This is a genomic window from Candidatus Pelagibacter ubique HIMB140 (assembly GCF_025558165.1).
In the GTDB taxonomy this organism is placed as follows: Bacteria; Pseudomonadota; Alphaproteobacteria; order Pelagibacterales; family Pelagibacteraceae; genus Pelagibacter; species Pelagibacter ubique_T.
Genome location: NZ_LAMZ01000001.1, coordinates 1,035,341 through 1,090,000, shown reverse-complemented (window position 1 = coordinate 1,090,000; position 54,660 = coordinate 1,035,341). Strand labels below are relative to the sequence as shown.

Below are 54,660 nucleotides of genomic sequence, written 5' to 3'. Positions count from 1 at the left end.
TGCACAGAAAAAAATTCTGTGTTGAATCAAATTTTTATTTTGAACATTAGCTAATAACATTACTAATGTTCGGATATAGATATTGATATTAATTATTAATTTTTTTACGATTTTTTATAGCTAAGTGTTTTGGTGGAGGATAGCGGGATCGAACCGCTGACCTCCTGAATGCAAATCAGGCGCTCTCCCAGCTGAGCTAATCCCCCATGATCTTAAATTGGTGGGCCGAGAAAGACTCGAACTTTCGACCCCACCCTTATCAAGGGTGTGCTCTAACCAACTGAGCTACCGGCCCCTATGCAAAGAGAAACACTACTTTAAGAAGAGAAATGAGGACGGTCAACATTACCTGTATATTATTTAGAATGAAATTTTACTTTCATTCATCCTTAGAAAGGAGGTAATCCAGCCGCAGGTTCCCCTACGGCTACCTTGTTACGACTTCACCCCAGTCGCTGACTATACCGTGGTCAAGGGTTTTAAACCTTGCCTTAAGGTAGAACCAACTCCCATGGTGTGACGGGCGGTGTGTACAAGACCCGGGAACGCATTCACCGTGGCACGCTGATCCACGATTACTAGTAATTCCAGCTTCATGCACTCGAGTTGCAGAGTGCAATCCGAACTGAGGTATCTTTTAAGGATTTGCTTGACCTCGCAGTCTTGCTTCCTGTTGTAGATACCATTGTAGCACGTGTGTAGCCCAACACGTAAGGGCCATGAGGACTTGACGTCATCCCCACCTTCCTCCAGCTTATCACTGGCAGTTCTTTCAGAGTGCCCAACTTAATGATGGCAACTAAAAGTGAGGGTTGCGCTCGTTGCGGGACTTAACCCAACATCTCACGACACGAGCTGACGACAGCCATGCAGCACCTGTGTTTCGTCCGGCCGAACCGAAAACTCTAATCTCTTAGAGTCGCGACGAACATGTCAAGTGTTGGTAAGGTTCTGCGCGTATCTTCGAATTAAACCACATGCTCCACTACTTGTGCGGGTCCCCGTCAATTCATTTGAGTTTTAACCTTGCGGTCGTACTCCCCAGGCGGTGTGTTTATCGCTTTCGCTGCGACACTGAAAATAAATTTCCAACGTCTAACACACATCGTTTACGGCATGGACTACGAGGGTATCTAATCCTCTTCGCTACCCATGCTTTCGTTCCTCAGTGTCAGTAATGATCCAGAAAGCTGCCTTCGCAATTGGTATTCTTTCTAATATCTACGAATTTCACCTCTACACTAGAAATTCTGCTTTCCTCTATCATACTCTAGCTGAAAAGTTTTAATGGCAGTTCCAGAGTTAAGCTCTGGGATTTCACCACTAACTTTTTCAACCACCTACGAACTCTTTAAGCCCAGTAATTCCGAACTACGCTAGGTCCCTTCGTATTACCGCGGCTGCTGGCACGAAGTTAGCCGGACCTTCTTATTCGGGTACAGTCATTTTCTTCCCCGACGAAAGAGCTTTACAACCCAAAGGCCTTCTTCACTCACGCGGCATCGCTGCATCAGAGTTTCCTCCATTGTGCAAGATTCCCCACTGCTGCCTCCCGTAGGAGTTTGGGCCGTGTCTCAGTCCCAATGTGGCTGATCATCCTCTCAAATCAGCTATTGATCACAGTCTTGGTAGGCCATTACCCCACCAACAAACTAATCAAGTGCAGGCTCATCCAATGGTGCATAAAGCTTTCTCCGTAAAGACTTATCCGGTATTAGCACAAGTTTCCTCGTGTTATTCCAGGCCAAAGGGTAGATACCCACATGTTACTCACCCGTCTGCCACTAAGTATTGCTACTTCGTTCGACTTGCATGTGTTAGGCGTGCCGCCAGCGTACGTTCTGAGCCATGATCAAACTCTCAAGTTTAAAAACGGCGCACACTAGCTTCCATATAAATTCTAAGAATAAAATTTATATGTGATTGAAGTGTGTACGACAAATTTTTGGTAACCTTAACCGTCCACACTTCTCTTCTTAAATTTTAACTTTTAAAATAGCTAATTGAGCTAAAAAAGCTCAATAATCCTCACTAATTTATTGTATTAACAATAATTTTATTGAGAAAGTTCAGTGCTTATAGGCTAAAAATAATGGAAATCAAGCATTTAAGAATAAATATTTAAATAAAAACACGCCATTTTAAGGGCTTTTTTTTGATTTTTAACACTGTCTAAACTAATAATTGTGTTCGCTTAAATATAAAATGTTAAAAATTCTATTAAGTAAAACAAAAAAAAACTTAGAAATTTTTGGCTTAGTTTTATTGATTCTTTTTACTGCTATCATCACTACTTATTTTAATTCAACAAAAAAAGAGAATTTTGAAATCTATAATAATTTTGTTGATAACATTTACTTTAAAAAAACACTTACACACATAGTTGAAAACCTTGAACCAAAATACAAAAAAATAAAACATAAAATAAAATCTGGTGAAACCTTTGATAAAATTTTAGAGAATTATCTAGTACAAAAAAAAGAAATATTAGAAATAAAAAAAGCTTTAAAAAAAAAAGTTAATCTTAATAAATTAAATACCAGACAAATTATTGAGTTCAGCCTAGATAAAACTAATAATCAAATAAGTGAATTTACTTTTCAAATATCAAATAAACAAAAAATATTTTTAGTAAGAGACAATTCTGGTAATACCTTTAATGATGAAATTATTTCAATTAAATTAAATAAGAAAATAGTTTACAGAGAAAATTTAATTTTACAAAGTCTATACAAAGCTGCAACAGATGAAAAAATACCAGCAAATATAATAATTGAATTTGCTAGGATATATGGATTTCAAGTAGACTTTCAAAGAGATATAAGAAAACAAGATAAGTTTCAAATAATGTATGAAGTTTTCCTCAATGATAAAAATGAAATCATTGAAACAGGAGAAATACTTTTCGCTAATTTAAAATTAAGTGGTCAAGATAATGGGCTTTATTATTTTGATAAAGAAGGAAGCGAAGGTCATTATGATAAAAATGGTAAGAGTGTTAAAAAAGCTTTAATGAAAACTCCAATTAATGGAGCAAGACTTTCGTCTCCTTTTGGTATGAGAAAACATCCCATAGATGGATACAATAAAATGCATAGAGGTACCGATTTTGCTGCACCCACAGGAACACCTATAATGGCATCTGGTGACGGTGTTGTAAAAAAAGCTGGATGGTGTGGTGGAGGTGGTAACTGTGTAAAAATAAGACATAACTCAACTTATCAAACAGTGTATGCTCACATGTCAAAGTTTGCTCGTGGTATTAAAGCAGGAGTAAGAGTAAAACAAGGTCAAACAATAGGTTACGTTGGTTCCACAGGTAAATCTACTGGACCTCATTTGCATTACGAAGTAATTGTAAATGGAAAAAAAGTTAATTCTCAAAAGTTAAAGCTTCCTTCAGGTAAAATATTAAAAGGTAAGGAAAGAAAATTATTTGAAACAAAAAAAATTAAACTAGATGTTCTTAAATCTGAAAAGATAATAGGTTTAATTAATTAGCCTCTGCTGGTGTTTCAGCTTGAATATCTAAGTTAGAATTATCTTTTAAATTTTTTTCAGAAATATCAACATTTTCTGATTGCTTATTTGTTTCTTTTTCATTTTCATCAGACTTCTCTTCTAAATTTCTCTCTTTTCTAAAGCTTTCTCTTTCATTTAGTATTCTTGTAAAATGATCAGCATGCTGAAGATAATTTTCAGAAAGAATTTTATCACCATTTGACAAAGCCTCTCTTGCTAAATCATTGTACTTTTCGATTAATTTTGGTGCATTGTGATTGTTTCTGCCTGGAGACTTTCTTTTGAAATTATCACCATTAGAAAAATTTGAACTAAATTTCTGCCTGTCACCATTAGATTTAAAATTTCTGTCGTTTCTTCTAAAATTATTTCTTCTATTGTTGTTATTACTGTTATTCCTAAATGTTACCATGATTTAAATAATTATATTTTTGTGCAAATTATGCATCGATCATTATAAGCAAGATCTTTTAGAGCACTATTTATATAAAAACCCTCTTTATTTAATAATTTAATTACTTTATTTTTTTGATCAAAACCAATCTCTAAAATAAATTTACCATTTTTTTTAATCAGCTCAGATGATTTTTTAATAACTTTTCTGATTTCTGACAAACCATCTAATCCACCATCTAGTGCTATTTTTGGTTCAAACTTAGCAACTCCTTTATCCAAATATTTTATAATATGCTTTTTAATATAAGGAGGATTAGAAACTATCAAATCATATTTGCCCAAACTAAATTTGTCAACATTAGATTTATATAATTTAAGTCTATTATGTACTTTCAAACTAGTTGCATTCATATTAGCTATTTTTAAACAATTTTTACTTATATCTATTCCCGTTCCATAAAAATTTTTTCTCTCTTTTAATATAGACAAAAGTATACATCCAGATCCTATTCCAATATCTAAAATATTAAGTTTACTTTTATTTTTTGTTAAATTTAAAATATTTTCTACAATTAGCTCAGTATCAGGACGAGGTATTAAAGTATCCTCTGTTACAAAAAATTCTGAATTCCAAAATAACTTTTTATTTGTCAAATGCGATACCGGCTTACCTTTGGACCTTTCATTAATTAGTTTTTGGAACAAATTTAAATTTATTTCTTCTATTTTTTCTTGAGAATTAAGTATTAAGTATTTTTTATCCTTATTAATTGCTTTTGACATTAAAATTTCTGAATCCAAATAAGGATTTAAAAAAAATTTATCTTTTAAAATTTGAGCACCTTGAGTTATTGCTGATTGAATATTCATTTATTTTAAATTACTTAAACTTTCTTCTTGTGCTTGCAGTGTAAGTGACTCTATCATTTCATCAAAAGCTTCACCTTCAAGAAATTCTTCTAATTTGTGCAAAGTTAAATTTATTCTGTGATCAGTAACTCTACCTTGTGGAAAATTATAAGTTCTAATTCTTTCTGATCTATCTCCAGTACCAATTTTAGTTTTTCTATCTTGTGATCTTTCTTGATCGATTCTTGATCTTTCAAGTTCATATAATCTTGCTCTTAAAATTTTCATTCCTTTTGCTTTATTTTTGTGCTGTGATTTTTCATCTTGTTGAGAAACTGATAAACCAGTGGGTATATGAGTTATTCTAACAGCGCTATCTGTTGTGTTAACTGATTGTCCACCTGGACCACCTGCTCGGAATACGTCAATTCTTAAATCAGAGTCGTTTATTTTTAAATCTACCTCTTCAGCTTCGGGTAATACAGCAACGGTGGCTGCAGATGTATGTACTCTTCCTTGTGTTTCGGTATCTGGAACTCTTTGAACTCTATGTACACCACTCTCATATTTTAATGTTGAGTATATATTTGTACCTTTAATAGATGCAATTACCTCTTTTAAACCCCCAGCATCACTTCTTGAAATAGAAATAAGTTCTAATGACCACTTTTTTTTGTGACTTACTTTTTCATACATTTTGAAAAGGTCTGATGCAAATAAACTTGCCTCTAATCCACCAGTTCCAGCTCTTATTTCTATTATTGCATTTTTTTTATCCGCCTCATCTTTTGGTAATAGAAATAATTTTAATTTTTTTTCATTGATCTCATGTTGAGATTTCAAATCAATAAGTTCTAACTCAGCCATATTTTTTAATTCTTTATCTGATGAGCTGTCCTCTAATATTTTCTCTAGTTCTTGTTTTTCATTTTCAAACGATAAATATTTTTTAGCATTTAAAATTATTTCATTAACATCTGAATATTCTTTTGACTTTTCAGCAAATACTTTATTATCTAAATTTCCTGATGATAGGTCTTTTTCTAGTGTAGAATGTTTTGTAATTAATTCTTCAACTGTCTTTGTCGGTATCATTATTAATTTTCTAATTCAGAGGCCTTTTTTTCAACTTCTGCTACGACCTTATTAACTATATCATTAGTTAATATTTTTTCACTTTGTACTCCAGATAAATAAAGCATGTTGTTACCTTTTCCACCTCCAGTTATTCCAATATCAGTTAAAGCAGCCTCACCAGGTCCGTTCACAACACAGCCAATTATAGATAGGGTAATTGGAGTTTTTATATGAGATAATTTTTCCTCTAAAATTTTAACTGTATCAATAACTTGAAATGCTTGTCTTGCACAAGATGGGCAAGAGATTATTTTAACTCCTCTATTTCGTAATCCTAAAGATTTAAGGATTTCATTTCCAATCTTAACCTCTTTTACAGGATCATCTGACAAAGAAACTCTTAAGGTGTCACCTATTCCATCTAATAGCAATGAACCTAGTCCTATTGAAGACTTAACACTTCCTGATACAAAACTTCCAGCCTCAGTTATTCCAAGATGAAGAGGATAATCAGTAACATCAGAAAGCTGCCTGTAAGCTGCAATCGACAAAAATACATCAGAGGACTTGACACTTATCTTGAAATTAAAAAAATCTTGATCCTCTAATATTTTAATGTTTCTTTTTGCACTCTCTACTAATGCCTCTGGGCATGGTTCTTTATATTTTTCTAGAATATCTTTTTCTAAAGAACCTGCATTAACTCCTATGCGAATTGAACAATCATTATTTTTTGCTGCACTTAAAACCTCATAGATTTTATTTTTATCACCAATATTTCCAGGATTTATTCTTAAACACTTTGCTCCATTTTCTGCAGCCTCTATGGCTCTTTTATAATGAAAATGAATGTCTGCAATTACTGGTATTTGAACATTTTTTGTGATTTCTTTTAAGGCTTTTGAGGAGTCTTCATCTGGACAGGAAACTCTAACTAAGTCAGCACCCTCTTCATGAATTTTATTTATTTGTTCTATAGTAGCTGAAATATCTGTGGTCAAAGTATTAGTCATTGATTGAACTGATATCGGATTGTCACCACCAACTTTAATATTACCAACGTTAATTACTTTAGTTTTTTTTCGATTTATATTTCTAAATGGTCTTACATTCATAAGTTTAGTCTAATTTAAATTCTTTATGAAGAGCGGCTATTGCTTTTTTTACATTTTTTGATGAAACTAATACTGAAATTTTAATTTCAGATGTTGATATAACTAAAATGTTTATTTTTTTTGAAGCTAAAGCTTGAAACATCCTGTAAGTAATTCCAGGTGTTGTAATCATCCCAACTCCAATTATAGAAACTTTGGAAAGATTTGTATCAAAAGAGAGTTTTTTATAAGATATAGATTTATTTTGCTTAATTAATTTCTCAGTCTTTTTTAGATCATCTGATTTAATTGTAAAAGTTAAGTCAGTATCTTTACCATTTTGAGAAATATTTTGTACAACCATATCAACGTTAATTAAATTTCTTGATAGTGGTCTAAAAACTGAAGCAGCAACACCAGGTCTATCTTTAACTCCTACAATTGTGATCTTGGCATCATTTTTAGTTGAAGATATCCCGGTAATTATTTGATCGCTAAACGCTTTTTTAGAGCCTGTTATTAATGTGCCTGGTTTACTAACAAATGACGACTTAACTTTAATATCAATATTATTTAGCTTTGCATCTTGAACCGATGTTGGTTGCATCACTTTTGATCCTAATGATGCCATTTCCAACATTTCGTCATAAAATATTTTTTTAATTTTCTTAGCTTTTTTATGTTGTCTTGGATCAGTAGTATAAACACCATCGACATCTGTATAAATAATACATTCATCAGCTTTAATAAATTTTGCTAACATTATTGCAGTTGCATCAGAACCACTTCTTCCTATTGTGGTAATTCTATTTTCATTATTAATTCCTTGAAAACCAGTAACAATTGGGATCCCACCTTCTTTCACATAATTATTTAATTCTTTTGTAATTATCTTATTTATTCTTGCTCCAGAGTAAGGTCCATCAGTAATTATTGGCAATTGCCAAGAAACCCATGACCTAGACTTAAAACCATCATGAGTAAGTCTTCCAGCAATTAAAGCACATGAAACTTGTTCTCCAGTGGATACAAGTGCATCATATTCAGATCTGCTAAAATTATTACTAATTTGCTTCGATTTTTTTACAAGCTCATTGGTTACTCCACTCATTGCAGATGAAATCACCAAAACTCTATTTTTTTTCTTTTTATAAGCAGCTATAATTTTGCATACTTTTTTTATCCTATCGATACTACCAACAGAAGTTCCACCAAATTTTAGTACAACGGTTTTCATGATCAGTTGAATTAATATAATTTAATTATAAATTGATAAAGTACATCTTAATTGTTATGTCAACTAATTATATATTATGAACAGTATTAATAAAAAAGAAATAGAAAAATTTTCAAATATGGCAGCCGAATGGTGGGATCCAGAAGGAAAATTTAAACCTCTTCATAAATTTAATCCTATAAGAATAAAATATATAAAAGAAAATATAATTAAGGAATTTCAACTTAAAAATAAAAAACATCCTCTTTCTGGAATAAATGTCCTTGATATTGGATGTGGTGGTGGATTGTTATCTGAGCCCATGTGTAGATTAGGAGCTAATGTTACAGCAATCGATGCTTCAAATAAAAATATTACCATAGCAAACTTACATGCAAAAAAAAATAATCTTAAAATAAACTATATATGCTCATCACCTGAAAAACTAAAAACAACAAAAAAATTTGATGTAATTTTGAACATGGAGATTGTTGAACATGTTGAGGATGTTGATTTTTTTTTAAAATCATGTGCTAATCTTTTAAAAAAAAATGGATTAATGTTTGTTGCAACTATAAATAAAACCTTAAAATCTTATATATTTGCAATTGTTGGTGCAGAATATGTTTTGAGATGGCTTCCTATTGGCACCCACGAATGGGAAAAGTTTGTTAAGCCTGAAGAATTAAAAAGTATACTTATCAAAAACAATCTTAATCTCAAAAAAATAGATGGAATGAATTTTAACATTCTGAAGGATGAATGGAATATTTCTAAAGATTTATCAGTAAATTATATTGCTGAATTTAAGAAAAACTAATTTTCTTTTTCATCAACCCAAAGAATTAAATGTGTGTCTATACCCTCTTCTTTGAGCTCTTTAATGTCTTTCTGAGAGGCTTTACCATATATCCCTTTAGTAGGTTTCTTACTATTGTAGTGAATAGATCTAGCTTCATATGCAAAATTATCTCCAACATACTTAAAATTATCTTTTATAAACTTTTGATAATTTTTAATTGTTTTCTTAATTTCTTTATACTTCTGAGTACCAAATTTTTCTTCATTTTTAGCTTTTCTACTTATTAGCTGAGGAGCCATTAATGTTTTTTCAACTTTTTCAGAATTACAGTTGTGACAGATTAAAAGTTTTTTCTTTTTTAATTTTTCATATTCTGATGAAGATGAGAACCAGCTATCAAACTTTAATTCACAGTCGTTACATAAAAGTTTGTATTTAATCATAGTATAGAATTAGTTATCAAAAATTATATTTCAATATGTTCAGCTTCTATAATCAGCATTAATCTCAATATAATTTTTTGTAAAATCCATAGTAAAAGCAGTAAAGCTTTTAGTACCAGTAAACAAATCTATAGTGACATCTATATTTTCACCTTTCATATATTCAGCTACTAATTTTTCGTCGTAGTTCTTATGTAATTTTCCATCCTGAATTATTTGATAATTTCCAAATTTCAAACCTAATTTAATTAAATTTATTTTTGGTCCTGCTTTTCCTATTGCCATCATTATTCGTCCCCAGTTTGGATCTTCACCCGCAATAGCTGTTTTTACCAAAGCTGAATTTGCTATTGAGAAAGCAATTGTCTTTGCGTCTTGTTCACTTTTGCTTTTATTAATATTTATAGTGACAAATTTTGATGCTCCTTCTCCATCAGAAACTACTCTTTTGGCTAAATTTAACAAAACATTGTTTAATGCTTTGTCGAATTTTTTTAGTTTTATATCATTAATACTTTTAATGTTTGAATTGTTTGCTTTATTTGTTGCAAAAATACTAACCATGTCATTTGTGCTAGTATCTCCATCACATGAGATAGCATTAAATGTATTTGTAATATTTTTTTTTAATAATTTGCTTAATATAACATTCGATAAGTTGGCATCAGTAAATATGTATGCCAAGGTGGTTCCCATATTTGGAAATATCATACCTGAACCTTTGGCAACACCATAAATTTTTACCTCTTTATCTCCAATTTTACATTGTTCCATCGCAAGTTTTGGTTTTGTATCAGTGGTCATTATTCCTAAAGCTGCTTTCATCCAAAGAAATTTGTTTTGTGTATAGTTAATTTTTTTAATCAAGTTTGGGATTTGATCTATTATCTTCTCACATGGAAAGGTCTCACCTATTGTACCTGTGCATCCAAAAATAATTTCTTTTGAAGTAATTTTTTTTGGATAATCTTCATCTTCGACTTGTTTTTTTGATAATTGCTCAGAAGTTAAATCAGCAATTTTTGCGAGACTTTCGTAACCTTGTTTGCCTGTGAAAGCATTTGCATTTCTAGTGTTTACAATAAGAGAATAAATTTTTTTTGATTTTTGATTTATATTCCATTTAATATTTTCTGAAATAATTTTTGACTGTGTATAAACAGAGGCATGATTTGCACCATCTCTAAAGTAAAACATTACTAAATCATCTCTTTTAGTTTTGTATAAATCTGCGCTTAGAGCTGAAATAGATAAGCCATCTATATGATCGAGGTCCTGGAAATCCATCATTCTGGTATTTTTTGATTTCGAGGTTAAAAAATTTGTTAAATTAATACCCATAATATTTAAAATAATTGTTTAATACATATATTAAACAATATATTTAAAGAATAAATCAAATAGTCATGTTTAACCCGCTTAATCTAATTACAAAATTTATCAAATCTAGTAATCAAAAAGAACTAGATAGAATAGGAAAAATTTTAGAAAAAATAATTTCACACGAGGAACAATTCATAAAATTAAGCGATACAGACTTTCCAAAAAAAACAGTTGAATTTAAAAATCAATTAAAAAATGGAAAAAGTTTAGACGAAATTCTACCTGAAGCATTTGCACTAGTAAGGGAAGCTGCAAAAAGAACAAGACAAGAAAGACACTTTGATGTTCAGCTTATTGGGGGAGTAGTTCTTCACGAAGGTAAAATTGCTGAAATGAGAACAGGTGAAGGAAAAACACTCACTATTACTTTAGCGGCTTATTTGAATGCGCTTTCTGAAAATGGAGTTCATATAGTAACTGTTAATGATTACTTAGCAAAAAGAGATTCAATAGAAATGGGTCTCATATATAATTTTCTAGGTCTTACTTCTGGATATATAAATAATAACCAAGATGATCTGGAAAGAAAGAAAAACTACAATTGTGACATTACTTATGCAACCAACAGTGAATTAGGATTTGATTATCTAAGAGATAACATGAAGTTTTCTCAAAAAGAAATGGTTCAAAGATCTCATGCATTTTCAATTGTAGATGAAATAGATTCCTGTTTAATTGATGAAGCAAGAACTCCACTTGTAATTTCTGGAGCCGCAGAAGATAAAACTGCTCAATACCTGGCAATAGATAAACTTGTTAAAATTTTAAATAACAAAGATTTTGAAATAGATGAGAAAGAAAAAAGTATACTTTTAACAAACGAGGGTATTAATAATGTTGAAAAACTTTTTTCTAATGCAGGTATCCTAAAAAATAATAATTTTTATGACCCAGAAAATCTTCATTTAGTTCATCACGTAAATCAAGCACTTCGTGCAAATCATTTATTTGAAAAAGGAAAAGATTACATAGTAAAAGATGGAGTTCTTAAAATCATAGACGAATTGACTGGTAGAATTTTAGAAGGAAGAAGATTTGGAGATGGACTTCATCAAGCTCTTGAAGCTAAAGAAAAAATTCAGATACAGGCTGAAAATCAAACTTTAGCATCTATTACTTATCAAAATTATTTTAAACTTTATAAGAAAATATCAGGTTGCACCGGTACTGCAATCACAGAGTCTGAGGAATTTTTTGAGATATACAATCTTTCAGTCGTTGTAATACCAACAAATAAAGAAATGATCCGAAAGGACTATAATGATTTGATCTTTAGAACTGAAAAAGAAAAAAATGATGCAATTATTAATAAAATTATTGAAAAACATGAAATTGGTCAACCAATTTTGGTATTCACATCTAGTATCAACAAATCTGAAGTTTATTCTAAATTATTAAATGAAAAAAAAATTAAACACGTAGTTTTAAATGCAAAGAACCATGAAAATGAAGCTGAAATTATTGCAAATGCCGGAAAAGAAAAATCTTTGATAATTACAACTAGTATTTCTGGAAGAGGTGTTGACATCCAGCTTGGTGGAAAAAAAGGATCAATTCCTGATGATCAGTTAAAAATAGATAAAGAAAAAATTAAATCTCTAGGTGGCTTATTTGTAATTGGCACAGAAAGAATGGAGTCTAGAAGAGTGGACAATCAAGCAAGAGGAAGAGCTGGACGACAAGGAGATGAAGGTAGTTCTGTATTTTATGTAAGTTTAGAGGATGATTTAATGAGAATTTTTGGATCAGAATCTATGAATAATATGCTTGAAAAACTTGGTTTAAAAGATGGTGAAAGCATTGATCACCCGTGGATCAACAAAGCATTAGAAAGAGCTCAGCAAAAAGTTGAAGCCAGAAACTTTGATATCAGAAAAACGCTTATCAAATTTGATAATGTTTTAAATGACCAAAGACATGTTGTGTTTTCTCAAAGAAAGAACGCAATGAATAGTGAAAATATTTTTGACTATTCTGAGGAATATTTAAAAGAAATATCAGAAGACTTGATAAAATTAAAAATTCAAAATCTATCTAATCCAAAAAGTAATGAATTTAACAACAAAATTAGGAAAATTGTTGGGAAAAGTTTTAATGATAATGAACTTGAAAGTTTGATTTCTGCAAAAGATAATGAACTGAAAGAGCAAATATCCTCAAAATTCAATGAGACACGTGATGAAAGAATTAAAGTTCTAAACGAGCAACATGCAAAAGAAATTGAAAAAAGAATATTTTTGCAAACAATAGATTTGAATTGGAAATCACATATACAATATTTAGAACAGCTTCGACAGGTAATTGGGTTAAGATCCTATGGTGGTAGAGATCCTTTAGTTGAATATAAAAAAGAAGCTTTTGATTTATTTTCAAATTTATTAGAAAAACTAAAATTAGACTATGTTACAATTTTAATGAATTTAAAAGTTGTAACAGAGGAAAGATCTTCCAATCAGGAAAGAGTAAATCCAAAACCACAAACTAAAAAAATGGGAAGAAATGAACCTTGCTTTTGTGGATCAGGCAAGAAGTTTAAACATTGTCATGGAGCTTTATAATTCTTAAGCGAGAAAAAATAAAGAAGCTAACAATAATAAACCTGCACCAATACCAAATAATAATTTTTTTGATTTAAAAATATTGTCAAAATTGTTTTTCTTAATGGTCAAATTGCTTAAATCTTCTACATTGTTCATAAAACCATCATTTCTTCCAATTTTTAAAAATTTATTTTTTCTTTCATTCGTTATTTCTTCTGACGTCATTTCTTTATATTGATCTAAATTTTTAGAAATAGATTTTCTAACATTGTATAGCATCAGGTCTCTATCCCTGTGGGCACCACCTAAAGGTTCTGGGATTATTTCATCAATAACTTTTAATTTAAATAAATCTTTTGCGGAAAGCTTCATTGCTTTTGCTGCATCAAGCATTTTTTTTGGATCTCTCCATAGTATAGTTGCACAGCCTTCAGGAGATATAACTGAATAAATAGCATTTTCTAGCATGATAACTTTGTTAGACGATGCTAATGCAATCGCACCACCTGAGCCACCTTCACCAATAATTATTGCGATAGTTGGCACCTTAAGTTCCATGCAACATTCAATTGATTTTGCTATTGCCTCAGCTTGGCCTCTTTCCTCTGCCCCAACACCAGGATAAGCACCTGGCGTGTCTATAAAAGAAATAATTGGAATATTAAATCTATTTGCTAAATTCATTAAACGAATAGTTTTTCTGTATCCCTCAGGTCTCATCATCCCAAAATTTCTTTCGATTCTGCTATCTAAATCTTCACCTTTTTCTTGGCCAATAACCAAAACAGAATGACCATTAAATTTTGCAAATCCTGTAAGAACAGATTTATCTTCACCATAATAACGGTCTCCAGAAAGAGAAATAAAATCTTCAAATAAATTATCTATGAAAAATTTAGACTTTGGTCTGTCTTCGTGTCTTGCGACCATGGTAGTTTGCCATGGATCTAGGTTTGAATATATGTCATTTAATTTTTGATCTAACTCAACTTGTGTTTTTGAAATTTTTTGAGTATCCACTTCTGACAATCCCTCTTGATTATAGGGATCTTTTAATTTTTCCAATTCTGTCTCTAAATCTTTAATCTCAGTTTCAAAATTAAGATAATTTTTCATAATAAGGTTATAGCGGATGGTTAATTCATAAAAAAGGCAATAAAATGATATTTAATTTAAAGTGTAATTGTTATTAATTGACTCTTTTTTAGAAGAAGATACATATTTTACTATCGGGAGAGACTATTAAATTTAGCACCGAAGGAGCAACCACCCCGGAAACTCTCAGGTAAAAGGACCGATAGTTGCATAACACTCTGGAAAGAGAATTAATTCCGCCGAAGGAGCAAAACTCTCAGGCAAAAATACAGATGGGGTAATTTAGGTGATATGCAAGAAAAATATATAAATATAAGTACTTTAAAAGTATCTGAAAAACTTTCTCAATTTATAAGCGATGAGCTATTAAAAGAAACAGATCTATCTGTTGATAATTTTTGGTCAGGGTTCGAGAAAACAGTCAATGAATTAACACCTAAAAATAAAGAATTAATAAAATTCAGAGAAGACTTACAAAAACAAATAGACAATTGGCATATAAAAAATAAGGGAAATGAATTTAATTTGTCAGAGTACAAAAAATTTTTAACAGAAATTGGTTATTTGAAAGAAGAAGGTGACGATTTTGAAATATCAACTCAAAATGTTGATGAGGAAATAACAAGTATTGCTGGACCTCAACTTGTTGTGCCAGTAATGAATGCAAGATACGCATTAAATGCTGCTAATGCTAGATGGATGAGCTTATACGATAGTCTGTATGGAACAGATGTAATTGAACAATCAGAAGATAGCGTATCTGAAAGATACGATCCTTTAAGAGGTGAGATGGTAATAAAATATGGAAGAGATTTTTTAGATAAATATTTTCCATTAGCAGGATTGAGTTGGCAAAAAATTACAAGTTTTGCGGTTAAGTATGGAAAATTTAAAGCTTTAAAAGGTGCTGATATTTATGATTTAGTAGATGAGAATAAGTTTATTGGTCATAGGGGTGAAGCTGACAATCCGTCTGCTATAATTTTAAAAAATAACAATTTACATATAGAAATTTTAAAAGATTCAAGAGCTTTTGCGGCTCAACAAGATCATGCTGGTATTAGTGACATAATTTTAGAGTCTGCGGTGTCAACTATATGCGATAACGAAGATAGTGTAGCTGCTGTAGATGCGGAAGATAAAATTGTTTGTTACAGAAATTGGCTAGGTCTTATGAAAGGTGATCTAAAATCAAAATTTGAAAAAGAAGGAAAATTATTTGAAAGAAAACTTAATCCTAATAGAAGCTATATTTCAAAAGATGGAAAAGGTTTAAAGCTTCATGGAAGAAGTTTACTGCTAGTTAGAAATGTTGGTCACTTAATGACTAATCCGTCAATAATTTTAAAAGATGGCAGTGAAGTTCCAGAAGGAATAATGGATGCATTCATTACTACAGCTGCTGCCCTTCATGATATTAAGAAAAAAACCAATTCAAGAACTGGTTCTATTTATATTGTGAAACCAAAAATGCATGGACCAGAAGAAACTGCATTTACTGATTTGCTTTTCTCAAAAGTTGAAGAAGTTTTAGGTTTACCAAAATACACTTGCAAGATTGGAATAATGGATGAAGAAAGAAGAACTTCAGCTAATTTAAAAGAGTGCATTAGATCGTTAAAAAATAGAGTTTTCTTTATAAATACAGGTTTTCTAGACAGAACTGGTGATGAAATGCACACCTCTATGGAAGCTGGTCCGATGATTAAAAAAGGTGACATGAAAACTTCAAAATGGATTACAGCCTATGAAAACAATAATGTTGATATTGGAATAAAATGTGGATTTTCTGGAAAAGCTCAAATTGGAAAAGGTATGTGGGCAATGCCAGATAAAATGAAAGATATGATGGAGCAAAAAACTGGACATTTAAAAGCAGGTGCAAATTGTGCATGGGTTCCATCTCCAACTGCTGCAGCTTTGCATTCGCTACATTATCACGAAATAAATATTTTTGATGAACAACAAAAAATAAAAAATAGAGAACAGGCAAAGCTTGATGATCTTTTAACAATACCTACTGCTGATAGACCAAATTGGTCTGTAGATGAAATTAATAAAGAAATTTCTAACTCAGCTCAAACTCTATTAGGTTATGTTGTCAGATGGATTGATCAAGGAGTGGGATGCTCCAAAGTACCAGATATAAATAACGTAGGTTTGATGGAAGATAGAGCCACACTTAGAATTTCATCTCAACATATTGCAAATTGGATACATCATGGAATTACAACAAAAATTCAAGTTATAGAAATTCTTAAAGACATGGCTAAAATTGTAGATGATCAAAATAAAAATGACTCTAATTATGTAAGAATGAGTAATAACTTTGAAAATTCAATTGCATTTCAAACTGCTTGTGATTTGGTGTTTAAAGGAAAAGAACAACCTTCTGGTTATACTGAACCTTTACTGCATTTAAATAGACTTGGTAAAAAATCTAGTCTGAATTAGAAACTAAGTTAGACCGATTTTTAAAAGCAGAAAATAAAGTCCCATCGTCTAAACTTTCGATTTCACCACCTACAGGTAACCCTTGTGCAAGTTTTGTAATTTTTACATTAGAATTTTTTAGACTATCTTGAATGTAGTAAGCAGTAGTTTGACCTTCAACAGTTGCACTTGTGGCTAATATAACTTCTTCAATTTTATCTCGGTTAACTCTCTCGACCAACGAGTTTACAAGTAAATCTTCTTTTCTTTGGCCTACTGATGAAATAGTGCCTCCCAGAATATGAAAATACCCTTGATAAATATTTGAATTTTCAATCGACCATTGGTCAGCAATATCTTCTACAACACAAATCTTTGAATATTTATTTCTTGTATTTTCACAATTTATACATCCAGTTGAAATTGATTTAAGTGAACCACAAGAATTACATCTAGTTACATTTTTATAAACTTGAGCCAATGTATTTGCCATTGGTTTTACTAATTCATCGCGGTTATTAATGAGTTTTAAAACAATCCTTTTAGCAGATTTTGGTCCTAAACCTGGAAGCTTTGAAATTAATTTTATTAATTCCTCAATCTCGTTAATATTTTGCATCTACTATAGTGGCCATTTAAAACCAGGTATTCCAAATCCACCTGTAGCTTTTGAAATCTCTTCTGATGTTTTCGACTTTAATTGTGATTTGGCGTTATTATGCGCAGCTACAATTAAATCTTCTATTATTGATTTGTCTTCTTTCATTATTTCATCTGATAGTTTAATTGATTGCATTTCACCTTCTCCATCCAGGACGATTTTTGCTGAGTTTGAGCCAGAAACACCCTCTACTCTAATCTCTTTAATTTTTTGCTGACTCTCCTTCATTTTTGCCTCAAGTTCTTTTGCTTTGTCTAATATTTTATTAAAATCAGTCATTATTTTTATCCTCCTTAATTATCGATTTAACATCTACCAGTTCTGCATCAGGAAAATTTTCCATAAAGTTTTTATAAATTTCAGTTTGTTTAGCTTTTTCAATTAATATTTTTTTTTCATTTTCTTTCTTTTCTCTAATTGAAAGATCTCCTTTTGATTTACTAAGTGTGATAATCCATCTTTCTTTTGTCCATTCAAAAAGCTTTGTGGAAAGATCTTTTACAAAATCTTTATCAAGGCTGTCATTAAATGAAATCTCAATCCTATTTTTTTCAAATTTAACCAAATTTACATTTTTCTCTAATTCAAATTTAAGTTTTAATTCTCTTTTACTTGAGCAAGTAGCAATTAATTCATCAAAAGAATTAATTTGAGTTTTAATTTCTGCTTTAACTTCAGTTTGTATTTCAGGATTTTTTTTTTCTTCTTGAGAAATATTTTTTATTTGGTCAATAATTTTAGTCTCTGTTTTTATTTCAATTTTGCTAGTTGAATTTTCCTCTGTAGGTCTAGTGTCTATTTGTTTAACTTGTTTTACAGAACTTAAGTGCATTAATCTAATCAAAAACATCTCAATTGATAAATTTTGATTTGATACAATATCTAATTCTTCTAACGACTTGATAGAAAATTGCCAAAATAAAATTAATACATCTGGTTGGATTTGATTAGAAATATTTTTTATTTTGTTAAATTCTTCATCATTAAGAGAAAAATTTGTGCTTTCTAAAGTTAAAGAATTTATATTTTTAAAGTAATACAACAGTTCTAAAAAATCATTTAAAAATATTTTTGGTTCAACTCCCTGATCATATATTTTTCTGTAAATTTTTATTGTCTTTTCTTCTTCTCCTCTTAGTATCAATTCAAATAAATCAATTAATTGTGATTTATCAAAATAACCAAAAATCTTTTGAGCAAAATTTAAATCTAGTTCTTTATCATTATCTAAACTCAATAACGCTCTATCTAATAGAGATAATGCATCTCTTACTGAGCCCTCTGATATTTTTACAATTAATTTTAGAGCGTCATCCGTAACTTTTCCGTTTTCTTTATCTTTAATTTTTTTTATAAAATCTAACAATTCAGAAGATTTAATTCTTGAAAGATCAAAACGCTGACACCTTGAAACGACTGTTATAGGAATCTTTTTTATTTCTGTTGTGGCAAATATAAATTTTAAATATGAAGGTGGTTCTTCCAATGTTTTTAGTAAAGCATTAAAAGCTTGTTTACTTAACATATGAACTTCATCGATTATAAAAATTTTGTACTTTGCTGAAGTAGGTCCGTATCTGGAAAACTCAATTAGATCTCTAACATCATCAACTCCTGTCTTGCTGGCCGCATCCATTTCAAGTACATCAATGTGACTTGAGTTTGCAATCGACTGACAATTTTCACACAAATTATCAATACACATTTTTTCAATACCATTTGAGCAATTCAAGGCTTTTGCTACAATTCTTGCGGTTGTAGTTTTTCCAATCCCTCTAATTCCAGTAAACAAATATGCATTAGGTACTTTGTCAGCTTTTATTGAATTGATAATTGTTTCAGCAACAACTTCTTGACCAATAAGATCATCAAATATTTGAGGTCTGTATTTAAGAGCTAGTACTTTTGAATTGTTATTCATAAATTTTTTAAGGAGACTAGAACCTGAATAACTGTCTCTACGACTGCTTCCGTTAAGATCTGGTCGGGTTCAAGCAGCATCCACCTCTAGCCTCCAGATCTATTATAGCAGTTAAAATTTCTAATCTACAAGAAAAGATTATTGTTTTTTTTGTCTCAAACTATCAGCTTCAAAAACACCTAGAACGTGAAAATCCTCACAATGTAAGCCTAGCTCTTCAAGAGATTTTTGAACTTTTGGATCTTCAATATGTCCATCTAAATCACATAAGAAAAAATAAGAGTCGAAAGAATTTTTTTCAGGGTAACTTTGAAGCTTAGTAAGATTTACTCCATTGATAGCAAATCCTCCAAGCGATTGATAAAGAGCTGCAGGTTTACTTTTAAGTTTAAATAAAAATGAAGTTATATATTTTTTATTTCCAAACTCAGGTTGAGATATATTTTTTCCCATAACAAGAAATCGTGTTAAATTTCCACTCTCGTTTTCTATATTTTTTTTAATTACATCAAGATTATAAATTTCAGCACTTAGAGATGATGCTATTGCTGCATGTTTTTTGTCTTTTGTTTTAGAAATCATTTCGGCTGATCCAGCTGTATCTGCTCTTATATGTTCAGCAATATTATTTTCTTTTATGAAATTTGAACATTGCGACAAACCCTGTGCATGAGAATAGACTTCTTTTATATCAGACAGTTTAGCTCCCTGTTGACCTAATAAATTATGTTCGATTTTTTGAAAGTGCTCTCGGTAAATATTCAACCTATGCTTAAAGATTAAATATTCAATTCCTATATTTCCTGTAATTCTATTAGACTCTGGAATTATTATTCTGCAATCAGGTTCTTCTGAAGCTTTATTAAAACAATCATCAAAAGTTTTACAAGGTAAAATTTCAGCATCAGGGTCGATTGATAATGCTGCTAAATGAGAATAAGCTCCAAATGTTCCTTGAAAATATATTTTACCCATCAGGATTTATATTCCATTATTTTTTTTAAGGCCAGATAATCTTCATGTGTATCAACTCCTATAGGGGCTTTGCTAGCTAGAGCAACATTTATTTTGATATTATTGTCAAGAGCTCGAAGTTGTTCTAATTTATTTTCAATTTCATTTTTTGATTGTGGTAATTGAACAAAGTTTTTAAGAATTTCAGATGAATAACAGTAAATTCCAATATGATGATAAACATTTGACGTATCTTCAGATTTCCTTAAAAATATTTTTGCTTTAGAAAACGGGTCATCTTCTAAATTACTTTCAGTAATAACTTTAACTATATTCTCATTTGCTAAATCTAATTTATTCTCAATTTTAGCAGCCAGAGTTCCTATTTTTGCTTTGTGATCTATCATCATTTGGTTTAGGTTTACGATATCCTCTATATTTATTGCTGGCTCGTCACCCTGTAGATTCATTATAAAATTAATATTATCTAAGTTGAGTTTTTCATAAGCTTCATATATTCGGTCTGTACCAGTTTTATGTTGATCACTTGTTAAAATAGCATTTCCTCCATTATTTTTAACATCATTGACAATCTCTTGATCCTCTGCTGCAACAATTACCTCCCCAATATTTGCTTCTTTTGCCTTATTAAATACATGTGAAATAATTGAAATATCATTGATTTTTAATAATGGTTTTCCTGGAAGCCTAGTCGCGGATAATCTAGAGGGTATAATTATAAGAGTTTTCATTAATAACTAATTAAAATAGAGGCAAATTTGTACATTAAATTTTAGTCAAATTTTAATTTATCATGTTATACGTTCAAAATTAAATTTATAAAAATGGATTCTTTTGAAATTAACAAAATTGTAGCTGCAGTTTTAATGGTAGCACTTCTTGTTATTGGTATAGGAAAATTATCTGATGTAATTTTTCATGTAGAAAAACCAGAAACTCCAGGTTACAGGGTGGAAGTTGAACAAATATCTACTCCATCGTCTACTACAACAACTACTGCAGAAGAACAAGTCGACATTGCTGCATTAATGGCTATGGGAGATATAGCAAGTGGAGAAAAAATATTTAAAAAGTGTGCAGCCTGTCACTCAATAATTAAGGGTGGAAAAAATGCTATAGGTCCAGCTTTATATAATGTCGTTGGAAGAAAAGTTGGAGCAGTTGAAGATTATAAATATTCAAAAGCATTATCTGCTTATGAAAAAGAATGGACATTTGAAGAACTAAATGGATTTCTAAAAAAACCTGCAAAATATATTAAAGGTACAAAAATGGCTTATGCAGGATTAAGAAAAGAAGCAGATAGAGCTTCGGTAATTAAGTATCTAAATGAAAATTCAGATAGCCCTGTCCCACTACCTTAATTTTCCAAAACAATACAACAGTATACTTTTTTGAACGTGAACTCTATTAAGAGCCTGTATCCACACATGAGATTTTTTTCCTAAGAAAATATCTTCAGAAACTTCATTCCCTCTAGGCAGACAATGTAAAAAAATACAATCCTTATTTGCAAAACTCATTAATTTTTTATCAATTTTAAATTTTTTAAATGCTTGTATTTTTTTCTTCTTATTAACTTTATCATTTAAAGAAATGACTTTATCAGAAAAAATTACATCAGCTCCGCTAGCAGCTTTTTTTGGATCATTATAAATATAAATTTTTCTCTTATTTTTTTTTATCCAATTGCTCACTTCTTTTCCTGGCTCGAAGTTTTTTGGACAGCCAATACTTAACTTGAAAGTAAATTTAACTGAAGCAGCGATTAAACTATCTAAAACATTATTTGAATCACCAATCCAACAAATATTTAATTTAGAGATAGGTTTTTTTGTAATCTCCTCAACTGTAAAGACATCGGAAAGCACTTGTGTTGGATGAGAGGACGGACTCAAACCATTAATCACTGGGATAGATAAATATTTTTTAAAATCTTCAATTTTTTTATCACTATCTGTTCTCAACATAAATCCATCACCATACGTTGAGAGAACCTTTGCTGTATCAGATATACTTTCTCCACCCTGTCCTAAATGAAGTTCATTAGATCTAAGTGTTACAGTACCTCCTCCAAGCTGTTTTATTGCTAAATAAAAGCTCATTCTTGTTCTTAAGCTTGGTTTTTCAAACATTTGGATCAAAATTTTACCTTTTAATGGAGCACCTTTATCTGTCTCCAATGTATTAAGTTTTTTTCTAGAACTTTTTCTTTTTTTTGCATCAGTAATTATTTTTCTTAAATCTTTACTAGGAATATCTTTTAAATTTATAAAATGTTTCATAACTATTTATATTGGCTACAAACTTTATTTATGATTTTTAAAGCTTCATCAAGCTCACTTTTTTTAACATTAAGAGGTGGCAAAACTCTAACAACATTTTCTGCAGCACGAATAGTTAATAACTTATTTTCCATTAATTTTTTAATAAAATTTGTCTGATCTTGATGCAGCTGTATTCCAATTAAAAAACCTCTTCCTCTTATTTGTTTGATAATACTAGGATATTTTTCCTTAATTTTGTTCAAGTTTGATAAGAAATATTTAGATAATTTTTTTACATTATTTAAAAACTTTTTATTTGAAACTATATCCATTACTTTATTACCAACTGACATAGCTAGTGGATTGCCTCCAAATGTAGATCCATGAGTGCCAGGTACCATGCCTGCAGCTACTTTTTTATTCATAAGAACTGCTCCTATAGGAAAACCACCTCCAATTCCTTTAGCTATTGGCACTATGTCTGGTTTTACTTTAGATTTTTCAAATGCAAAAAAATCTCCTGATCTTCCTATACCGCATTGAACTTCATCTAAAATTAAAAGAATTTTTTTCTTATCGCATAATTTTCTAAGCTCTCTTAAACAGAAATCCGGAATAACTTTAATTCCACCTTCTCCCATTATAGTCTCAACCATTATAGCTGCCGTATTCTTTGTAATTTTCTTTTCTAATGTCTTGTGATCTCCAAAAGTAAAATGATCAAAGCCTTTTACCTTAGGACCAAATCCTTCAGTCATCTTCTTTGATCCACTCGCATAAATTGCAGCTAATGTTCGTCCATGAAATGAATTTTTAATACAGAGAATTCTATTTTTATTTGTTTTACCTATTGAAAAAAAATATCTTCTAGCAACTTTAATGGCTGCTTCTGTTGCTTCAGCACCACTATTTTGAAACATCACATAATCAGCGAACGTCTTTTCACATAGTTTTTTTGCTAGATTTTCTCCTTCAGGAATTTGAAAAGCATTTGATACATGCCATAGTTTTTTTGATTGGTTGTATATAGTTTCGATTAAACCTGGATGAGCATGACCTAAAGAATTAACGGCAATACCCATAACAAAATCAAGATATTTTTTTCCATTAGTTGAGTAAAGATAGCTTCCCTTGCCATACTTAAATGAAATTTTTTTTCTGTTATAATTTTTTGCTATATTGCTCATAAATTATATTTGTTTTTATAAATTTTATTTCATAGATACAAGTTATGATTGAAAAACTAATATTATTTAAGCTAGGCTTTTATTGTTGATAACTCTAATTTTTTGATTGTTCCAATTAAATTAATAACAGTATATTGTCATTTTATAAATAAGTAACACAACATATAGATATGAGTTGGACTGAAGAAAAAGTTTCAAAATTAAAGGAATTGTGGGGCAAGGGAAATACTGCCAGCCAAATAGCTGAAATTATTGGTGGGATAAGTCGTAATGCAGTCATTGGTAAAGCTCATAGATTAAATCTTTCAGCAAAAATTAAAACTAGAACTGCAACATCTAATAAAAATTTTGATAATTCTATAGAACAAGATCATACGAAGTCTAGAAGAGGTCGTAAGAGTAAGTTTAAATCTTTAATAATCGAAAAAGATTTTGAACCAGAAAATCCTAAACAATTAGAAGAGCTAGACGAAAGTTCTTGTAAATGGCCTATAGGTCATCCAGATGAAAAAAAATTTTATTTTTGTGGTAGGTCTTCATTAAAAGATTTTTCTTATTGTAAACTTCATTTACTTTATGCTTATCAGCCAAAAGGTAAAAAAGAAGAAGTAACAGAAAAAGAGGAAGTCCCAGAATTTATTGAAAAGAAAATTCAATCAGCTTAGAATTTTAACTTGTTTTGATATCTATATTATCTGAATTATATTTTTCTGTGGAGAATTGACCACCTTCCCTCCACATATAGCAATATTTTTTAACTTCATCATCGAAGTATCTCAAACTTGGTACACCTATATCTGAATTAGATTTATATTTTCCGGATAAAACATTATCATATTTGAGAAGTCTTAATTGATCTCTAGTCAAAAGTGGTTTTGGCATTATTTCAAAAAATCTTGCTGACATTTGTGCTACAGGTAAAGGCATTGGTATTAACAATCTTTTTTTTCCAATTAAATTTAATAATTTTTCTATTATTTCTTTAAATGAAATTATTTCTGGACCAACACATTCAATTATTTTGGAATTAACATTATTAGAAATAACATTAAAAATAACATCTGTTAGGTCAGAGCAATGAATTGGTGCAAATTTGGTTTTACCTTTATAATAGAGTGGAAATATTGGTAATCTATTTAAAAGTGTCATAAAATTAGTTGTAAAATTGTCATCTACTGAATAAACGACTGAAGGTCTTATAATTGTAGCTAAAGGAAAATTTTTTAGAATTCTTTGCTCTCCGTCCAATTTACTTTTAGCATATTCAGAATCTACGGCTTCATTAATTCCTAGTGCTGACAATTGAATAAAATGTTTGAGTTTGTAATCATTTGAAAGTTTAGACAATAAAGAGGGAAAAATAGTATGAATATTTTTAAATGTATTTCCATTTTTTGACTCAAATAAAATGCCAACTAAATTTATGCACACATCAGCTTTTTCGAAAAGCTTTCTAAGTTTTTGTTCTTCAAAAATATTTGACTCAACAATATCTATATAACCTGCATTTGCTTGTGTTTTAATAACGTAACTTTTTTGATGAGTGTTTCTTGTTACTACAGTTACCTTATAGTTATTCTTAGTAAGCTTCCTAATTAAATTTCTACCAATCTGGCCACTTCCACCAAAAATTAGACAATTTTTTGCTTTCATATATATATGTTAAAAATGAGTAATAATATTCAGTTACACAAAAACGATCTACCAGATGATTTAAATTTAGGCAATATAATTGCAATAGATGGTGAATTCATGGGTCTAAATGTCAGGCGTGACCCATTATGCTTAATTCAAGTATCTTCGGGTAACTCAGATGCTCATATAGTTCAATTTGATAGAAAAAATTATCACGCACCTAATTTAGCAAAACTATTAAATGATGAAAACGTAACTAAAATTTTCCATTATGGACGTGCGGATATGGCTCACATTAAACACTATTTGAAAACCGAAACTAATAATATTTTTGATACAAAAATTGCGTCTAAACTTGCAAGGTCATATTCTGACAATCACTCTTTAAAAACCTTGATAAAAGAATTTATCAAAATAGATATAAGTAAACAATTTCAGAGTTCGGATTTCGGAGGAGAATTAAATCCAGCACAATTAAAGTATTGTGCTAACGATGTTATTTATTTACATAAAATTCATGATGAACTTATTAAAATTTTAAAAAGAGAAAAAAGATACCATCTATACGAAGAATGTTTGAAATTTTTGAAAACAAGAGTTGAACTTGATCTAGCATTATTTAAGGAAGATATTTGGTCTCATTAATGAATAAAAAAAATTTTTTATCTGTTGCTAAAGATGTGATTAATTTAGAAATAGAAGCTTTGCAGAATTTAAAAAAAAATTTGAATAAATCTTTCAACGAAGCAGTTTTTCAAATAGCAAACTGCCAATCAAAAGTAATATTATGTGGTGTAGGCAAAAGTGGACTAATTGCATCTAAAATTGCAGCCACTCTTGCTTCAGTTGGAACACCATCTTTTAGTCTTGTAGCCAGTGAAGCTTCTCATGGTGATCTTGGTATGATTTCAAAAAAAGATATTTTAATATTAATTAGTAATTCTGGAGAAACAAGTGAACTTAAGAATATAATACAATTTGCAAAAAGAAATAAAATTTTATTAATTGGTATAGTATCAAAAAAAGAATCAATTCTTTATAAATCTGCAGATGTCAAATTGTTAATACCAAAAGTAAATGAAGCTGAAGGTATAATTCCTACAGCGAGTACAACGACGCAGCTAGCTTTAGGCGACTCGCTTGCGATAGCGTCTATGAAATATAAAAAATTTGGTAAAATGGATTTTAAAAGACTTCACCCTGCTGGAAGCCTTGGCGCTCAACTAAAAACAGTTGAAGATATAATGATTACTGGAAAAAAGATTCCATTTGTAAATGAAAATTTAAAGATGAATAAAGCTTTAAAAATATTAAGTGAAAAAAAGCTAGGTATTTTGATTGTTATAAATAGCAAAAAAAAAACTGTTGGCATTATTACGGATGGAGAAATAAGAAGATTTGCACAAAAAAATTCAAGATTTTTTTCATTACCAGTTAAAAAAATAATGACTAAACAACCAGTTTGTATTAGTAAAAATGATCTGGCAGTAAAAGCTCTTTCTATAATGAATTCAAAAAAAATTACTTCTTTATTAGTTTATAAAAATAAATCTAAATACAAGACAATTGGAGTTTTGCATATTCATAATATTTTACAATCGAATATTTCATAAATGTACAAAAAAAAGATTGTAAGAATTATTTTTTCTTCTTTGATTATTGCTTTAGTAGGTATCTTAACATACTCAAAATTTTATAAAAAAAATAATAATTTGTCTTTAAAAGAAAAAAATAATGAAGAAACTAAATACAATTCAAACATTATTAAAGATGTTGAATACACAACAAAGGATGAAAATGGTAATGAATATTTAGTTAAAGCATTAGAGGGAGAAATAGATTTGAGAGAGCCAAATATTATTTATCTAACAAAAGTTTACGCTCTGATTAAAATAGTTGATTCTGGAGATGTAAAAATTGTATCTGATTATGGGAAATATAATTCCTTAGATTTTGATACTATTTTTTCAAAAAATGTTACTATCAATTATTTAGATAACCAAATCAAATCAGAATATCTTGATTTTTCTCTAAAAAGAAATTTAATGTCAATTTCTAGAAATGTGATTTATAAAAATCAAAACAATACTTTAAAAGCAGACGCTGTAGAATTAAATATTAAAACTAAAGATGCTAAAATATTTATGTATGAAAAAGAAAAGAAGGTAAATTTGATAAATAAAAATTAAATGGCAATAATAAAAAAATTTAGAATCAAATCATTTAAAAACTTAAATTCTGTTATTGAGTTTCAAAATATTTCACTTTCTTATGGAAATAGATTAATTCTAGATAATTTAAATTTTCAAATAAATGAAGGTCAAATTTTTGGTATTTTGGGCCCTAATGGAGTTGGTAAATCAACAATATTCAATCTGATAACAGGTTTAATAAAACCTAATAATGGTAAAATTAAAATCGCAGGAGAAGAAGTTACGGATTACCCTATTTATTTAAGAACTAAAAAATTTAAAGTAGGGTATGTTCCGCAGTATGGAGGTTATTTTAATGATCTTACCCTTCACGAAAATTTGAAAGCAATTAGTGAAATTGTAATAGAAAATAAAAATTACCGAGTTGAAAGAATAAATTATCTAATTTCTAAATTTGAATTAGACAATCTTAAGGATATTAAAGCTAAATTTTTATCTGGTGGGCAAAAAAAAAAACTAGTTATATCATTATCTTTACTTAGTGAACCGAAAGTTTTACTGTTAGATGAATGTTTTGCAGCACTCGACGTGTTGACTATAAAAATGTTACAAGAAATTATAGTAAATTTGCAAAGTGACAATAAAATTACAATTTGTATATGCGATCATCAAGCTAGAGATTTGCTAGCTTGCGTTGATAAAGCTATGATTTTAAGTAATTGTAAAGTCATTGCACAAGATACACCATCTAACTTAGTTAAAAATATAAATGCAAAAAATGCATATTTTGGTGATAATTTTAAATTTAATTAATTTTTAATATTCGATGTCGAATTTTGTAAAAATAAAAAATAAAATAAAAAACTTTAAAAAAACTATTACTGTACCTGGTGATAAGAGCTTAAGTATCAGATGGGTTCTTTTTGCTTCGTTATCAAATGGAAAATCTCAGGCAAAAAATCTTTTAATGTCAGAAGATGTATTGGCTGCAATCAGGGCAATAAAAAAACTTGGCATAAAAGTTGTACTAAAAGGAAACATATGTGAAATTTATGGTAAAGGTATCCATGGTTACAAATATAAAAAAAACCTTACAATTAATGCCGAAAATTCAGGTACACTAGGAAGACTTATTCTTGGATTATTAATAGATACGCCGGAAACTATTAATTTGATTGGAGATAAAAGTTTATCAAAAAGAGACTTTAAGAGAGTTACTGATCCACTAAGTAGATTTGGAGCTATATTTAAATTAAGAAATAACAAATTCTTACCTCTAAAAATTCATGGATCATCAAATTTAAGACCTATCAAATACTTTGAAAATAGAGGATCTGCTCAATGCAAAAGTTCAATTATTTTTGCAGGAATGAAAACTGATGGAACTACAACAATTAAAGCAAAAAAATCAAGAAATCATACAGAGCTTTTAAGTAAATATTTAAAACTACCAATCACTATTAAAAATAATAAAAATTTTGATGAAATTAAAATAAAAAAAGTAAAAAAAATTAATGCTTTAAATTATGATATACCATCTGATATCAGTTCCAGCGCTTTCTTCATCGTTTTAACAGCGTTATCTCCAAGTTCAGAATTAACAATTAAAAATGTAAATATAAATCAATCAAGGATAGGAATAGTTACTATTTTAAAAAAAATGGGAGTGAAAATAACTTTTAAAAATGAAAAAATTTATAAGGGTGAAAAGAAAGCTGATATTAAAATATATGGTAGTAAAAATTTAAAAGCAATTAATTGTCCACCACAATTAAATAGTGGGGCAATTGATGAGTTTTTAGTTATTTTTTTAGTCGCAGCTAAAGCAAAAGGTATTTCTTATTTCAAAAATTTAAGTGAATTGAATCAAAAGGAAAGTCCAAGACTAGAATGGGCTAAAAAAATTTTAACAAATCTAGGAGTCAAAACTGTTACAACAAATAATTCGATTAAAATTTATGGTAATCCAAATATACACTTAAATTATAATAAAAAAGTAACAATTAAAAATTATTTAAAAGATCACAGAGTTTTCATGACAAGTATAGTTGCAGCTTTATCTTTTGGTGGTAATTGGAAAGTTCACGACAAAGATTCTATAAATACTTCTTTTCCTAATTTTTTAAAAATTATTCATAATTTAGAAAAGTGATAAAAAGAAAAAATATTTTAAAAATTGCCATTGATTCACCTGCTGCCGCAGGTGCTGGGACTGTGGCCAAAGCTATCTCAAAGCATTACAATCTGTTTTATCTTGATACTGGAAAAATTTATAGATTTATTGCTTATCTAAAAATTAAGTCCCCAAAAAAATTCAATAATAATTTTATAAAATCGAAAATTAAATTATTAAAAATAAAAGATCTGACAGACCAAAATTTACTGTCAGATGAAGTTGGAACTGAAGCTTCCATAATTTCTAAAATTAAATCTATAAGAAAAATGGTTCATTCTTTTCAAATGAATTTTGCATATAACCCACCTAAAAAATATAAAGGTTCTTGTTTAGATGGTAGGGATATCACTTACAATATTGTCCCTGATGCTAACTTTAAATTTTATATAACTGCAAACGTAAAAACTAGGGCTTTAAGAAGATATAAAGAGTTAAAAAAAATGAAAAAAAAGGTAACTTATCAAGAAGTCTTAAAAAGCATTAAAAAACGCGATAAAAGTGATCTAAACAGAAAAATATCCCCATTAAAGAAAACAAGAGATTCACTATTGATTAATACGACAAACCTTAATAAAAGGTCATGTTTTTTAAAAATAAAAAAAATAATAGATAGGAAAATGAATATTTAATGGAAATTTACAAAGATTTATCTAATCCAGCATCTAAAGAATTCGAAAAATTATTAAGTAGTCAGCTATCAAAAGTTCAAATAGAAGAAGGTAAAATAATTGAAGGTAAAATAAATAAAATTACAGAGAAATTTGTATTTTTATTTGTTGAAGGCCTAAAATCAGAGCCAGTTCTAGATATTAACGAATTAAAGAGCATGGGTCTTTCAGAAAAAATTAAAGTTGGAGAAACTATTTCAGTTTTACTTGAAAAAATTGAGGATAAACATGGTGAGGTTTTAGTTTCAGCAAGTAAAGCTCAAAAAATTAAAGGTTGGGATAAACTAGTTGAAGCATATGAGAAAAATGAACCCATAATGGGAAAAATTACATCTAAGTGCAAAGGTGGATGTATTGTTGAGCATATTGATACAGGTTCACTCATGTTTTTACCAGGATCTCAAATTAGTGACAAACCTCTAAAAGATATAAGTCATTTAATGAATGAGCCACAAAAATTTGCTCTTATTAAACTAGACAAAGTTAGAGGTAATGCTTGTGTATCAAGAAGAGAAATAATTTCATCTTTTAAAAAAGAGGATAAAGCAAAAATAATCGAGAAATATAAAGTTGGAGACATTATAAAAGGTGCAGAAGTAAAAGGGTACAGTTCGTTTGGATGCTTCTTTAATGTTAACGGTGAATTAGACGTATTAGTTCACTTACAAGAAATTTCTTATTCAAGAGTAAATCATCCTGATGAAGTATTTAACATTGGCGAAAAACATGATCTAAAAGTTATAAGCGTTGATAAAGAAAAGTTACAAGTTGGATGTTCTGTAAAACAATTATCACCAGATCCTTTTGAGCATATTGAAAACTATGAGTTAAACAAAATTTACAAAGTTAAAGTGGTAAAATTAATGGATTTTGGTGCCTTTTGTGAACTTGAACCAGGTTTAACAACTTTACTTCACTCAAGTGAACTTAGTTGGACTAAAAAAAATGTTTCAGCAAAAAAAATGTTTAAAGTTGGAGATGAAATAGATTGTGTAATTACTGAAATTGATAAAGATAAAAGAAGAGTTGCTATTTCACATAGATTAACTCAAGATAATCCTTTTGAGACGTTCGAAAAGAAATACCCGGTTGATACAATTGTTGAGGGTGAGGTTGTAAATAAAAATGAATATTCATTATTTGTTAAAATAGAAGACTTAGATATTGATGCTTTTTTACATTGTAATGATTTAACTTATTTAAATAATGGTGAAGAAGAACTGGCTAAGTATAAAAAAGGTGACAAACTTAAAGTTAAGGTATTAGAAATCAAATCCTCTGAACAAAAAATTAGAGTTGGTTTAAGACAAACTCAAGCAGATCCGTTTGACTGGTTTAAAGATAAGTCAAAAAATCAAACAATAACTGTCAAAGTAGTTTCAACAGATAACAAAGGACTTATTGTAAGACCAGAGGGTTGTGAGATGGACTTCCAGATTAAAAAATCTGCAATAGCAATTAATGCTGCTGATGCTAGACCAAGTAGATGGACAGGTGGTGAAAAATTAGACTGTGCAATAGCAGATTTAGACATGAATAAAAGAAAAGCAACATTAAGCATTAAATTACTTGAAGAAATTGAGAAAAAGGAAGCTCTTGAAAAATATGGATCTGAAGGATCTGGTAAAAACCTACCTTTTTCATCATTATCTGAAGATTTAAAGAAAAAAGAAGAAGAGAAAGAATAATTGAAGAAGTTATAAATTGGCTATTGTAAAATCAAAGCTTTTAAAACAACTCTCTCATAACTACCCAAATTTCTTAAAAAAAGATTTAGAAAAATTTACTGATATAATTTTAAATGAGATAAAAAGGGCTCTTCGTAGAGGGGACGGCGTCGAATTAAGAAATTTTGGAACATTTAGAGTTAAAACTCAAAAAGCATCCATTAGAAGAAATCCAAAAACTGGTGAAAAAGTTGCTGTTCCTCAAAAGAAAGTGATATCATGGAAAATGAGTAAGGAAATGTTTAAAAAGATTAATAATGAAGAATAAAAACATATTTGTTGCTTGTGATACTTCAAATTTAAATCAAATAAATAAAATTCTTAATAATATAAAAACTAAAAAATTAAAGATTATTCCAAAATTTGGATTGCAATTTTTTTACTCAAAAAATGGAAGAAAATTTTTAGAAAAATATAAATCAGATTTTTGGTTAGATTTAAAAATCAATGATATCCCACAAACAGCTCTTTCTGCAGTTGATAGTTTAAAAGATTTAAAAAAATGTAAATATATTACTGTGCATGCAAATGGTGGACTTAACATGCTTAAAGCTATTAAAGAAAAAGCTAAACAAATTAATAAAACTTTAAAAATATTAGGAGTTACAGTCTTAACTAGTCTTAACAATAAATCCTTAAAAGAAATTGGTTATACTAAAACAGTTGAACAACTTGTTTTAAAGCAAGCAGGAATTGTTAAAAAATCTGGGTGTGACGGGATAGTTTGTTCTGCAAAGGAGGCAAAAATTATTAGAAAAAAATACAAAAATTTTTTAATCATCACGCCCGGTATAAGATTGCCAGGTGACAATACAAATGATCAAGCTAGAGTAATGACACCAAAAGATGCTTTCAAAAATAAAGTTTCAGGAGTAGTAATTGGAAGATCTCTTACAAAAGGTAATATAAAGAATAATATTAAAAAATTAATTAATCATTTATACTGATGATTAAGGGTTGTAAAATTTGTGGGATTTCTGATCTTGATACTTTAAATTTTTTAATTAATCACCCTCACCCACCAACATTTATAGGATTTATTTGCAACTATCCAAAAAGTTCTAGATATGTTGAATATGAAAATTTAAAAAAACTTTTAATCAATAATCCAAAACAAAGTTACTATGTTGCTGTTCTGGTAAAACCAAATGTAAATATTTTAGAGAAAATTAAAAACTTACCTTTTGATTACTATCAACTATATGATTGTACACCAGAGGAAATAAAAGAGATAAAAGAAAAATATCAAAAGAAAATTATTACAGCTTTCACAATAAAATCAAAGTCTGATTTGAGTAATTATAAATTATATTCTGATCATACTGATATTTATTTATTTGATAGTAAGGGTTACGAGAAAAGTCAGTCTTTTGATCATGACTTGATTAAAAATATCAAATTAAATAAGGAATTAATGATTGCTGGAAATATTCAATACAATGAAGAGCTTAAAAATTTCAAAAATTTGGCAAATTTTATAGATTTATCTGGTGGTGTAGAAACATCTGGATTAAAAGACCTATCCAAAATAGAATTTTTTTTAAATAAAGTTAATGAAATTAAAAATGAAGCTTAAAAAAGGTATTCCATTAATTGATCAACACGATCAACAAGGTTTTTGGGGAGGAAAATTTGGGGGTAGTTTTATACCTGAAACTTTGAAAAAACCAGTAGAGGATTTAACAAAAGAATTTAAGAAACTTAGAAATAATAAAGCCTTTTTAAAAAAAAGAGATTATTATTTTAAAAATTATATCGGATCTCCAACCTCTTTTGTGAAATTAGAAAATTTGTCTAATCATTTAGGTGGAGCTCAAATTTGGGCAAAAGTAGTTTCTGAAGCAAATGGAGGTGCACATAAAATCTATAATGCCACAGTTCATGCACTAATTTGTAAAGCTATGGGTAAAAAATATATCGTTGGCGATACTGGTGCTGGATATGCAGGAAAAATGTTAAGTATGGCAGCTAAAAAATTTGGACTTAAATGCAAAATTTTTATGGGTGCTAAAGACATTAAAAGACAAAAACCAAATTGTGACGCTATGAGAAAAAACGGTGCAGAAATAGTACCAGTTTATTCTGGAAGTCAGACTTTAGTTGATGCAGTGAGTGAATGCATGCGATATTGGGTATCTAATTGTGACAATACACACATGTGTGTTGGTAGTACTGTTGGACCAAATATCTTTGTAAAAATATGTGGTTGGTCAACTGCACAAATTTCTAGAGAATTAAGAACACAGCTTAAAAAAGAATTTAAAAAAATTCCAAATAAAATTAAGTTAATTAATTGTGTTGGAGGTGGTAGTTCTGCATATGGATTTTGGAGTGAGTTTATTGATTTTGATAAAAAACAAATAGAATTAATTGGTGTAGAAGCTGGAGGTCCAAAAAAATCTAAACTTCATGCAGCACCACTAAGTAGAAATGCAAAAGTTGGTATTTTGCACGGAGCAGCTTCGTATGTTTGCCAAAATAATGAAGGACAAATTAGTGATACAGAGTCTATAAGTGCTGGTTTAGATTATCCTGGTGTTAGTCCTATTCATTGCTTCTTAAAAGATACTAAAAGAGCACGATATACTTATGCAACAGATGAGGATGCACTTAGTGCACATGTAATGGTAACTAAATTTGAAAAACTTAATCCAAGTTTAGAACCAAGTCATGCTTTTGCTGAGGCAATAAAAATTGCTCCAAAATTAAGTAAAGATACAATTATAATTGTTAACTCTTGTGGTGATGCAAAAAAAGATAGAGATATTTTAAGAGAAAGATTGGGAAAATATTAATGAGCTCTTTACTTAATAAAGCTTTTTTAAATGCAAAAAAAGAAAATAGGCCTGCCTTACTGACTTATACAGTTGCAGGTGATAATACTAAAAAAAAATCTTTAGAAATTCTAAAGTCTATTTCAAATTATGCTGATATTTGTGAATTAGGATTTCCACATAACACACCCATAGCTGACGGAGGTCAAATCCAAACTAGTGCCTACAGAGCAATTAAAAACGGTATAAAAATTAATGATGTATTTTCAATTGCAAAAAATTTTAAAAAATCAAAAAAAAATACACCTATTATTCTAATGGGTTATTACAATATGATATTTCAGTACAATGAAAATAAATTTTTAGATAAATGTAAAAAATCAAAAGTAGATGGACTAATTGTTGTAGATTTACCTTATCCTGAAAACAAAAATTTTGCATCAAAATGTAAAAAGAATGGAGTGAATTTTATACAGCTGGTCTCACCTACTACTTCTCAAATTAGATTAAAAAAAATAATAAAGGACTCGCATGATATGGTTTACTATATTAGCATGTTGTCAACTACAGGGGGTAAACTAAAAGTTTCCCCAAAGAAAATCTTGGAAAGATACAATAAAATTAAAAATCAAAATAAATCAAAAAATGTAGTGATTGGCTTTGGTATTACAGAAAAGACGATTAAATCTCTTAAAAAAGCTGATGGTTTAGTAGTTGGTAGTGCGATATGTAAGGAAATATCTAAATCAATTGAAAGAAGACAAAATACTGTCACAAATGTTACTAATATCGTTAAAAGATTAAGAAATAAAATTCAATGAACTGGATAACCAAAATTATTAAAGCAGGTGAAAAAATAAAAACTGCTATACGTGAACGAGCTACTAAAGAAGATATCGCAAAAAGTGAATGGACAAGTTGTTGTCGAGGACCAATTCTAAAAAAAGATTTAGAAGCAAATCTTTGGGTATGTCCAGATTGTAATAAACATCATAGAATTAAACCTAAACAAAGATTTGATATTTTATTTGGAAAAAACAATTACGAAGTTTTTAAAACACCTATTCCAAAAGATGATCCTTTAAATTGGACAGACTCTAAATCATACAAAGATAGATTAAAAATTGCTCGTAAGAAAACTGGATTAGATTGTGGAATGATGGTTGCATCTGGGACAATCAATAATATTAAAATAACAGCTGTTGCATCTGACTTTGATTTTTTAGGAGCTTCAATGGCTGCTGCAGAAGGTGAAGCATTTTTATATGGAATTCAACATGCAATAGAAAATCAAACACCATTTATATGTATAAGCGCTGGTGGAGGAATGAGAATGATGGAAAGTTTAATTTCATTGTCTCAAATGACAAGAACTACACTTGCAATTAATGAATTAAAGAAAAATGGTTTACCCTACTTAGTCTGCATTACAGATCCAACTGCAGGAGGAATAACTGCTTCTTATGCAATGTTAGGTGATATTCATATTGCTGAACCTGGTGCTTTAATTGCATTTGCAGGTGCAAGAGTTATTCAAGGAACAGTAAAAGAAGAATTGCCAGAAGGTTTTCAAAAAAGCGAGTATGTTGAGAAAACTGGGTTTGTTGATTTAATCGTAGAGAGAAGAGATCTAGCATCTAAAATAGGAACTTTATTATCAATATTGTTAAAACAAAATTCTGCTATAAGTTCTGAGCAAAATGAAACTTCAGAAGATACTCAGCAATTTTCAAAAGTTGCATCCTAAAGAAATAGATTTATCTTTAGATAGAATTCAAAATCTTTGTAAAAAATTAGGAAATCCTCAAGATAAAATTAAGGCCATATCAGTTGTTGGAACTAATGGAAAGAACTCTACCATCCAGGCTATTTATGCAATTCTCAAGGAAGCAAATTTAAAATGCAATGTGTATACGAGCCCACATATACAAAAAATTAATGAAAGATTTGTATTTAATAATCAGGAATTAAATGACGAGGAATTAGCTGATTTATTAGAAGAGGTAGAAAAAGTTAATAATAACGAACCAATAACTGTTTTTGAAATGTTATCAGCTTGTTTTTTTTATAAAGCTGCCCAATATCCTGACAATATCAACTTAATTGAAAGTGGTTTATTCCACCGTTTTGATGCTACCAATATTTTAAAGAGTAATCTTGCAAGTATAGTAACATCTATAAGTAAAGACCATCTCGACTGGCTTCCAAAAGAAAATCAAACAATTGAGCAAATTGTTTTTGAAAAAACATCAGCCTTACTTAATTCAAATATTGTTATCGCAAAGCAAAATAAAAAAGAGACAATGGAATGTATTAAAAAAACTATTAAACATAACTCTTCAAATAAGTTATTTTTTAATGAAGACTATAGTTATTCAATTCAAGAGAATGGTTTTTTTTACTATGAGGATAAATTGGGAGGTTTGAAACTTCCTCTACCGAACGTTCTTGGTCAGTTTCAACTAGAAAATATATCAACTGCTATTGCAACTATAAGAACTTTAAATCTCGGAATTCAAAACAATGAAATAGTAAGTGGTATTCAAAATATTAATAATCTTGCAAGATTACAGGAAATTAAATCTGGAAAACTAAAAGAACTTGTAAAAAATAATACATTATTAATTTCTGGAGATCATAATCCTGATGGAGCTAGAGTGGTAAATGAATACCTCCAAACTTTAGATTGTAATAAACACTTAATCTTAGGTATGATGTCCAACAAAGATCATAATGAGTATATTAGTTATTATAAAAATATCTCAACCTTGACCACTATTGATATTCCAAACCAACCTAATTCAATAGGCGGTAAAGACTTAAAAAACAAACTAAATTCTTTCAAAAATGCTCAGTACAAAGAGGATATATTTAAAGCAATCAAGTCTATTTCGGTCAAGAAAAACGATATAATTTTAATTACAGGTTCTCTTTATCTAGCTGGAGAAATACTTAATTTGAATTAGATATTTTTTTCTAAAAATTCTTTCATGTGGCTTTCGGGCACTCCACCAACTTTTCTATCTACTTCAACACCTTTTTTGTAAATAATAACAGTTGGTACCCCTCTTATACCAGCAGCACTTCCGGTATTTATTCCACCATCTTCTACATCAGCATAATAAAAACCAGCTTTACCTTTGTATTCATCAGCTAATTTATCCATTACTGGTTTTAAAGCTTTGCAAGGACCACACCAAGCAGCTGAAAACTGAATTACCGAAACATCTTCATTTTTGATTTTACTATCAAAATCTTCATCTTTAAAATCTATAAGCATAAATCCTTTCTATTAATTAAAGTTTTAAAGTCAACTATGCAATTTCATATTTTTTTTCAATAGACATAATAAATTCATTTATTTCATCTAATTTTTTAAGTTCTTCTTCATCATCTCTATTAGATGCTTGATCTCTTAAGGTGTCTATTTCAGTGTATGCCATTGCTATAGTTTGCCACTTTTCTCTATTTTTACTCAAAATTCTTCTAGCTATCTCACTTTTAATATTTTTATATAAATCAGGTGGCAATACGTGAGGTGCTTCTTGGTAAATTATTTTTTGCCCAAACCATGCACATCTTTTATCTTGAAATTTATCTAATAATCTTAATTTATCTTCCCATGATGAACTGTGCCACGTTTTGAATAAAGCAGTATCTTTGTTTGGAACAAATTTCTCATACAAAGTTTCTTCGGGAAGTAAATCTTCTTGGTTTTGAGTTTGTGACTTTTCTTCTGCAGCTTCTCTATTAATGATTTGAATATTTTTGCATAAGTTTTCACTAGATCTAACTAATTTAGCTCTTTTTTGAATTGTTTCTAAATCTAGATCTGCATAGGCTTTTTCTTTTAATGCAAATTTTTTATCTAATACAACAGGCGCTTTATTTGTTTTTATAACTCTTAGAGCTTTTGGACTGATTTTTTTAAGATTAGCTTTAAGCTCATTAACTGACATGTTTAGAAAAGGCTCTGGATCTCTTCTTAAATCCCATAGATATCCCCAAGAAGCATAAGTTGGATGAAAACAATGTTCTGGATGTAAGGTTGAAACTAAATACATCATATTTCTTCCTTTAACATTTTCAAAAATTGAATATATACCCTCTGTCTTTAAAATAGATTCCACACTACTCTTTGTAGAGGTAGTCAAAAATTTTTCCCAATTATCATTATGCTTTTCTTTTATAATTCTTAAAATTTTTAAACTTGTAAATGCATCATGATACGCGGTGTGTTGTTGTGAAGTATCAAATCCTTGTTGTCTTGCTAAACCTTCAAGAGCAAGACTTTCATTTCCAGCATCTGTTAGTTCAGTTTTTAAAGTTTCAGAATTAATTGTTTGTGCAGCTCTTGCAACATGAAGACCGTCGTGTTCTTTATTTGGAGACGAGTGAGTAATATAAGGATATCTGTTACCTTTAAAAAAATTAAAATGAAACATACGTCTATCAAAATTTAAGTTACTCCATCCCATGAATAATGCTGGGGCAGCTTTTGAAAAGAAGTTTTCAACTGCTCCTAAAAATTCATAATGAGAATAATTTCCTTTAGTAAGTAAATCGATACTTGTTGAGTTTACCAATAGAGCTTTAGCACTAGGCACTTCTCCTTCTGGCATTCTGCCTCTGATATTTAACTTACCAATTTCATTTAAATTTTTATCAACAACAACTGCTCCAACCTCAATAATTGATCCCCAAATAGTGCTATTAGTTGTTTCAGTGTCGTAGATTACAAATTTGTCCATATTTTCTTATATATTTTAAGTTAAATTAGATAGTTCATGAAATTTTTTTAATCTTCCTAAAAACAAATTTTGATAGATGACTAAATCATGTCCTTGAATTTTAAATTCTTGGAATAATTTATCTACAGTGCAGACCAAAATAACACAAGAAGTGATATTGGAGTTATACACAACATTATGAGCTAAAGAATAAGCGCTGGTTTGTAATAACCATGAATCGATATACTCAGCTTTCTTTGGTTTATTGCTTTGTTTAAAATCTATAATTGTTTCTCTTCCTTCATAAACTCCAACACAGTCCGCAGTGCCAGCATACTTATCTGGATAGTACAATGTACACTCAACACCCCATATTTCTTCCAATCTATTTTTTAAACCATGATCTATTATTTCTTTTGCCATCAATTTATATTGTTCATTATCATCAAAAAAACTTAAATTTTCTCTACCAAGCAAATAAGATTCTAAGTAGTTATGCATCTGCGAACCTCTACTGCTTGCTGCTTTTGTGATAGCTTCAGCTTCTTTATATCCTGTTCTCTCTCTCCAATTTGCTAGTGCTGCTTTATCCTCCTCAGATTTAGTAACATCTAAAATTGAAGTAACACTTGGTAATTTTTCTTCTCCCAAAAGGTATCTTCTAATACCATCAACTGTTGCTCTTGAAGATTTTGGATAATCATATTTACGATTCCATTGCATGAGATTTCTTATAAATGGTATTATCAAAAAAAAGAAACTAATTTTTTATTTGTCTTTGTTTATCAACAAATTTTTCAACGTTGTCTGTTTGTACAGCTTTCTCAACTTGTTCTGGATCTTTTATACTTTCCAAAGTTCTATTTATTGATCTCGCATCTGTTCCAAATTTATCTACTACACCCATAGCATCTTCTAATTTTTTTCTAAGAACTACTATGTTGTCAAAGTGTTTTGAAAATCTTGTACTTATTGTTTTTAAATGATTGTAAATTTCAGTTGCACCCTTTTGAACTTTCAAGGATTGAAAGCCCATATGTAAAGATTGCAAATATGCTGACAAAGTATTAGGGCCACAAATTACAACTTTATATTTTTTCATTAATTCTTGCGTTAATAATTCTTTTGTACTTGGGTCTTGGTATTCAGTTAACTCTTTGTATAAACTTTCTGTAGGAGCATACACAATTGCAAAGTCAGTAGTTTTTGGTGGTACAATATATTTTTCATTTACACTTTTAGCTTTTGCTTTAAATGCAGTGGCTAATTTTGCTCTAGCATCTGCAACTAACCTTTTATCTTCCGCGTCATGACCATCGGTAATTGCTTTAAATTTCTCCACCGGAAAATGACTATCAACTGGAACTAAAACATCACCTTGTAGCTTAATTGCAAATTCTACATTCTCACTTGTATTTTCTTTCATTTTCACATTTGTCATGAATTGAGAAGCTGGAAGTAAATCTTTAATCAGTGCATCCAAACTAAACTCTGCAAGAGTTCCATATTTTTTAACACCAGCTAAAATCTTAGTTATTCCTTCTTGGCTTTGATTTAATAGTTGAACTTGTTGATTAAAATTTCCAACTTTTTCATCTACTTTAGTTAAAGCCTCTGTCATATCTTTTGTTACTCCAGTAGACAGATTGTTAAATGAAGTGGACATTGCTCCAAGTGAGCTATTGATTGTTGTATTTAAAGTATCCTTTAAACTTGAAATTTCAGATTTTAAGTTAGCTATTTCTTCAGCTTCTTTATTTTCTTTTTGATCTTCAGGCTTAGATCTTAAATTTAAGTAAAGAATTGTCGAAACTGCTCCAAGCAGCAAAATTAAAATAACTAAAAATATAGCTTCCATGAATCACTTTATATCATATATAAAATATGTAATGGAATTATTATTAATATTTAAAATTATTATTGGTTTAGGAATGCTAGTTGGTCTTTATGCAATCCTTCGAAACCTAGATATTATTAAAATTATTCTTATTTATTGGAAAGATTTAATTCTTAGAAAGTAATCTAGCTAAACTTTTAAGAGATTTATTTTTAGAGGATGATTTAGATATCATCATACAAGCCTCTGATTTTAATATTTCACCATCTTTTAAAATTCTTAGATTATTAGCTTTTAAAGTTTCTCCTGTTGAAGTGATGTCAGTAATTATTTCTGATGAACCAGTAAAAGGATATGCCTCTGTAGCACCTAAACTATCTACTAATTTAAATTGAGTAACCCCTTTGGAAAATAAAAAATCTCTTGTTAAATTTGGATATTTGGTAGCAACTCTTAATCTTTTCTTTTTCTTGTCTCTAAACTCAAATGCTATTTCCTCTAAATCAGCAATAGTTTGAACATCAATCCAAGGATCTGGAATTGCAACTACTAACGTGGCCTTCCCGAAGTCATATTTTTTAATCACATTAATTTTCTTTTGAATATTTATTTCACTCTCTTTCAACAAATCAAATCCGGAAAATCCTAGATCTAAAGAACCATCTCCTAGTCTTTCTATAATTTCTCTTGCATGAAGGTATAAAATTTTAACATTTTTCTTTTGTTTAATTGAACCTAATAAATCTCTTTCTCCTCTTTCTGAAATTAGATTTAATTTATTTTTTTTAAATATGTTTAAGACATCCTTTCTGAGTCTACCTTTGCTAGGAATTCCAATATTTAAAATATTTTTCTTCATTAATAATTTAAATTTAATGCAGCCCCAACTGCTGGTATTTGATTTTTTGACCCAAGATCAGAAATTAATCGATCATAACGACCACCATTAATAATATTTTTTAATTTATTTTTTGATTTAACATCAATTTTAAAAACCATTCCTGTGTAATATTCTAATTGTCTTCCAAAAGAAGTTGAAAATACTACATTTAGTTTTGAAACTTTGTTGTTAGAGATAGGAAAATATCTTTGATCGACCACCAAATTAATTCTATTTTTTTTAAAAAATTTATTTAACTCAGATGCAGCCTCATTGATTGGGCATTTGATTTTTAAGAAGTCTTTAATAATTTTTGAAACACCTTTACCTTTACTAGCTCTTCTTGGATCTTTAATTTTGTTATCAAATCGATTTAATATCTCATTAATAGTTCTACCTGCTACTACTTTTGATAGATCCTCTTTTAGCATTTTTAAATAACGCTTTTTATCTATTTCAACGATTGTTGGATCTACATCGGAGTTTGTTTCCAATCTTTTTAAAAGATCATTAAAGTAATCTTCTCTCCAAAAATGTCTTGATAATCTTAACTTCCATCTTTTCGGGATATCTAGTTTTGAAATTAACAAATTAAATATTTCAACATTTCCTATTGTTAATTTGCCTGAAGAATATTTAATATTTTGAAGAGATTTTAGCGAAGTATTGATAATTTCTTTATCATCATTTTTTTCATCTTTAGAACCTAAAATTTCGAATCCAATTTGATCTCGAATAATAGAATCACTTTTATTGTCAGATTTTCTATAAGCTTGACCACTATAGAAAATTTTTTCTTTTCCTTTTAAATTATTTTCTAAATATCTTAAGCAGGATGCAATTGTTAAATCTGGTCTAAGACACAGCTCACTTCCATTTTGATCAGTAAATGAAAAAATAAATTTTCTAAAGTTTTCACCTGACCTTTGAACGATATGATTAGCCTCAATAACTGAGGGTAAATCTATATATTTGTAACCCTTCGATTTTACAGATCTAAGAATATTTTCAGATAAGTTTTTTGATTTCATCTATTAAATTTGATTTTGGAAATGTTTTGTTGTTTTCACCTTTAACACCTTTGAGATTTTTTATCGTTACTGTGCCTTCATTAAATTCATTGTCACCACATATAACTGCTACATTTAATTCACGCTTATTTGCTAAGGTTAATTGCTTACCTAAATTTTTCTTTGTATCTAAAAAAATTTCTGCATTGATGTTATTTTCTCTTAATTGATCTACAATTTCGTAATAATTTTTTAGATATTTTTCATCCATCACACAGACTAAAACAGGCTTTTGATCATCCACCTTAATCTGATCCAATTGCAAAAGTGCAAATAACAATCTATCCACACCAAAACTAATTCCTGTACCTGGAATATCTACCCCTTTAAATCTTGAAATAAGCTTTGCATAAGAACCTCCCGAACAAATGCTGCCAATATCAACTTCTTTTCCTTTATTATTTGTAACTTTAAAATTTAAGTTAGTTTCAACAATAAAATCAGAATAATAAGCTAAACCTCTAACAATAGTAAAATTGGTTTGTACTTGTTCTAAATTAGAACCAAATCCTAAAATTTCAAAAATTTCCTCAAGCTCTTTAATTCCTTCTTGAGACAGTGGATTTTTTAAATTTTCTTTTAATTGTTTTAAGTCTTTTATTTTTAAAAAATTTAATATTTGTGATGCTTGTTCGTCTGTTAGATCAGCACCTTTTGTAACTGCACCGCTTGCATCTTTTCTCTCTTTTTTAAGAAGATCTTCAACACCTTTTAAACCAAATCCAGGTTTATCTAATTTATCAATAGCTCTAATTACTTTTAATTGCTTATCTTCAGATATTTTTAAATCATCAATTAAACCTTGTACTATTTTTCTGTTACTAATATTGATTGTGAATTGATCTTTATTCAAACCACAATCTAAGAGTGTACTTGAGATTAAATTACAAAGTTCTGCATTAGCTTGAGCTGAATTAACATTTCCAACAATATCAAAGTCAGCCTGCATGAACTCTCTGTATCTTCCATTTCCTGCTTTTTCATTTCTAAAAACATTCTGAATTGCGTATCTTTTGTAAATTGATGGAAGCTCTTGGTTGTTTTGAGCAACAAATCTAGCTAAAGGACTAGAAAGATCATATCTAAGTGTAATATTTTTATCACCATCTTTGAATGAGAATACATCAGACATAGGGTTATCCTCGTCCTCTGCTAAAAACGAACCAATATTTTCACTGATCTCAAAAGAAGGGGTTTCTAATGGTTCAGCTCCAAATTTTAAAAAATTTTTTTCAATCACTTTTAAAAGTTGTTTTTTTAAAACTAACTTTTTATTCCAACGATCTTCAAATCCAGATGGTAAGGAAGGATTGAGTTTTTTATCTTTTTCCATTTTAGTGGTACTTTGGGTAGGTTACGCTCCTACGACTTCGGATCCACAAACCGACGTGATACTATTTCACCACCAAAGCTTATCCTTTAGTTATTATCTTATTTTATGTGGAATGAAAATTATAATATAAATAAATAGCCTAATGGCTATGGAAACAGATTCTGTGAGTACTTCTATAAGTAATTCTGTATGTAATATTTATATTCATGAGCAGCCTTTTAGACAAAAATTATTAATATTCAAGGCTTAAATAAAAAAAGGACGTTAATCTACTAACGTAGAAATAACGTCCTTTAGAAATTTTACGAAAATTAGTCTATTTTTTTTAAATTTACTGCAGAAGGACCTTTAGGACCGTCTTCTAATGTGAATTCAAGTTTATCACCTTCATTAAGAAATCTCATTCCAGCAGCTTTTACAGCTGAAGCATGTACAAAGGCATCTTTCTCTTTGTCGTCTCTCTCTATAAAGCCATATCCCTTTTTACCATTATACCATTTTATTTTACCTTGTAGTGTACTCATCTTATTTCTTCGTCCTTTTGTTATTTATTATATTAATTAAGTTAATTTCTTTTACAGGTATTTCAAGATCAAACTTTGTGGTGGTGGCTGAGGAAGGATTCGCACCTCCGACACAAGCCTTTTCAGGGCTCTGCTCTACTCCTGAGCTACTCAGCCTTATTTATCCTCTAAAGATAATTCTTCCTTTAGTAAGATCGTAAGGTGTCATCTCCACAGTTACATTGTCACCTTGAAGAACTCTAATTCTGTTTTTTCTTAACTTACCTGCTGTGTGAGCTGTAACCGTATGACCATTCTCTAGCTTAACTCTAAACATTGCATTCGGGAGTAGGTCTATCACAGTCCCCTTGAATTCAAGTAAGTCTTGTTTTGACAAATTTATTTTCTCCTTATTCTTTTTAATACTGATTGAGCATGCCCAACCAGGCCTTCATAATTTGCAAGTGTTATAACTGATGGTCCAAGACTTTCAATACCCTTTTTTGATAGGTTTATGTATGAAATTCTTTTGTAGAATTCGTTTACACTTATACCACTTGAATATTTTGCTGATCCGTTAGTTGGTAAAACATGGTTTGAACCTACATTATAATCCGTCATAGCCATAACAGCATATTTTCCTAAACAAATTGATCCTGAATTTTTTATTTTTGAAACAATAGATTTATAATTTTTAACATTTAACTCTAAATGCTCTGGAGCTATTTTGTTAACAATATCTATAATTTTTTTATCTGAATTTACATGCATTAAAATTCCATTATTTTGCAAACTTCTCCTTGCAATAGATTCTCTTGGAATCTCTTTTAATTGTTTAATTATTTCAGTTTTAACTTTATTTAATAAGTTTTTATCTTTTGAAATTAATATGCACTGTGCAAGATCATCATGTTCTGCTTGTCCTATTAAATCACTAGCAATCCATTCTGGATTTGAATACTTGTCACAAACTATTGTAACTTCAGAAGGACCAGCAGTCATACCCTCAATTCCAACATCTCCAAAAACTTCTTTTTTTGCAGCTGCAACGTAAGCATTTCCAGGGCCTACAATTTTATCAACTTTTTTTATTTTTTTAGTTCCGTAAGAAACTGCAGCAATAGCAGATGGTCCACCTATTGAGTAAATTTCATTAATTTTACATTTTTTAGCAGCATACAATACTGCAGGATTTTGTTTTCCTTTGTAACCTGGGTTAATCATAACTATTCTTTTTACACCAGCAACAATAGCTGGAATTGCATTCATCAATACACTAGATGGATAGGATGCAGTTGAACCAGGTACATAAATTGCAACCGAGTCTAATGGTAAATATTTATACTCAAGTTTATTTTTAAATTTATCAGTGTAAGAAATATTTTTAAACTTTTGTAATGAGTGAAATTTATAAATCCTGTTGTATGCAGTATCGATAGATTTTTTTACAATAGAATTTAATGATTGAATTGATTTTTGAATTTGATTTGAGCTAGGTTCAATTATTGAATTTTTATTAAATTTTTTCTCATATTTTAATAAAGCTTTATCACCATTTTTTTTAACATCTTTAATAATGTTAGTGACTGAAACAGAACTTGATTGAACTTTTCTCTTTCTTTGAATTAACAAATCATCCAATAATTTGTCAAAATTTTTCTTACTGTTATCTAAAACTTTCATCTCTACTTTATTTTATTTCGCTTTGATCCTCTAATATTGCTTCAATCGTTTCGGCGGTCAAAGCGATATGAGCATTATTACTAAAAAAGAGATTTATTTCATAAACATCGTTATTTTTCAAATAATCTATTCCTACTAATTCTAAAACCAATTCTTGATTTGATTGATCAATATTTTTTGACTTTACCTTATCAACAAAATCAAATCTGCAGATACTATTGACTTTTTTATCCTCATTTTCATTTTCTACTTTAGTACGTTCAATTGATAACAAAAATACTTTATTAGTTTCTAGATACTTAATATCTGAAACTTTTACTTTAGCTCCTGAACTACAAGCTGAAATCATTTGTAATCCCTCTTTGTCTGTAGCAATAATTTTAGCTAAATATTTGTTCATCTTTTTAATCTTTTTATTTTAACACCAATATTTTTTAATTTATTTTCAATTTTTTCATAACCACGATCTAAATGATAAATTCTATTAATTACAGATCTTCCTTGTGCAACTGAAGCTGCTAAGACAAGTGCCACTGATGCTCTTAGATCACTAGACATTACTTCTGCACCAATAAATTTCGTATTACCCTCAATATAAGCTTTATTATTTTTAGTCGTAATATTCGCACCTAATCTTTGTAATTCAGCAACATGCATAAATCTATTTTCAAAAATATTTTCTGTAATTGAACTTTTTCCTTTTGCTTTACACATTAAGACCATTAATTGCGCCTGTAGATCTGTTGGAATTCCGGGAAACTCTTTTGTTTTAATATTTTTAATAGACTTAATTTTGTCTGGCCCATTAATATGAATTTTATTTTTGATTACTTTTACTTTGGCGCCAGTTTTTTTTAATAAATTAAGTTCTGTATTTATTATTTTTGGATCTAGATTATTTATTTCTAAATTCCCTTTAGCTAGAGTTGCAGCTACACAAAAAGTACCAGCTTCAATTCTATCAGCCATTACAGAATAATTTGTTGATTTTAATGAACTTACTCCTTTGATAGTACAAGTTCTCCCTTTCCAATTAATTTTTGCACCAGCTGAATTGAGAAAGTTAGTAAGGTCTTTTATTTCTGGCTCTACAGCACAGTTTCTTAATATTGTTTTTCCTTTTGCCAAGCATGCAGCAATTATAGAATTTTCAGTTGCACCAACAGTAATTTTTGGAAATCTAATTAACGCTCCTTTAAGTTTGCCAAAAGATTTTGCTAAAATGTAACCGTCTTTAATTTCATAATTCATGCCAAGTTTTTCTAAAGCTGACAAATGATAATTAACTGGTCTTGCACCAATTAAGCAACCACCTGGTAATGATGTTTTTGACTTATGATATTTTGCAACTAAGGGTCCTAATACTAAAATTGAACCTCTCATTGTTTTAACTAATGAATAACTAGCAAAAGTTTTCATATTTTTATTGTTTGAAATTTTTGCAGTTTTTTTATCTTTAGAAAGTTCAATTTTTGATCCAAGAGACTTTAGTAAATTAAGCATAGTGCTAATATCTTTTACTCTTGGTAGGTTTTTAATAGTTACCGGTAAATCAAAAAGTAGTGTAGCTGCTAATATTGGCAGTGAAGCATTTTTAGAACCTGATATTGAAACTTTACCCTTGATTTTGCTAGGACCATCAATCAGAAATTTGTCCATAACTTACTTTTTAATTTTAGCAACCTGAATAGTAGTTTGTCCCTGATATTTACCGTTCTTAGATTTATAAGTTGTCTCTGGTTGAGTTTCTGATTTAAAAAATAAAAATTGGGCTATACCTTCATTGGAATAAATTTTTGCTGGATTGGGTGTAGTGTTGCTTAACTCTATAACTATATTTCCTTCAAATTCGTTTTCAATAGGAGTTACATTACAAATTATACCAGTTCTTGCATAAGTACTTTTACCAACACATATACAAAGTACATCTTTTGGAATTCTGAAATATTCTACTGTTTTAGCCAAAACAAATGAGTTTGGAGGAATAATGCAATGTGGTCCCTTTTTCTCAATAAAATTATCATCAGAAAAATTTTTTGGATCGACTAAAGAATTATTTACATTAGTGAATATTCTATATTCATCAGAGATTCTTACATCATAACCCATGCTACTTAATCCATATGATATTTTTCCCTCCGCAACTTGATGATCTAAAAATGGTTCGATCATATTGTGCTCTTTGCACATCTTCTTAATCCACGAGTCAGGCTGAATAGACATTACTTAGATTTTTTTTTATTTTTTTTTTGAAATAGTTTTCTTTTTTTTAAATTTTTTCTTAAAGCTAGGCTCAAACGCTCATTTTTATCTTTAGAACTCATTCTTTGTTGGGATTAGTCAAAAAATCTAACGATATTGGTTTATTGGGATCTAATGGTTTTGATGTGGGCTCTTCTTTTTTTGGGCCTTCTTTAGCTAAACGTTTAGCTTTTTTTTCAGCAAGCTTTCTTTCTCTTTTAGCTTGCTTCTCCATAAGCTTGTTGCCTTTTGTAGATTTATAATCGTAGTGAATTCCCATAACATTTATTTAGTAGATATAGATCATTATCATCAAAAAATTAAGGCAATAATTTGAAAAAAATGCTTTATTATCATTAAATTACTAAATGTATTTTAGCTCCTGTAGTTAAATGGCATAACAAGTCATTGGTAATGACTAGTTCCCTGGTCAGTACAGGGTGGGAGCACCATTAATTTCTGTAAAATTTTTTTCTAAAAATAATTGAAATCACAATTAGTACAAAAAACGCTAAAAGAGGAACATAAATATCTGGAGAAAAGATAATATCCATTATTCCAGGAACCTCTGAATTTTGATCGATTACTTTTTCAATCCCACTTCCAATTGAAACTGCCAGAAACGTCTGGGGTATAATCCCTAAAAAAGTTGCAAATAGAAAATTTTTTACTCTTACATTAAATAATGTTGGCAATAGACAACTTATTTGCCAAGGAACTCCTCCAATAAATCTGTAAACGAGTAAATAAAAAAATTCAGATTTTTTAAATTTAATTTCAAGATTTTGAAATTTATTAAGAAATTTTTCTCTAATTAAATCTCTTAAAAAATAATTTCCAAATATGTATAAAAAAGTTGCACCTGCACTTAAACCAGTTATCACAACTAGTGTTCCAATCCATTTTCCAAAAATAAAGCCACCCATAAGTGCTACAGGAGATCCAAAGCCCAGAAAAGGAAATACCCAAAGCATAGTTAAAATTATAAATATAATCGAAACTAAAAATATATTAGAATTCTTCAACTCAATTAAATAAGATCTATTATTTCTCAAAAAATCATAAGATGTGATCTCCTGAAGACTAAATTTTGAAAAGAAAAAATATAAAAATAAACTGACAATTATTAAGTAAGATAAACCTATCAATAGTTTAATTTTTTTTGTTTTTTCCATAAATATTGTTATTTTATTCCTAAATCTTCTATTTGCTATTTTTATTATTGCTAATATAAAGGGGCAAAATTTATAAAATTTAATCAATTTATTTATGAAAAGAACATACCAACCTTCAAATAAAAAAAGAGCACGAAAACACGGCTTTAGATCAAAAATGAAGACTAAAGGTGGGAAGAAACTTTTAGCTAGAAGAAGAGCCAGAGGAAGAAAATCTTTAACTGTATCAGTGTAAATTAATGAAAAGCAAAATTGTTGCTCTTTCAAAAAACGAAGAATTTAAAAATTTACTTAAACAAAAAAAGTTTTCAAATAAGTACGTAACTATTTTCTTTGGTAGATTAATGAATAAAGATAACAAAAAACTCAACATTAGCTTTGTAACAAAAAAAAAATTAGGGAATGCAGTTAAGCGAAATAAGATTAAAAGAAGATTAAGGAATATTTTAAACGAAGGAGTTAAAAAAATATCAATAAATTTTAACTATTCATTCCTTGTTATCGCTAAGTCATCTATGCTAAATAATGAATACAAATTAATAAAAGAAACTCTATTTCAGGATTTTGAAAAAATAAAATAATGAATATTTTTACAAATATATTAATTAAAATTATCAAAGGTTATAAATATCTGATTAGCCCTCTATTTGGACATTCTTGTAGATATTTACCTACTTGCTCAGAATACAGTATTGATGCACTTAAAGAATTTGGTCTGTTAAAAGGATCGTTTTTAAGTATCAAAAGAATCTTATCTTGTCACCCAATCAAATTTTTAGGTGGTGGTGAAGGTTTTGATCCTGTTAAAAAAAACACAAAATTAAAATAATATGGATACTAAAAATATAGTAGCGGCAATTTCATTATCAGCAGCAGTTATAGTTTTGTATTCACTATTTTTTGCTCCTCCACCAATTACTAAAGAAAATATGGCTGAAGGAAATAAAGTTGAACAAAACAGCGATACACCTTCACTAGATCAAAAAGAAAATGTTGCTGAAATTTCTAGAGAAGAAGCTTTAAATCAAAGTGAAAGAATTAATTTTGAGAATGAAAGTATTGTTGGTTCTATTTCACTTAAAGGTGGTGTAATTGATGATCTAACTTTTAAGCAATATAACGTCAGTCTAGACTCACAGGAAAAAGTTACACTTCTTTCACCAAGAAATTCAAAAGATGGTTATTTAATTGAAAGTGGTTTTATTACATCTGATAAAAATGTTGAAATTCCAAATTCAAATTCTATTTGGAAAGTTTTAGGAAATAATAAATTAACAGATCAATCTCCTATAAAAATATCTTGGACAAATGATCAAGGTATTACATTTGAAAAAGAGATTGCCTTAGATGACAAATATTTATTTTCAATTAAACAAAGTGTAATCAATCCTACAGATAAAAAGTATGATTTTTATACTTATGGGCAAATCATTAGAAATGAAATGCCTGATATATCTAACTTCTATATCCTTCATGAAGGATTAGTGGCAACACTTGATGATGAACTTATTGAAGAAGATTACGATGATATACAAGAAAAGAAATTTTCAAGAACAGCTCAAAAAGGATGGCTAGGGATTGGAGATAAGTACTGGGTAACTTCACTAATTCCACCTAGAGAAAAAGAATTTAAAACAACATTTGATTATAAAGATAAGTTCAGAGCAAATTTTGTTTCAACTGAGCCATTGGAACTTAATGAAAATTCATTGATTGAAGAAACCTTACAAATCATTGTTGCTGCAAAAAGAGTTGATGTAATTGATGGATATGCTGAATCTTTAAACATTGATAAATTTGACTTAACAATTGATTGGGGATTTTTATACTTTATTACCAAGCCATTATTTTTTGGAATAGATTATTTCTTTAAATTACTTGGAAATTACGGCTTAGCTATCATAGCAATTACAATTTGTATAAGATTAGCATTTTTCCCACTTGCAAACTTTTCGTTTAGAAGCATGGCAAAAATGAAAGCCTTACAGCCTGAAATGGCGAGACTAAAAGAGCTACACAAAGATGACAAAATGAAATTGCAACAAGCAATGATGGCTCTCTATAAAAAAGAGAAAGTAAACCCGATGTCTGGTTGTTTACCAATACTTGTACAAATTCCAGTTTTCTTTGCTTTATACAAAGTTTTATTTGTAACGATTGAAATGAGACAAATGCCTTTTTATGGCTGGATACAAGATTTATCTGAGAGAGACCCTACCTCTTTGTTTAATCTATTTGGATTATTGCCTTATGATGTACCATCATTTTTAGTCATTGGAGCATGGCCTGTTGCAATGGGTGTTTCTATGTGGGTTCAACAAAAATTAAATCCTGCACCAACAGATCCGATGCAAGCAAAAATATTTATGTTCTTTCCATTATTCTTAACAATAATTTTGGCACCTTTCCCAGCAGGGTTGGTAATATATTGGACAGTAAATAATATTTTAACTATGGCACAACAAGTTTTTATAATGAAACGAACCACTGTTAAAACAACAACTTAATGTTGGATATAAAAGAAGAAGAATTAAAAACAATTCTACCACTCGATGGTCCTTCAACTGAAGAAGTAAAAAAATATTTAGAAAAATATAACGATGAATATATTGTTATTAAATGTGGTGGTAGCGTTTTAATTGATCAAAATCTTTTTAATATTTTTATTAAAGATATTTCAACACTAAATAAACTAGGATTTACTCCTATTATTGTTCATGGAGGTGGGAAAAGAATAAGCAATAAACTTAATGAGATAGGTTTAGAAAGTAAATTTATAAAAGGATTAAGGGTAACCAACAAAGAAACTATTAAAGTTGTAGAAGAAGTATTAATTGATTTTAATAAAGAAATTATCAATGCTCTAGATCAGCAAAATTGCGAAAGTCAGAGTATTAATTCCAAGGAAAATAATATTTTAACAGTTGTCCAAGAAAATGAAGAGCTTGGTTTTGTGGGCTCTCCTACAAATGTAGATCAATCAATAATAGATAAAATTATAGGAAATAAAAAAGTGCCTATTATTGCGCCCTTAGGTTTAGATAAAAATGATCAGACTTATAACGTCAATGCAGATACTGCAGCTGGCTTTATTGCTAAAAAAATTAACGCAAGAAGGTTAATTATATTGAGTGACGTAGAAGGTGTTTTGGATAACAATAAAAATCTAATTCCGGAAATTAATTCAGTGTCTATAAAAAACTTAATCGATAATGAAACAATTACTGGTGGTATGATTCCAAAAATAAATAATTGCTTAGATGTTGCTAGTAACGGAGTAAAAGGAGTTGTTATAATAGATGGAAGAAAAAATCATTCTGTTCTATTTGAACTTTTATCAGATGAGGGATCTGGAACTTTAATTAGACAATGAAAAATTTAAGTCATATTAAAAATATTCTATTTGATTGTGATGGTGTACTTTATAGTGACCTAGAGGCAGTATTTGGCCAAGTAAGTCGAAAAATGACTGAATATATCTCAAGTAAACTTAATGTAGATTTAAAAAAAGCCAAAGAACTTCAGACAAATTACTTTCACAAATATAACACAAGCTTAAATGGTCTAATGATACATCATGAAATTGATCCTAAAGAATTTTTAGATTTTGTTCATGATATTGATTTATCTTTTTTAGAAAAAGATACGGCATTAAGATATGAGTTAGAGAATATAAATCTAAGAAAATTTGTCTTCACTAATGGTAGTTATAATCATGTAAAGCACATCACTACAACACTAGGAATTGACGACCAATTTGAAGGCATATTTGATATCGTAGATGCAGAATATCACCCAAAACCAGAAGCTAAAGCTTTCGATTTAATGGTAGAAAAATTCAAAATTGATCCAAAGGAAACTTTGTACATTGAAGATATAGCAAAAAACTTATCGATAGGTAAAGAACGAGGAACAATTACTGCTTGGTTAATTAATGATGAAGAATGGGGCAAAAAAGAATCTAATAAAGAATATATTGATTATAAAATTGAAAATCTTACTTTATTTTTAAAAGAAATAAGGTTATTAAAAAACCAATAAAACTATGAGTATAGAAAACATTATAAATGAAGCTTGGGAAAACAAAGATCAAGTTAATCAAAATTCAGATCAAAAATTAAAAGATACTATTAATCAAGTAATAGAAGATCTAGATAGTGGTAAATCTAGAGTTGCTGAAAAAATTGATGGTGAATGGGTAACTCATCAACACC

The 54,660-nt window shown here is 29.3% G+C and carries 59 protein-coding genes, 3 tRNA genes, 1 rRNA gene and 1 riboswitch (1 of these 64 running past the window's edge); of the genes, 28 read left to right on the top strand and 35 right to left on the bottom strand.

Features of this window, described 5'->3' with window-relative positions; genetic code table 11:
* Positions 1–130 precede the first annotated feature (130 nt).
* The 3 genes from VP90_RS05885 to VP90_RS05875 form a co-directional block, all read right to left on the bottom strand.
* Positions 131–206 (bottom strand) — tRNA-Ala (locus VP90_RS05885).
* Between the two features lie 12 nt (positions 207–218).
* A tRNA-Ile gene (locus VP90_RS05880) sits at positions 219–295 on the bottom strand.
* Positions 296–393: 98 nt separating this feature from the next.
* Positions 394–1,868 (bottom strand): 16S ribosomal RNA (locus tag VP90_RS05875).
* A 337-nt stretch (positions 1,869–2,205) separates the two neighbouring features.
* On the opposite strand from VP90_RS05875, the gene VP90_RS05870 reads away from it, so the two are divergent.
* Positions 2,206–3,501, top strand: a complete 1,296-nt coding sequence (locus VP90_RS05870; protein WP_262590191.1) for a M23 family metallopeptidase — start codon at positions 2,206–2,208, stop codon at positions 3,499–3,501.
* On the opposite strand, the gene VP90_RS05865 is transcribed toward VP90_RS05870, so the two are convergent.
* Genes VP90_RS05865 through VP90_RS05845 form a run of 5 tightly spaced genes read right to left on the bottom strand, consistent with a single transcriptional unit; the run spans position 3,494 to position 8,175 of the window.
* Complete coding sequence (locus tag VP90_RS05865) at positions 3,494–3,934, bottom strand: DUF4167 domain-containing protein (protein ID WP_262590190.1); 441 nt, start codon at positions 3,932–3,934, stop codon at positions 3,494–3,496. The two genes, VP90_RS05870 and VP90_RS05865, sit on opposite strands and share 8 nt — an antisense overlap.
* Positions 3,935–3,945: 11 nt before the next feature.
* Complete coding sequence (gene prmC / locus VP90_RS05860) at positions 3,946–4,788, bottom strand: peptide chain release factor N(5)-glutamine methyltransferase (RefSeq protein ID WP_262590189.1); 843 nt, start codon at positions 4,786–4,788, stop codon at positions 3,946–3,948.
* Positions 4,789–5,862 carry a peptide chain release factor 1 gene (gene prfA, locus VP90_RS05855; RefSeq protein ID WP_262590188.1) on the bottom strand — a complete coding sequence of 358 codons (1,074 nt, stop codon included), beginning with the start codon at positions 5,860–5,862 and terminating at the stop codon, positions 4,789–4,791.
* Between the two features lie 2 nt (positions 5,863–5,864).
* On the bottom strand, positions 5,865–6,959 hold the full coding sequence (gene ispG / locus VP90_RS05850) for a flavodoxin-dependent (E)-4-hydroxy-3-methylbut-2-enyl-diphosphate synthase (protein ID WP_262590187.1): 1,095 nt from the start codon (positions 6,957–6,959) through the stop codon (positions 5,865–5,867).
* Between the two features lie 4 nt (positions 6,960–6,963).
* Positions 6,964–8,175: an aspartate kinase gene (locus tag VP90_RS05845; RefSeq protein WP_262590186.1), complete on the bottom strand. Its 1,212-nt coding sequence runs from the start codon at positions 8,173–8,175 to the stop codon at positions 6,964–6,966.
* Positions 8,176–8,251: 76 nt separating this feature from the next.
* On the opposite strand from VP90_RS05845, the gene ubiG reads away from it, so the two are divergent.
* A complete protein-coding gene (gene ubiG, locus VP90_RS05840; protein WP_262590185.1) occupies positions 8,252–8,974 on the top strand; it encodes a bifunctional 2-polyprenyl-6-hydroxyphenol methylase/3-demethylubiquinol 3-O-methyltransferase UbiG in 723 nt (240 codons plus the stop codon).
* On the opposite strand, the gene VP90_RS05835 is transcribed toward ubiG, so the two are convergent.
* Entirely contained in the window at positions 8,971–9,399 is a 429-nt protein-coding gene (locus VP90_RS05835; RefSeq protein ID WP_262590184.1) for a DUF1178 family protein, read from the bottom strand. The two genes, ubiG and VP90_RS05835, sit on opposite strands and share 4 nt — an antisense overlap.
* A 39-nt stretch (positions 9,400–9,438) precedes the next feature.
* Entirely contained in the window at positions 9,439–10,740 is a 1,302-nt protein-coding gene (gene argJ / locus VP90_RS05830; RefSeq protein ID WP_425321970.1) for a bifunctional glutamate N-acetyltransferase/amino-acid acetyltransferase ArgJ, read from the bottom strand.
* Between the two features lie 65 nt (positions 10,741–10,805).
* Here argJ and secA point away from each other — a divergent pair, with 65 nt between their 5' ends.
* Complete coding sequence (gene secA / locus VP90_RS05825) at positions 10,806–13,340, top strand: preprotein translocase subunit SecA (protein ID WP_262590182.1); 2,535 nt, start codon at positions 10,806–10,808, stop codon at positions 13,338–13,340.
* Positions 13,341–13,343: 3 nt separating this feature from the next.
* On the opposite strand, the gene VP90_RS05820 is transcribed toward secA, so the two are convergent.
* Positions 13,344–14,438, bottom strand: a complete 1,095-nt coding sequence (locus tag VP90_RS05820) for an acetyl-CoA carboxylase carboxyltransferase subunit alpha (protein ID WP_262590181.1) — start codon at positions 14,436–14,438, stop codon at positions 13,344–13,346.
* A 104-nt stretch (positions 14,439–14,542) separates the two neighbouring features.
* A riboswitch (glycine riboswitch) is annotated at positions 14,543–14,629 on the top strand.
* 79 nt (positions 14,630–14,708) lie between these two features.
* Between VP90_RS05820 and VP90_RS05815 the strand changes: the two genes are divergently transcribed.
* Positions 14,709–16,871, top strand: a complete 2,163-nt coding sequence (locus VP90_RS05815) for a malate synthase G (RefSeq protein ID WP_262590180.1) — start codon at positions 14,709–14,711, stop codon at positions 16,869–16,871.
* On the opposite strand, the gene recR is transcribed toward VP90_RS05815, so the two are convergent.
* The 5 genes from recR to kdsB all read right to left on the bottom strand — a co-directional run bounded on the left by recR (position 16,858) and on the right by kdsB (position 21,138).
* Positions 16,858–17,469: a recombination mediator RecR gene (recR, locus tag VP90_RS05810; RefSeq protein WP_262590179.1), complete on the bottom strand. Its 612-nt coding sequence runs from the start codon at positions 17,467–17,469 to the stop codon at positions 16,858–16,860. The genes VP90_RS05815 and recR overlap by 14 nt on opposite strands.
* 3 nt (positions 17,470–17,472) lie before the next feature.
* Positions 17,473–17,790, bottom strand: a complete 318-nt coding sequence (locus VP90_RS05805) for a YbaB/EbfC family nucleoid-associated protein (protein ID WP_262590178.1) — start codon at positions 17,788–17,790, stop codon at positions 17,473–17,475.
* Complete coding sequence (gene dnaX / locus VP90_RS05800; protein WP_262590177.1) at positions 17,783–19,432, bottom strand: DNA polymerase III subunit gamma/tau; 1,650 nt, start codon at positions 19,430–19,432, stop codon at positions 17,783–17,785. Before dnaX ends, VP90_RS05805 begins: the two co-directional genes overlap by 8 nt.
* A gap of 138 nt (positions 19,433–19,570) precedes the next feature.
* Entirely contained in the window at positions 19,571–20,407 is an 837-nt protein-coding gene (locus VP90_RS05795; protein WP_262590176.1) for a prephenate dehydratase domain-containing protein, read from the bottom strand.
* The gene (kdsB, locus tag VP90_RS05790) at positions 20,407–21,138 is read right to left on the bottom strand and encodes a 3-deoxy-manno-octulosonate cytidylyltransferase (RefSeq protein WP_262590175.1); all 732 of its coding nucleotides are present in this window, start codon (positions 21,136–21,138) and stop codon (positions 20,407–20,409) included. The genes VP90_RS05795 and kdsB overlap by 1 nt, the downstream gene beginning before the upstream one ends.
* A gap of 93 nt (positions 21,139–21,231) precedes the next feature.
* Here kdsB and VP90_RS05785 point away from each other — a divergent pair, with 93 nt between their 5' ends.
* Positions 21,232–21,771 (top strand): c-type cytochrome, encoded by a 540-nt coding sequence (locus VP90_RS05785; RefSeq protein ID WP_262590174.1) that lies wholly within the window; start codon positions 21,232–21,234, stop codon positions 21,769–21,771.
* Here VP90_RS05785 and argF read toward each other — a convergent pair.
* Positions 21,763–22,692: an ornithine carbamoyltransferase gene (argF, locus tag VP90_RS05780; protein WP_262590173.1), complete on the bottom strand. Its 930-nt coding sequence runs from the start codon at positions 22,690–22,692 to the stop codon at positions 21,763–21,765. The genes VP90_RS05785 and argF overlap by 9 nt on opposite strands.
* A 2-nt stretch (positions 22,693–22,694) precedes the next feature.
* Positions 22,695–23,861, bottom strand: a complete 1,167-nt coding sequence (locus VP90_RS05775) for an aspartate aminotransferase family protein (RefSeq protein WP_262590172.1) — start codon at positions 23,859–23,861, stop codon at positions 22,695–22,697.
* Positions 23,862–24,031: 170 nt separating this feature from the next.
* Between VP90_RS05775 and VP90_RS05770 the strand changes: the two genes are divergently transcribed.
* The gene (locus VP90_RS05770; protein ID WP_262590171.1) at positions 24,032–24,526 is read left to right on the top strand and encodes a GcrA family cell cycle regulator; all 495 of its coding nucleotides are present in this window, start codon (positions 24,032–24,034) and stop codon (positions 24,524–24,526) included.
* 4 nt (positions 24,527–24,530) lie between these two features.
* Here the strand turns inward: VP90_RS05770 and VP90_RS05765 are convergent, their stop codons facing one another.
* Positions 24,531–25,514, bottom strand: coding sequence for a complex I NDUFA9 subunit family protein (locus VP90_RS05765; protein WP_262590170.1), 984 nt, complete (start codon positions 25,512–25,514; stop codon positions 24,531–24,533).
* A 15-nt stretch (positions 25,515–25,529) separates the two neighbouring features.
* Here VP90_RS05765 and VP90_RS05760 point away from each other — a divergent pair, with 15 nt between their 5' ends.
* Genes VP90_RS05760 through VP90_RS05695 form a run of 14 tightly spaced genes read left to right on the top strand, consistent with a single transcriptional unit; the run spans position 25,530 to position 37,960 of the window.
* Positions 25,530–26,141, top strand: a complete 612-nt coding sequence (locus VP90_RS05760) for a ribonuclease D (RefSeq protein ID WP_262590169.1) — start codon at positions 25,530–25,532, stop codon at positions 26,139–26,141.
* The gene (locus VP90_RS05755) at positions 26,141–27,109 is read left to right on the top strand and encodes a KpsF/GutQ family sugar-phosphate isomerase (protein WP_262590168.1); all 969 of its coding nucleotides are present in this window, start codon (positions 26,141–26,143) and stop codon (positions 27,107–27,109) included. The genes VP90_RS05760 and VP90_RS05755 overlap by 1 nt, the downstream gene beginning before the upstream one ends.
* The gene (gene lptC, locus VP90_RS05750; RefSeq protein WP_262590167.1) at positions 27,110–27,685 is read left to right on the top strand and encodes an LPS export ABC transporter periplasmic protein LptC; all 576 of its coding nucleotides are present in this window, start codon (positions 27,110–27,112) and stop codon (positions 27,683–27,685) included.
* Positions 27,686–28,462, top strand: coding sequence for an ATP-binding cassette domain-containing protein (locus VP90_RS05745; RefSeq protein WP_262590166.1), 777 nt, complete (start codon positions 27,686–27,688; stop codon positions 28,460–28,462).
* A 13-nt stretch (positions 28,463–28,475) separates the two neighbouring features.
* Positions 28,476–29,801, top strand: a complete 1,326-nt coding sequence (gene aroA / locus VP90_RS05740; RefSeq protein ID WP_262590165.1) for a 3-phosphoshikimate 1-carboxyvinyltransferase — start codon at positions 28,476–28,478, stop codon at positions 29,799–29,801.
* Positions 29,798–30,454, top strand: a complete 657-nt coding sequence (cmk, locus tag VP90_RS05735) for a (d)CMP kinase (protein ID WP_262590164.1) — start codon at positions 29,798–29,800, stop codon at positions 30,452–30,454. Before aroA ends, cmk begins: the two co-directional genes overlap by 4 nt.
* Positions 30,454–32,181 (top strand): S1 RNA-binding domain-containing protein, encoded by a 1,728-nt coding sequence (locus VP90_RS05730; RefSeq protein ID WP_262590163.1) that lies wholly within the window; start codon positions 30,454–30,456, stop codon positions 32,179–32,181. Before cmk ends, VP90_RS05730 begins: the two co-directional genes overlap by 1 nt.
* A gap of 16 nt (positions 32,182–32,197) precedes the next feature.
* Positions 32,198–32,488 (top strand): HU family DNA-binding protein, encoded by a 291-nt coding sequence (locus VP90_RS05725; protein WP_262590161.1) that lies wholly within the window; start codon positions 32,198–32,200, stop codon positions 32,486–32,488.
* On the top strand, positions 32,478–33,167 hold the full coding sequence (gene pyrF, locus VP90_RS05720; protein ID WP_262590160.1) for an orotidine-5'-phosphate decarboxylase: 690 nt from the start codon (positions 32,478–32,480) through the stop codon (positions 33,165–33,167). The genes VP90_RS05725 and pyrF overlap by 11 nt, the downstream gene beginning before the upstream one ends.
* Positions 33,167–33,796: a phosphoribosylanthranilate isomerase gene (locus tag VP90_RS05715; RefSeq protein WP_262590159.1), complete on the top strand. Its 630-nt coding sequence runs from the start codon at positions 33,167–33,169 to the stop codon at positions 33,794–33,796. The genes pyrF and VP90_RS05715 overlap by 1 nt, the downstream gene beginning before the upstream one ends.
* Complete coding sequence (locus tag VP90_RS05710) at positions 33,786–35,015, top strand: tryptophan synthase subunit beta (RefSeq protein WP_425321980.1); 1,230 nt, start codon at positions 33,786–33,788, stop codon at positions 35,013–35,015. The genes VP90_RS05715 and VP90_RS05710 overlap by 11 nt, the downstream gene beginning before the upstream one ends.
* Complete coding sequence (gene trpA, locus VP90_RS05705) at positions 35,015–35,815, top strand: tryptophan synthase subunit alpha (RefSeq protein WP_262590156.1); 801 nt, start codon at positions 35,015–35,017, stop codon at positions 35,813–35,815. The genes VP90_RS05710 and trpA overlap by 1 nt, the downstream gene beginning before the upstream one ends.
* Complete coding sequence (locus VP90_RS05700; protein WP_262590155.1) at positions 35,812–36,741, top strand: acetyl-CoA carboxylase carboxyltransferase subunit beta; 930 nt, start codon at positions 35,812–35,814, stop codon at positions 36,739–36,741. The genes trpA and VP90_RS05700 overlap by 4 nt, the downstream gene beginning before the upstream one ends.
* Positions 36,695–37,960 carry a bifunctional folylpolyglutamate synthase/dihydrofolate synthase gene (locus VP90_RS05695; protein ID WP_262590154.1) on the top strand — a complete coding sequence of 422 codons (1,266 nt, stop codon included), beginning with the start codon at positions 36,695–36,697 and terminating at the stop codon, positions 37,958–37,960. The genes VP90_RS05700 and VP90_RS05695 overlap by 47 nt, the downstream gene beginning before the upstream one ends.
* Here the strand turns inward: VP90_RS05695 and VP90_RS05690 are convergent.
* From VP90_RS05690 to VP90_RS05675, 4 genes are read right to left on the bottom strand one after another with little or no spacing between them, the layout of a single operon-like run.
* Complete coding sequence (locus VP90_RS05690; protein WP_075505964.1) at positions 37,957–38,274, bottom strand: thioredoxin family protein; 318 nt, start codon at positions 38,272–38,274, stop codon at positions 37,957–37,959. The two genes, VP90_RS05695 and VP90_RS05690, sit on opposite strands and share 4 nt — an antisense overlap.
* Positions 38,275–38,308: 34 nt before the next feature.
* Entirely contained in the window at positions 38,309–39,745 is a 1,437-nt protein-coding gene (locus VP90_RS05685; RefSeq protein WP_262590153.1) for an exonuclease domain-containing protein, read from the bottom strand.
* A 15-nt stretch (positions 39,746–39,760) separates the two neighbouring features.
* A complete protein-coding gene (locus tag VP90_RS05680; RefSeq protein WP_262590152.1) occupies positions 39,761–40,447 on the bottom strand; it encodes a hypothetical protein in 687 nt (228 codons plus the stop codon).
* 37 nt (positions 40,448–40,484) lie between these two features.
* Positions 40,485–41,582: a DNA recombination protein RmuC gene (locus VP90_RS05675; RefSeq protein ID WP_262590151.1), complete on the bottom strand. Its 1,098-nt coding sequence runs from the start codon at positions 41,580–41,582 to the stop codon at positions 40,485–40,487.
* Between VP90_RS05675 and VP90_RS05670 the strand changes: the two genes are divergently transcribed.
* On the top strand, positions 41,581–41,745 hold the full coding sequence (locus VP90_RS05670; RefSeq protein WP_262590149.1) for a hypothetical protein: 165 nt from the start codon (positions 41,581–41,583) through the stop codon (positions 41,743–41,745). The genes VP90_RS05675 and VP90_RS05670 overlap by 2 nt on opposite strands.
* On the opposite strand, the gene hisG is transcribed toward VP90_RS05670, so the two are convergent.
* From hisG to VP90_RS05610, 12 genes are all read right to left on the bottom strand, one after another.
* A complete protein-coding gene (gene hisG / locus VP90_RS05665; protein ID WP_262590148.1) occupies positions 41,728–42,420 on the bottom strand; it encodes an ATP phosphoribosyltransferase in 693 nt (230 codons plus the stop codon). The two genes, VP90_RS05670 and hisG, sit on opposite strands and share 18 nt — an antisense overlap.
* On the bottom strand, positions 42,420–43,472 hold the full coding sequence (locus VP90_RS05660) for an ATP phosphoribosyltransferase regulatory subunit (RefSeq protein ID WP_262590147.1): 1,053 nt from the start codon (positions 43,470–43,472) through the stop codon (positions 42,420–42,422). The genes hisG and VP90_RS05660 overlap by 1 nt, the downstream gene beginning before the upstream one ends.
* Positions 43,450–44,844 (bottom strand): histidine--tRNA ligase, encoded by a 1,395-nt coding sequence (gene hisS, locus VP90_RS05655; protein ID WP_262590146.1) that lies wholly within the window; start codon positions 44,842–44,844, stop codon positions 43,450–43,452. The genes VP90_RS05660 and hisS overlap by 23 nt, the downstream gene beginning before the upstream one ends.
* A gap of 311 nt (positions 44,845–45,155) precedes the next feature.
* Positions 45,156–45,368 carry a cold-shock protein gene (locus tag VP90_RS05650; RefSeq protein WP_075505957.1) on the bottom strand — a complete coding sequence of 71 codons (213 nt, stop codon included), beginning with the start codon at positions 45,366–45,368 and terminating at the stop codon, positions 45,156–45,158.
* 81 nt (positions 45,369–45,449) lie between these two features.
* Positions 45,450–45,524, bottom strand: a tRNA-Phe gene (locus tag VP90_RS05645).
* 4 nt (positions 45,525–45,528) lie between these two features.
* Positions 45,529–45,744 carry a translation initiation factor IF-1 gene (gene infA / locus VP90_RS05640; RefSeq protein ID WP_023854397.1) on the bottom strand — a complete coding sequence of 72 codons (216 nt, stop codon included), beginning with the start codon at positions 45,742–45,744 and terminating at the stop codon, positions 45,529–45,531.
* Positions 45,745–45,746: 2 nt separating this feature from the next.
* Positions 45,747–47,030 carry a histidinol dehydrogenase gene (gene hisD / locus VP90_RS05635; RefSeq protein ID WP_262590144.1) on the bottom strand — a complete coding sequence of 428 codons (1,284 nt, stop codon included), beginning with the start codon at positions 47,028–47,030 and terminating at the stop codon, positions 45,747–45,749.
* Between the two features lie 7 nt (positions 47,031–47,037).
* On the bottom strand, positions 47,038–47,430 hold the full coding sequence (locus tag VP90_RS05630) for a DUF2948 family protein (RefSeq protein ID WP_262590143.1): 393 nt from the start codon (positions 47,428–47,430) through the stop codon (positions 47,038–47,040).
* Complete coding sequence (murA, locus tag VP90_RS05625; protein WP_262590142.1) at positions 47,427–48,689, bottom strand: UDP-N-acetylglucosamine 1-carboxyvinyltransferase; 1,263 nt, start codon at positions 48,687–48,689, stop codon at positions 47,427–47,429. The genes VP90_RS05630 and murA overlap by 4 nt, the downstream gene beginning before the upstream one ends.
* Before the next feature lie 3 nt (positions 48,690–48,692).
* Positions 48,693–49,253: a dCTP deaminase gene (gene dcd / locus VP90_RS05620; protein ID WP_075505953.1), complete on the bottom strand. Its 561-nt coding sequence runs from the start codon at positions 49,251–49,253 to the stop codon at positions 48,693–48,695.
* A 97-nt stretch (positions 49,254–49,350) separates the two neighbouring features.
* Positions 49,351–49,551: a hypothetical protein gene (locus VP90_RS05615; protein ID WP_075505952.1), complete on the bottom strand. Its 201-nt coding sequence runs from the start codon at positions 49,549–49,551 to the stop codon at positions 49,351–49,353.
* 172 nt (positions 49,552–49,723) lie between these two features.
* Complete coding sequence (locus tag VP90_RS05610; protein WP_262590140.1) at positions 49,724–50,446, bottom strand: TVP38/TMEM64 family protein; 723 nt, start codon at positions 50,444–50,446, stop codon at positions 49,724–49,726.
* Positions 50,447–50,540: 94 nt separating this feature from the next.
* Here VP90_RS05610 and rpmH point away from each other — a divergent pair, with 94 nt between their 5' ends.
* The 7 genes in view from rpmH to dapD are tightly spaced (at most 4 nt apart) and all read left to right on the top strand, a layout consistent with a single transcriptional unit that may run on beyond the window.
* Positions 50,541–50,681: a 50S ribosomal protein L34 gene (rpmH, locus tag VP90_RS05605; protein WP_023854404.1), complete on the top strand. Its 141-nt coding sequence runs from the start codon at positions 50,541–50,543 to the stop codon at positions 50,679–50,681.
* 4 nt (positions 50,682–50,685) lie between these two features.
* Positions 50,686–51,027: a ribonuclease P protein component gene (gene rnpA / locus VP90_RS05600; protein ID WP_262590139.1), complete on the top strand. Its 342-nt coding sequence runs from the start codon at positions 50,686–50,688 to the stop codon at positions 51,025–51,027.
* Positions 51,027–51,275: a membrane protein insertion efficiency factor YidD gene (gene yidD, locus VP90_RS05595; RefSeq protein ID WP_075505949.1), complete on the top strand. Its 249-nt coding sequence runs from the start codon at positions 51,027–51,029 to the stop codon at positions 51,273–51,275. The genes rnpA and yidD overlap by 1 nt, the downstream gene beginning before the upstream one ends.
* Before the next feature lies 1 nt (position 51,276).
* Positions 51,277–52,953: a membrane protein insertase YidC gene (yidC, locus tag VP90_RS05590; RefSeq protein WP_262590138.1), complete on the top strand. Its 1,677-nt coding sequence runs from the start codon at positions 51,277–51,279 to the stop codon at positions 52,951–52,953.
* Positions 52,953–53,819 (top strand): acetylglutamate kinase, encoded by an 867-nt coding sequence (argB, locus tag VP90_RS05585; protein ID WP_262590137.1) that lies wholly within the window; start codon positions 52,953–52,955, stop codon positions 53,817–53,819. The genes yidC and argB overlap by 1 nt, the downstream gene beginning before the upstream one ends.
* Positions 53,816–54,487, top strand: coding sequence for a pyrimidine 5'-nucleotidase (locus tag VP90_RS05580; RefSeq protein WP_075505946.1), 672 nt, complete (start codon positions 53,816–53,818; stop codon positions 54,485–54,487). The genes argB and VP90_RS05580 overlap by 4 nt, the downstream gene beginning before the upstream one ends.
* Positions 54,488–54,491: 4 nt before the next feature.
* Positions 54,492–54,660, top strand: the beginning of a protein-coding gene (gene dapD, locus VP90_RS05575) for a 2,3,4,5-tetrahydropyridine-2,6-dicarboxylate N-succinyltransferase (protein WP_262590136.1). 659 nt of this gene lie beyond the right edge of the window; 169 of the gene's 828 nt are visible here — the first part of the coding sequence; its start codon is at positions 54,492–54,494; its stop codon lies off the right edge, out of view.

Excerpts from the sequence above, each read along its gene's own strand:
- VP90_RS05765 (WP_262590170.1), bottom strand. The coding sequence starts at position 25,514 with ATGAAAGCAAAAAATTGTCTAATTTTTGGTGGAAGTGGCCAGATTGGT.
- VP90_RS05680 (WP_262590152.1), bottom strand. The coding sequence starts at position 40,447 with ATGCAATGGAATCGTAAATATGATTATCCAAAATCTTCAAGAGCAACA.
- secA (WP_262590182.1), top strand. The coding sequence starts at position 10,806 with ATGTTTAACCCGCTTAATCTAATTACAAAATTTATCAAATCTAGTAAT.
- argF (WP_262590173.1), bottom strand. The coding sequence starts at position 22,692 with ATGAAACATTTTATAAATTTAAAAGATATTCCTAGTAAAGATTTAAGA.
- VP90_RS05730 (WP_262590163.1), top strand. The coding sequence starts at position 30,454 with ATGGAAATTTACAAAGATTTATCTAATCCAGCATCTAAAGAATTCGAA.
- dcd (WP_075505953.1), bottom strand. The coding sequence starts at position 49,253 with ATGTCTATTCAGCCTGACTCGTGGATTAAGAAGATGTGCAAAGAGCAC.
- yidC (WP_262590138.1), top strand. The coding sequence starts at position 51,277 with ATGGATACTAAAAATATAGTAGCGGCAATTTCATTATCAGCAGCAGTT.
- VP90_RS05685 (WP_262590153.1), bottom strand. The coding sequence starts at position 39,745 with ATGGACAAATTTGTAATCTACGACACTGAAACAACTAATAGCACTATT.
- hisD (WP_262590144.1), bottom strand. The coding sequence starts at position 47,030 with ATGAAAGTTTTAGATAACAGTAAGAAAAATTTTGACAAATTATTGGAT.
- hisS (WP_262590146.1), bottom strand. The coding sequence starts at position 44,844 with ATGGAAAAAGATAAAAAACTCAATCCTTCCTTACCATCTGGATTTGAA.
- VP90_RS05675 (WP_262590151.1), bottom strand. The coding sequence starts at position 41,582 with ATGGAAGCTATATTTTTAGTTATTTTAATTTTGCTGCTTGGAGCAGTT.
- prmC (WP_262590189.1), bottom strand. The coding sequence starts at position 4,788 with ATGAATATTCAATCAGCAATAACTCAAGGTGCTCAAATTTTAAAAGAT.
- argJ (WP_425321970.1), bottom strand. The coding sequence starts at position 10,740 with ATGGGTATTAATTTAACAAATTTTTTAACCTCGAAATCAAAAAATACC.
- VP90_RS05615 (WP_075505952.1), bottom strand. The coding sequence starts at position 49,551 with ATGGGAATTCACTACGATTATAAATCTACAAAAGGCAACAAGCTTATG.
- murA (WP_262590142.1), bottom strand. The coding sequence starts at position 48,689 with ATGGACAAATTTCTGATTGATGGTCCTAGCAAAATCAAGGGTAAAGTT.
- VP90_RS05835 (WP_262590184.1), bottom strand. The coding sequence starts at position 9,399 with ATGATTAAATACAAACTTTTATGTAACGACTGTGAATTAAAGTTTGAT.
- kdsB (WP_262590175.1), bottom strand. The coding sequence starts at position 21,138 with ATGAAAACTCTTATAATTATACCCTCTAGATTATCCGCGACTAGGCTT.
- VP90_RS05795 (WP_262590176.1), bottom strand. The coding sequence starts at position 20,407 with ATGGGTAAAATATATTTTCAAGGAACATTTGGAGCTTATTCTCATTTA.
- VP90_RS05630 (WP_262590143.1), bottom strand. The coding sequence starts at position 47,430 with ATGAACAAATATTTAGCTAAAATTATTGCTACAGACAAAGAGGGATTA.
- VP90_RS05700 (WP_262590155.1), top strand. The coding sequence starts at position 35,812 with ATGAACTGGATAACCAAAATTATTAAAGCAGGTGAAAAAATAAAAACT.
- pyrF (WP_262590160.1), top strand. The coding sequence starts at position 32,478 with ATGAAGAATAAAAACATATTTGTTGCTTGTGATACTTCAAATTTAAAT.
- VP90_RS05690 (WP_075505964.1), bottom strand. The coding sequence starts at position 38,274 with ATGCTTATAGATTTTAAAGATGAAGATTTTGATAGTAAAATCAAAAAT.
- VP90_RS05870 (WP_262590191.1), top strand. The coding sequence starts at position 2,206 with ATGTTAAAAATTCTATTAAGTAAAACAAAAAAAAACTTAGAAATTTTT.
- dnaX (WP_262590177.1), bottom strand. The coding sequence starts at position 19,432 with ATGAATAACAATTCAAAAGTACTAGCTCTTAAATACAGACCTCAAATA.
- VP90_RS05845 (WP_262590186.1), bottom strand. The coding sequence starts at position 8,175 with ATGAAAACCGTTGTACTAAAATTTGGTGGAACTTCTGTTGGTAGTATC.
- VP90_RS05670 (WP_262590149.1), top strand. The coding sequence starts at position 41,581 with ATGAATCACTTTATATCATATATAAAATATGTAATGGAATTATTATTA.
- VP90_RS05755 (WP_262590168.1), top strand. The coding sequence starts at position 26,141 with ATGAATAAAAAAAATTTTTTATCTGTTGCTAAAGATGTGATTAATTTA.
- VP90_RS05715 (WP_262590159.1), top strand. The coding sequence starts at position 33,167 with ATGATTAAGGGTTGTAAAATTTGTGGGATTTCTGATCTTGATACTTTA.
- VP90_RS05695 (WP_262590154.1), top strand. The coding sequence starts at position 36,695 with ATGAAACTTCAGAAGATACTCAGCAATTTTCAAAAGTTGCATCCTAAA.
- VP90_RS05770 (WP_262590171.1), top strand. The coding sequence starts at position 24,032 with ATGAGTTGGACTGAAGAAAAAGTTTCAAAATTAAAGGAATTGTGGGGC.
- rpmH (WP_023854404.1), top strand. The coding sequence starts at position 50,541 with ATGAAAAGAACATACCAACCTTCAAATAAAAAAAGAGCACGAAAACAC.
- VP90_RS05785 (WP_262590174.1), top strand. The coding sequence starts at position 21,232 with ATGGATTCTTTTGAAATTAACAAAATTGTAGCTGCAGTTTTAATGGTA.
- trpA (WP_262590156.1), top strand. The coding sequence starts at position 35,015 with ATGAGCTCTTTACTTAATAAAGCTTTTTTAAATGCAAAAAAAGAAAAT.
- VP90_RS05775 (WP_262590172.1), bottom strand. The coding sequence starts at position 23,861 with ATGAGCAATATAGCAAAAAATTATAACAGAAAAAAAATTTCATTTAAG.
- ispG (WP_262590187.1), bottom strand. The coding sequence starts at position 6,959 with ATGAATGTAAGACCATTTAGAAATATAAATCGAAAAAAAACTAAAGTA.
- lptC (WP_262590167.1), top strand. The coding sequence starts at position 27,110 with ATGTACAAAAAAAAGATTGTAAGAATTATTTTTTCTTCTTTGATTATT.
- VP90_RS05760 (WP_262590169.1), top strand. The coding sequence starts at position 25,530 with ATGAGTAATAATATTCAGTTACACAAAAACGATCTACCAGATGATTTA.
- VP90_RS05815 (WP_262590180.1), top strand. The coding sequence starts at position 14,709 with ATGCAAGAAAAATATATAAATATAAGTACTTTAAAAGTATCTGAAAAA.
- yidD (WP_075505949.1), top strand. The coding sequence starts at position 51,027 with ATGAATATTTTTACAAATATATTAATTAAAATTATCAAAGGTTATAAA.
- VP90_RS05805 (WP_262590178.1), bottom strand. The coding sequence starts at position 17,790 with ATGACTGATTTTAATAAAATATTAGACAAAGCAAAAGAACTTGAGGCA.
- VP90_RS05580 (WP_075505946.1), top strand. The coding sequence starts at position 53,816 with ATGAAAAATTTAAGTCATATTAAAAATATTCTATTTGATTGTGATGGT.
- recR (WP_262590179.1), bottom strand. The coding sequence starts at position 17,469 with ATGCAAAATATTAACGAGATTGAGGAATTAATAAAATTAATTTCAAAG.
- VP90_RS05710 (WP_425321980.1), top strand. The coding sequence starts at position 33,786 with ATGAAGCTTAAAAAAGGTATTCCATTAATTGATCAACACGATCAACAA.
- argB (WP_262590137.1), top strand. The coding sequence starts at position 52,953 with ATGTTGGATATAAAAGAAGAAGAATTAAAAACAATTCTACCACTCGAT.
- aroA (WP_262590165.1), top strand. The coding sequence starts at position 28,476 with ATGTCGAATTTTGTAAAAATAAAAAATAAAATAAAAAACTTTAAAAAA.
- hisG (WP_262590148.1), bottom strand. The coding sequence starts at position 42,420 with ATGAAGAAAAATATTTTAAATATTGGAATTCCTAGCAAAGGTAGACTC.
- VP90_RS05865 (WP_262590190.1), bottom strand. The coding sequence starts at position 3,934 with ATGGTAACATTTAGGAATAACAGTAATAACAACAATAGAAGAAATAAT.
- VP90_RS05820 (WP_262590181.1), bottom strand. The coding sequence starts at position 14,438 with ATGAAAAATTATCTTAATTTTGAAACTGAGATTAAAGATTTAGAGACA.
- VP90_RS05660 (WP_262590147.1), bottom strand. The coding sequence starts at position 43,472 with ATGAAATCAAAAAACTTATCTGAAAATATTCTTAGATCTGTAAAATCG.
- VP90_RS05650 (WP_075505957.1), bottom strand. The coding sequence starts at position 45,368 with ATGAGTACACTACAAGGTAAAATAAAATGGTATAATGGTAAAAAGGGA.
- VP90_RS05745 (WP_262590166.1), top strand. The coding sequence starts at position 27,686 with ATGGCAATAATAAAAAAATTTAGAATCAAATCATTTAAAAACTTAAAT.
- rnpA (WP_262590139.1), top strand. The coding sequence starts at position 50,686 with ATGAAAAGCAAAATTGTTGCTCTTTCAAAAAACGAAGAATTTAAAAAT.
- ubiG (WP_262590185.1), top strand. The coding sequence starts at position 8,252 with ATGAACAGTATTAATAAAAAAGAAATAGAAAAATTTTCAAATATGGCA.
- prfA (WP_262590188.1), bottom strand. The coding sequence starts at position 5,862 with ATGATACCGACAAAGACAGTTGAAGAATTAATTACAAAACATTCTACA.
- VP90_RS05610 (WP_262590140.1), bottom strand. The coding sequence starts at position 50,446 with ATGGAAAAAACAAAAAAAATTAAACTATTGATAGGTTTATCTTACTTA.